Annotated in this window: 56 protein-coding genes and 1 pseudogene (2 of these 57 cut by a window edge); 22 read left to right on the top strand and 35 right to left on the bottom strand. The window is 65.1% G+C overall.

Annotation, left to right across the window (positions count from 1 at the left end):
• On the top strand, positions 1-421 hold the 3' end of the coding sequence (gene gltA, locus AC0SZ7_RS21655) for a citrate synthase (protein WP_416423270.1). Its footprint begins 869 nt before the window's first position; only the last 421 of its 1290 coding nucleotides appear in the window; its start codon lies beyond the left edge, outside the window; its stop codon occupies positions 419-421.
• Positions 422-911: 490 nt separating this feature from the next.
• On the opposite strand, the gene AC0SZ7_RS21660 is transcribed toward gltA, so the two are convergent.
• The 9 genes from AC0SZ7_RS21660 to AC0SZ7_RS21700 all read right to left on the bottom strand — a co-directional run bounded on the left by AC0SZ7_RS21660 (position 912) and on the right by AC0SZ7_RS21700 (position 8215).
• Positions 912-1517 carry an START domain-containing protein gene (locus AC0SZ7_RS21660; RefSeq protein WP_475506289.1) on the bottom strand — a complete coding sequence of 202 codons (606 nt, stop codon included), beginning with the start codon at positions 1515-1517 and terminating at the stop codon, positions 912-914.
• Between the two features lie 46 nt (positions 1518-1563).
• On the bottom strand, positions 1564-1821 hold the full coding sequence (locus AC0SZ7_RS21665) for a YkgJ family cysteine cluster protein (protein WP_475506290.1): 258 nt from the start codon (positions 1819-1821) through the stop codon (positions 1564-1566).
• A gap of 124 nt (positions 1822-1945) precedes the next feature.
• Positions 1946-2398: a translation initiation factor 2 gene (locus AC0SZ7_RS21670; RefSeq protein ID WP_475506291.1), complete on the bottom strand. Its 453-nt coding sequence runs from the start codon at positions 2396-2398 to the stop codon at positions 1946-1948.
• Positions 2399-2539: 141 nt separating this feature from the next.
• Positions 2540-3985 (bottom strand): aminotransferase-like domain-containing protein, encoded by a 1446-nt coding sequence (locus AC0SZ7_RS21675; RefSeq protein WP_475506292.1) that lies wholly within the window; start codon positions 3983-3985, stop codon positions 2540-2542.
• Positions 3986-4447: 462 nt separating this feature from the next.
• Positions 4448-5266 carry an OmpA family protein gene (locus AC0SZ7_RS21680; RefSeq protein WP_475506293.1) on the bottom strand — a complete coding sequence of 273 codons (819 nt, stop codon included), beginning with the start codon at positions 5264-5266 and terminating at the stop codon, positions 4448-4450.
• On the bottom strand, positions 5263-5616 hold the full coding sequence (locus AC0SZ7_RS21685) for a DUF4398 domain-containing protein (protein WP_475506294.1): 354 nt from the start codon (positions 5614-5616) through the stop codon (positions 5263-5265). The genes AC0SZ7_RS21680 and AC0SZ7_RS21685 overlap by 4 nt, the downstream gene beginning before the upstream one ends.
• A gap of 9 nt (positions 5617-5625) precedes the next feature.
• On the bottom strand, positions 5626-6459 hold the full coding sequence (locus tag AC0SZ7_RS21690; RefSeq protein ID WP_475506295.1) for a substrate-binding periplasmic protein: 834 nt from the start codon (positions 6457-6459) through the stop codon (positions 5626-5628).
• A 76-nt stretch (positions 6460-6535) separates the two neighbouring features.
• Entirely contained in the window at positions 6536-7465 is a 930-nt protein-coding gene (locus AC0SZ7_RS21695; protein WP_416423261.1) for an electron transfer flavoprotein subunit alpha/FixB family protein, read from the bottom strand.
• Positions 7466-8215: an electron transfer flavoprotein subunit beta/FixA family protein gene (locus AC0SZ7_RS21700; RefSeq protein ID WP_475506296.1), complete on the bottom strand. Its 750-nt coding sequence runs from the start codon at positions 8213-8215 to the stop codon at positions 7466-7468.
• Between AC0SZ7_RS21700 and AC0SZ7_RS21705 the strand changes: the two genes are divergently transcribed.
• The 3 genes from AC0SZ7_RS21705 (at position 8214) to AC0SZ7_RS21715 (ending at position 10792) form a co-directional block, all read left to right on the top strand.
• Entirely contained in the window at positions 8214-8345 is a 132-nt protein-coding gene (locus tag AC0SZ7_RS21705; protein WP_475506297.1) for a hypothetical protein, read from the top strand. The genes AC0SZ7_RS21700 and AC0SZ7_RS21705 overlap by 2 nt on opposite strands.
• A 396-nt stretch (positions 8346-8741) precedes the next feature.
• A complete protein-coding gene (locus AC0SZ7_RS21710) occupies positions 8742-10406 on the top strand; it encodes an electron transfer flavoprotein-ubiquinone oxidoreductase (RefSeq protein ID WP_475506298.1) in 1665 nt (554 codons plus the stop codon).
• A gap of 161 nt (positions 10407-10567) precedes the next feature.
• A complete protein-coding gene (locus AC0SZ7_RS21715; protein ID WP_416423258.1) occupies positions 10568-10792 on the top strand; it encodes a hypothetical protein in 225 nt (74 codons plus the stop codon).
• A 12-nt stretch (positions 10793-10804) separates the two neighbouring features.
• Here the strand turns inward: AC0SZ7_RS21715 and AC0SZ7_RS21720 are convergent, their stop codons facing one another.
• Positions 10805-11689, bottom strand: coding sequence for a LysR family transcriptional regulator (locus AC0SZ7_RS21720; RefSeq protein ID WP_475506299.1), 885 nt, complete (start codon positions 11687-11689; stop codon positions 10805-10807).
• Between the two features lie 108 nt (positions 11690-11797).
• Here AC0SZ7_RS21720 and argC point away from each other — a divergent pair, with 108 nt between their 5' ends.
• From argC to AC0SZ7_RS21745, 5 genes are all read left to right on the top strand, one after another.
• Positions 11798-12718: an N-acetyl-gamma-glutamyl-phosphate reductase gene (gene argC, locus AC0SZ7_RS21725; protein ID WP_475506300.1), complete on the top strand. Its 921-nt coding sequence runs from the start codon at positions 11798-11800 to the stop codon at positions 12716-12718.
• Between the two features lie 229 nt (positions 12719-12947).
• Complete coding sequence (locus tag AC0SZ7_RS21730) at positions 12948-14402, top strand: DUF3375 domain-containing protein (RefSeq protein ID WP_475506301.1); 1455 nt, start codon at positions 12948-12950, stop codon at positions 14400-14402.
• Positions 14399-15142 (top strand): DUF4194 domain-containing protein, encoded by a 744-nt coding sequence (locus AC0SZ7_RS21735; protein ID WP_475506302.1) that lies wholly within the window; start codon positions 14399-14401, stop codon positions 15140-15142. The genes AC0SZ7_RS21730 and AC0SZ7_RS21735 overlap by 4 nt, the downstream gene beginning before the upstream one ends.
• Positions 15135-18515: an ATP-binding protein gene (locus AC0SZ7_RS21740; RefSeq protein ID WP_475506303.1), complete on the top strand. Its 3381-nt coding sequence runs from the start codon at positions 15135-15137 to the stop codon at positions 18513-18515. The genes AC0SZ7_RS21735 and AC0SZ7_RS21740 overlap by 8 nt, the downstream gene beginning before the upstream one ends.
• Entirely contained in the window at positions 18512-19702 is a 1191-nt protein-coding gene (locus AC0SZ7_RS21745; RefSeq protein WP_475506304.1) for a Wadjet anti-phage system protein JetD domain-containing protein, read from the top strand. The genes AC0SZ7_RS21740 and AC0SZ7_RS21745 overlap by 4 nt, the downstream gene beginning before the upstream one ends.
• A 7-nt stretch (positions 19703-19709) precedes the next feature.
• Here AC0SZ7_RS21745 and AC0SZ7_RS21750 read toward each other — a convergent pair whose 3' ends face one another.
• Positions 19710-20600, bottom strand: coding sequence for a DMT family transporter (locus AC0SZ7_RS21750; RefSeq protein ID WP_475506305.1), 891 nt, complete (start codon positions 20598-20600; stop codon positions 19710-19712).
• A 132-nt stretch (positions 20601-20732) separates the two neighbouring features.
• Here AC0SZ7_RS21750 and AC0SZ7_RS21755 point away from each other — a divergent pair, with 132 nt between their 5' ends.
• The gene (locus AC0SZ7_RS21755) at positions 20733-21170 is read left to right on the top strand and encodes an Lrp/AsnC family transcriptional regulator (protein ID WP_416423250.1); all 438 of its coding nucleotides are present in this window, start codon (positions 20733-20735) and stop codon (positions 21168-21170) included.
• On the opposite strand, the gene AC0SZ7_RS21760 is transcribed toward AC0SZ7_RS21755, so the two are convergent.
• Both AC0SZ7_RS21760 and AC0SZ7_RS21765 read right to left on the bottom strand, forming a co-directional pair.
• On the bottom strand, positions 21127-21429 hold the full coding sequence (locus AC0SZ7_RS21760) for a type II toxin-antitoxin system HicB family antitoxin (RefSeq protein ID WP_475506306.1): 303 nt from the start codon (positions 21427-21429) through the stop codon (positions 21127-21129). The genes AC0SZ7_RS21755 and AC0SZ7_RS21760 overlap by 44 nt on opposite strands.
• A complete protein-coding gene (locus AC0SZ7_RS21765; protein WP_475506307.1) occupies positions 21426-21770 on the bottom strand; it encodes a DUF6124 family protein in 345 nt (114 codons plus the stop codon). Before AC0SZ7_RS21765 ends, AC0SZ7_RS21760 begins: the two co-directional genes overlap by 4 nt.
• Before the next feature lie 406 nt (positions 21771-22176).
• Between AC0SZ7_RS21765 and AC0SZ7_RS21770 the strand changes: the two genes are divergently transcribed.
• Complete coding sequence (locus AC0SZ7_RS21770; RefSeq protein ID WP_475506308.1) at positions 22177-22374, top strand: hypothetical protein; 198 nt, start codon at positions 22177-22179, stop codon at positions 22372-22374.
• A gap of 272 nt (positions 22375-22646) precedes the next feature.
• Here AC0SZ7_RS21770 and AC0SZ7_RS21775 read toward each other — a convergent pair whose 3' ends face one another.
• The 5 genes from AC0SZ7_RS21775 to AC0SZ7_RS21795 form a co-directional block, all read right to left on the bottom strand.
• Positions 22647-23447, bottom strand: coding sequence for an IclR family transcriptional regulator (locus tag AC0SZ7_RS21775; RefSeq protein WP_475506309.1), 801 nt, complete (start codon positions 23445-23447; stop codon positions 22647-22649).
• Between the two features lie 64 nt (positions 23448-23511).
• Complete coding sequence (locus AC0SZ7_RS21780) at positions 23512-24822, bottom strand: MFS transporter (RefSeq protein ID WP_475506310.1); 1311 nt, start codon at positions 24820-24822, stop codon at positions 23512-23514.
• A gap of 121 nt (positions 24823-24943) precedes the next feature.
• Complete coding sequence (gene dgoD, locus AC0SZ7_RS21785) at positions 24944-26092, bottom strand: galactonate dehydratase (RefSeq protein WP_475506311.1); 1149 nt, start codon at positions 26090-26092, stop codon at positions 24944-24946.
• A 38-nt stretch (positions 26093-26130) separates the two neighbouring features.
• A complete protein-coding gene (locus AC0SZ7_RS21790) occupies positions 26131-26751 on the bottom strand; it encodes a 2-dehydro-3-deoxy-6-phosphogalactonate aldolase (protein WP_475506312.1) in 621 nt (206 codons plus the stop codon).
• A 1-nt stretch (position 26752) separates the two neighbouring features.
• Positions 26753-27751 carry a 2-dehydro-3-deoxygalactonokinase gene (locus AC0SZ7_RS21795; RefSeq protein WP_475506313.1) on the bottom strand — a complete coding sequence of 333 codons (999 nt, stop codon included), beginning with the start codon at positions 27749-27751 and terminating at the stop codon, positions 26753-26755.
• A 189-nt stretch (positions 27752-27940) separates the two neighbouring features.
• Here AC0SZ7_RS21795 and AC0SZ7_RS21800 point away from each other — a divergent pair, with 189 nt between their 5' ends.
• Both AC0SZ7_RS21800 and AC0SZ7_RS21805 read left to right on the top strand, forming a co-directional pair.
• Positions 27941-28219 (top strand): type II toxin-antitoxin system RelE/ParE family toxin, encoded by a 279-nt coding sequence (locus AC0SZ7_RS21800; RefSeq protein ID WP_475506314.1) that lies wholly within the window; start codon positions 27941-27943, stop codon positions 28217-28219.
• 17 nt (positions 28220-28236) lie between these two features.
• Positions 28237-28521, top strand: coding sequence for a HigA family addiction module antitoxin (locus AC0SZ7_RS21805; RefSeq protein ID WP_475506315.1), 285 nt, complete (start codon positions 28237-28239; stop codon positions 28519-28521).
• A 15-nt stretch (positions 28522-28536) separates the two neighbouring features.
• Here the strand turns inward: AC0SZ7_RS21805 and AC0SZ7_RS21810 are convergent, their stop codons facing one another.
• Positions 28537-29847: an MFS transporter gene (locus tag AC0SZ7_RS21810; RefSeq protein WP_475506316.1), complete on the bottom strand. Its 1311-nt coding sequence runs from the start codon at positions 29845-29847 to the stop codon at positions 28537-28539.
• Between the two features lie 194 nt (positions 29848-30041).
• Here AC0SZ7_RS21810 and AC0SZ7_RS21815 point away from each other — a divergent pair.
• Positions 30042-30395, top strand: a pseudogene (locus tag AC0SZ7_RS21815) (PaaI family thioesterase); the annotation flags it as partial.
• On the opposite strand, the gene AC0SZ7_RS21820 reads toward AC0SZ7_RS21815, so the two are convergent.
• The 5 genes from AC0SZ7_RS21820 to AC0SZ7_RS21840 all read right to left on the bottom strand — a co-directional run bounded on the left by AC0SZ7_RS21820 (position 30392) and on the right by AC0SZ7_RS21840 (position 34195).
• Positions 30392-30871, bottom strand: coding sequence for an ANTAR domain-containing protein (locus tag AC0SZ7_RS21820; protein WP_475506317.1), 480 nt, complete (start codon positions 30869-30871; stop codon positions 30392-30394). The pseudogene AC0SZ7_RS21815 and the gene AC0SZ7_RS21820 overlap by 4 nt on opposite strands.
• A 170-nt stretch (positions 30872-31041) precedes the next feature.
• Entirely contained in the window at positions 31042-31521 is a 480-nt protein-coding gene (locus AC0SZ7_RS21825; protein WP_475506362.1) for a sigma-70 family RNA polymerase sigma factor, read from the bottom strand.
• A 94-nt stretch (positions 31522-31615) separates the two neighbouring features.
• Positions 31616-32146 (bottom strand): GNAT family N-acetyltransferase, encoded by a 531-nt coding sequence (locus AC0SZ7_RS21830; protein ID WP_475506318.1) that lies wholly within the window; start codon positions 32144-32146, stop codon positions 31616-31618.
• Positions 32147-32216: 70 nt separating this feature from the next.
• Positions 32217-33536 carry an ATP-binding protein gene (locus tag AC0SZ7_RS21835; RefSeq protein ID WP_475506319.1) on the bottom strand — a complete coding sequence of 440 codons (1320 nt, stop codon included), beginning with the start codon at positions 33534-33536 and terminating at the stop codon, positions 32217-32219.
• Positions 33533-34195, bottom strand: coding sequence for a response regulator (locus AC0SZ7_RS21840; RefSeq protein ID WP_475506320.1), 663 nt, complete (start codon positions 34193-34195; stop codon positions 33533-33535). The genes AC0SZ7_RS21835 and AC0SZ7_RS21840 overlap by 4 nt, the downstream gene beginning before the upstream one ends.
• Before the next feature lie 150 nt (positions 34196-34345).
• Between AC0SZ7_RS21840 and AC0SZ7_RS21845 the strand changes: the two genes are divergently transcribed.
• Positions 34346-35179 carry a prolipoprotein diacylglyceryl transferase family protein gene (locus tag AC0SZ7_RS21845; RefSeq protein WP_475506321.1) on the top strand — a complete coding sequence of 278 codons (834 nt, stop codon included), beginning with the start codon at positions 34346-34348 and terminating at the stop codon, positions 35177-35179.
• Positions 35180-35291: 112 nt separating this feature from the next.
• Positions 35292-35828 carry an RNA polymerase factor sigma-70 gene (locus AC0SZ7_RS21850; protein ID WP_475506322.1) on the top strand — a complete coding sequence of 179 codons (537 nt, stop codon included), beginning with the start codon at positions 35292-35294 and terminating at the stop codon, positions 35826-35828.
• 300 nt (positions 35829-36128) lie between these two features.
• Here AC0SZ7_RS21850 and AC0SZ7_RS21855 read toward each other — a convergent pair whose 3' ends face one another.
• From AC0SZ7_RS21855 to AC0SZ7_RS21865, 3 genes are all read right to left on the bottom strand, one after another.
• Positions 36129-37112 carry a GNAT family N-acetyltransferase gene (locus tag AC0SZ7_RS21855; protein WP_475506323.1) on the bottom strand — a complete coding sequence of 328 codons (984 nt, stop codon included), beginning with the start codon at positions 37110-37112 and terminating at the stop codon, positions 36129-36131.
• Positions 37113-37187: 75 nt separating this feature from the next.
• The gene (locus tag AC0SZ7_RS21860; protein WP_475506363.1) at positions 37188-37970 is read right to left on the bottom strand and encodes a substrate-binding periplasmic protein; all 783 of its coding nucleotides are present in this window, start codon (positions 37968-37970) and stop codon (positions 37188-37190) included.
• A 122-nt stretch (positions 37971-38092) separates the two neighbouring features.
• Entirely contained in the window at positions 38093-38716 is a 624-nt protein-coding gene (locus tag AC0SZ7_RS21865; protein WP_475506324.1) for a TetR/AcrR family transcriptional regulator, read from the bottom strand.
• Positions 38717-38852: 136 nt separating this feature from the next.
• Between AC0SZ7_RS21865 and AC0SZ7_RS21870 the strand changes: the two genes are divergently transcribed.
• Positions 38853-39395, top strand: coding sequence for a 3'-5' exonuclease (locus AC0SZ7_RS21870; protein ID WP_475506325.1), 543 nt, complete (start codon positions 38853-38855; stop codon positions 39393-39395).
• 78 nt (positions 39396-39473) lie between these two features.
• Entirely contained in the window at positions 39474-39755 is a 282-nt protein-coding gene (gene ppnP / locus AC0SZ7_RS21875; RefSeq protein WP_416423228.1) for a pyrimidine/purine nucleoside phosphorylase, read from the top strand.
• A 45-nt stretch (positions 39756-39800) separates the two neighbouring features.
• Here the strand turns inward: ppnP and AC0SZ7_RS21880 are convergent, their stop codons facing one another.
• The gene (locus AC0SZ7_RS21880) at positions 39801-41579 is read right to left on the bottom strand and encodes an ABC transporter transmembrane domain-containing protein (RefSeq protein ID WP_475506326.1); all 1779 of its coding nucleotides are present in this window, start codon (positions 41577-41579) and stop codon (positions 39801-39803) included.
• A gap of 258 nt (positions 41580-41837) precedes the next feature.
• On the opposite strand from AC0SZ7_RS21880, the gene AC0SZ7_RS21885 reads away from it, so the two are divergent.
• On the top strand, positions 41838-42023 hold the full coding sequence (locus tag AC0SZ7_RS21885) for a PA1571 family protein (protein WP_475506327.1): 186 nt from the start codon (positions 41838-41840) through the stop codon (positions 42021-42023).
• 78 nt (positions 42024-42101) lie between these two features.
• Here AC0SZ7_RS21885 and pdxB read toward each other — a convergent pair whose 3' ends face one another.
• Complete coding sequence (gene pdxB / locus AC0SZ7_RS21890; RefSeq protein WP_475506328.1) at positions 42102-43247, bottom strand: 4-phosphoerythronate dehydrogenase PdxB; 1146 nt, start codon at positions 43245-43247, stop codon at positions 42102-42104.
• A gap of 157 nt (positions 43248-43404) precedes the next feature.
• On the opposite strand from pdxB, the gene AC0SZ7_RS21895 reads away from it, so the two are divergent.
• Complete coding sequence (locus AC0SZ7_RS21895; RefSeq protein WP_475506364.1) at positions 43405-44778, top strand: MATE family efflux transporter; 1374 nt, start codon at positions 43405-43407, stop codon at positions 44776-44778.
• Between the two features lie 102 nt (positions 44779-44880).
• On the opposite strand, the gene AC0SZ7_RS21900 is transcribed toward AC0SZ7_RS21895, so the two are convergent.
• Genes AC0SZ7_RS21900 through kdpF form a run of 6 tightly spaced genes read right to left on the bottom strand, consistent with a single transcriptional unit; the run spans position 44881 to position 52724 of the window.
• Entirely contained in the window at positions 44881-45573 is a 693-nt protein-coding gene (locus tag AC0SZ7_RS21900; protein ID WP_475506329.1) for a response regulator, read from the bottom strand.
• Positions 45574-45575: 2 nt separating this feature from the next.
• Positions 45576-48227, bottom strand: coding sequence for a DUF4118 domain-containing protein (locus AC0SZ7_RS21905; protein WP_475506330.1), 2652 nt, complete (start codon positions 48225-48227; stop codon positions 45576-45578).
• 58 nt (positions 48228-48285) lie between these two features.
• Positions 48286-48843: a potassium-transporting ATPase subunit KdpC gene (kdpC, locus tag AC0SZ7_RS21910; RefSeq protein ID WP_475506331.1), complete on the bottom strand. Its 558-nt coding sequence runs from the start codon at positions 48841-48843 to the stop codon at positions 48286-48288.
• A gap of 10 nt (positions 48844-48853) precedes the next feature.
• Positions 48854-50914, bottom strand: a complete 2061-nt coding sequence (gene kdpB, locus AC0SZ7_RS21915; protein WP_475506365.1) for a potassium-transporting ATPase subunit KdpB — start codon at positions 50912-50914, stop codon at positions 48854-48856.
• A 17-nt stretch (positions 50915-50931) separates the two neighbouring features.
• Complete coding sequence (kdpA, locus tag AC0SZ7_RS21920) at positions 50932-52626, bottom strand: potassium-transporting ATPase subunit KdpA (protein ID WP_475506332.1); 1695 nt, start codon at positions 52624-52626, stop codon at positions 50932-50934.
• A gap of 8 nt (positions 52627-52634) precedes the next feature.
• Positions 52635-52724 (bottom strand): K(+)-transporting ATPase subunit F, encoded by a 90-nt coding sequence (kdpF, locus tag AC0SZ7_RS21925; RefSeq protein WP_416423220.1) that lies wholly within the window; start codon positions 52722-52724, stop codon positions 52635-52637.
• A gap of 345 nt (positions 52725-53069) precedes the next feature.
• Here kdpF and AC0SZ7_RS21930 point away from each other — a divergent pair, with 345 nt between their 5' ends.
• On the top strand, positions 53070-53834 hold the full coding sequence (locus tag AC0SZ7_RS21930; RefSeq protein ID WP_008371971.1) for a response regulator: 765 nt from the start codon (positions 53070-53072) through the stop codon (positions 53832-53834).
• On the top strand, positions 53834-54152 hold the 5' end (the start) of the coding sequence (locus tag AC0SZ7_RS21935) for a sensor histidine kinase (protein ID WP_475506333.1). Its footprint extends 761 nt past the window's final position; 319 of the gene's 1080 nt are visible here — the first part of the coding sequence; it begins with the start codon at positions 53834-53836; the stop codon falls past the right edge of the window. The genes AC0SZ7_RS21930 and AC0SZ7_RS21935 overlap by 1 nt, the downstream gene beginning before the upstream one ends.

Consider the following 54152-nt stretch of genomic DNA (forward strand, 5'->3'; position numbering starts at 1 on the left):
CAAGGCCAAGGACAAGAACGACCCGTTCAAGCTCATGGGCTTCGGTCACCGCGTCTACAAGAACCGCGACCCGCGCGCCACCGTGATGAAGCAGACCTGCGACGAAGTCTTGAAAGAGCTGGGCATCAAGAACGACCCGCAACTGGAACTGGCCATGCGCCTGGAAGAGATCGCGCTGACCGATCCGTACTTCATCGAGCGCTCGCTGTACCCGAACGTCGACTTCTACTCGGGGATCATCCTCAAGGCGATCGGCATTCCAACCAGCATGTTCACCGTGATCTTCGCCCTGGCACGTACCGTGGGCTGGATCTCGCACTGGAAGGAAATGCTTTCCAGCCCGTACAAGATCGGCCGCCCGCGCCAACTGTACACTGGCTACGATTCGCGCGACGTGAGCAAACTGGAAGACCGCAAGTAAGTTTTCCAGCTGCAAAAAAAAGGCTGCCCTCGGGCAGCCTTTTTTATTTCTATCCGCCGGCGACCCCGATCCACCTTGTGATCTGCTTGTGATCTGGCTTTTGATCTTGATTGTATGCCCCGTAAAGCGCCCGGGCCGACTGGAGGCGTCGATCAACGGGCTGCCCGAAGGGCCGAGGCCGCAGGCCGAAGAGACGGTAACCCGCAGGCTTCTATAGCGGGTGCCGTCTGCCCGTTGAGCGGCGCCGGAAGGAGGGGACCCGCAGCGCAGCGTAGGGTCCCCTCCCTCCGGCGTCGCCCAAGCGGCCGACGGCCCGGAGTAGAAGCGCCTCCGGCTCCGTCTTCCCCGGCTACGCCAGGGACCGCTCGGCCAACGCCTCCAGTCGGCCCTGGCGCTTTATGGGGCACACAATCAAGATCAAGGGCCGCACGGGATCAAGGTCAAGGGCGGTCAGCGGTGATGTCGATGCAGCTGCAGCGCAGCCGCAACCTTACTGCTCAGCCTTGGACCGCAGCTCTTTCAACGTATTGAACGGTGCCTCGACCACAAACTTGTTCGCCACAAACGACGGCACGCTACCACCCGGCTCGGTGTGCACCTGGTAAGTCACCTCAGTGCTGTCCGCACCCTTGGGCACCAGTTTCCAGAAGCCCTGCACCTGGGCCACGCGCACGAAGCCCTTCTCTGGCGGCAGGTAGGTGGGCACCTCCTCCAGGTTGCGGGTCAGACTGCCATCGGCGCCCTGCACGGTGGTAATTTCCAGCACCGAGTCACGCGGGGTCACCGGCCACGGGGTGTTGAACTGGGTGTAGGTCCAGGCCTTGTCGCCTTCGTGCTTGAGCAGCTTCTGCAACTTGCACTCGTGGGTCCAGGTGCACGCGCCAGCAACGTCTTCCTGCAAGGCGCGAATCTTGGCGATCGACGCCTTGATGGTGGTCACCCCACGGTAGGCCTTGTAATCGGAGCCCGGCACCACGGCCAGCGACACCTTGATACCGTCTTCGTCCTTGGCCGTCTGCCAATCCTCGGCATGCACCGCGGTGGCGACCAGCGCCGTCAAACCACATACAACAGCCAAACGATGCAGCGAACCCATAATTATTTTCCTTATAGTCCAGAAGGTACACCGAACTCACCGCCCGTCAGGCTACAGACGTCATTTGTTCCCACCAGCCCAGCAACTGTATCGCTTGCGCATTCGTCTCCCCGCACACTTCCGGGTCCGCCTGGAAACCGCCACATACCGCAGGGCGTTCCGGGCGGCCGAACAATTGGCACAGGTTGTCGGCATTCAACTGCACACAGCGCTCACCGGCCGGCTTGCCGTTGGGCATGCCAGGAATAGGGGAGGAAATGGAAGGGGCAATGCAGCAGGCGCCACAGCCTTCACGGCACTTCATGACGACACGCACCTCACGTCAGGCGATGAATTTGATGTAAGGGGGATAGTAACCGCTTAAACAGGCGTTTGAAATTGGCTTGAGCGGAAATTCGACAAGGCGATTCTGCCAACGGCCTGCCCGATTACTGCTTGAACTGGAAATCCAGGGCGGCGCCTTCCACTTCGCGGGTGTTGTCGTTGCGCCGCTGCAGTTGCAGTTCGTTGCTCAGCAGCCTGCCATTGAGCTGGAAGTCTTCGGTTTTCTTCTCGTCGAAATAGGATGGCAGCAGCGATTGGTCCCTGGCGGGGGCCTGCGCCTCGGTTTTTTTCGCAGGCTCCAGGGTATTGACCATGGCCTTGGGCAGGGTCAGGTCCAGCTTGGCGTTAGGCAGGTCGGCGGCCACGGCGTCGGTGTTCTTGCGCGCCTTGGTCTTGCTGGCCACGGGCTTTTTAGCCGGCTTGGGCTTCGCCGCCGGCTTCTTGACCGCTGGCGCAGCTTTCTTCACGGGCGCCTTTTTCACGGCCGCGTGCGCACCGTCCGCCTGGGCCAGCAGCGGGAAAGGTTCGGTAGAAGGCAACGATTGGGCACACGCCATGCCAGAACCCAGGCACAGCACAAGCAGTCCGATACAACGCAAGGCATTCATAGACACAGGCAGAAATGGCAGCACAAGGCTATATGCTCCCCGCTAGAGGGCTCGCTGGCAAGCCCCCAAGCGGTTACCGAAGGTAAATCCTTAGTAAAACTGGCCGCTCGCCACTTCCTGGCACAGTTGCCCAGCCAACATGCCCAGGGTCATTAGCGCCCGCTCCGCCTCCTTGTTCCACGGCATGCCGCAGTTCAGGCGAATACAGTGGTTGAATTGCTCGGTGTTACTGAAGATCAAGCCGGGGGCAATGCTGATGCCCTGCTCCAGGGCCCGCACATGCAATTCCTGGGTATTGACCCGCCCCGGCAGGCTCACCCACAGGATAAAACCACCCAGGGGGCGAGTGATTTGCGTGCCGTCGGGGAAATACTGCTGCACGGCCAGCTGGTAGGCGCTGAGGTTCTTGCGGTATTCGTGGCGAATGTAGCGCAGGTGACGGTCGTAGCCGCCGTTTTCCAGGTAGCTGGCAATGCCCATCTGCGTGACGCTGCACGCTGAATGGGTAGTGAACGTCTGCAAACGCTGGATTTCCGCCTGGTACTTGCCAGGGATCATCCAGCCAATGCGCACCCCTGGCGACAGGGTCTTGGAGAAGCTGGAGCAGTACACCACGTGACCCAGCCGGTCATAGGCCTTCAGCGCCTTGGTCTTGCCCTGCTCGAACATCAGTTCGCCATAGATATCGTCCTCGACAATCTGGATATCGAAATCCGATGCCAGGCGCAGCAGTTGCTTCATGCGCTCTTCGGGCATGGTGCCGCCCAGCGGGTTGCTCAGCCGCGGGGTCAGCACCAGCGCCTTGATCGACCACTGGTTGGCGGCCAGCTGCAAGGCTTCCAGGCTGATGCCGGTAGAGGGGTCGCTGGGAATCTCGATGACCTTCAGGCCCAACAGGTCGGCCAGCTGCAACAGCCCGTAATACGTCGGTGATTCGGCGGCTATCAGGTCACCCGGCCGGGTCAGTACGCGCAGGGACATCTGCAGCGCATCCACGCAGCCATGGGTAATTACCACCTCGGACGGGTCGACCACCACGCCGGCGTCGCGCATGCGTATCGCCACCTGGCGGCGCAACGGCTCGAAACCCGGGCTGAACATGTAGCTGAACGCCCGCGGGCTATGGAACCGCGTGACCTTGGCTATCTGCTGGTGCAGGGCGCGTACCGGCAGGTAATCCACATGAGGCACGGCGGCGCCCAGCGGAAACACCCCTTCGCGACGCGATTCCACCAGCACCTGCTGGATGATACTGGCGCGGGTCACCAGGCCGGGGCGCTCCACACGGGCGATATCCGGGGTCGGCGCGGTCAGCGCCGGGGTTTGGTGCACGTAGTAGCCCGACTGCGGCCGGGCGCGGATCAGGCCCTGGTCTTCGAGATTGGCGTAGGCCTGCAGCACCGTGGCATGGCTCACGTTGAGCTGCGAACTCATCTTGCGCACCGACGGCACCCGCTCCCCCGGCTGGTAGACGCCACGGCGAATATCCTCGGCCAGTTGCTGAGCGATGCGCTGGTAGAGCAGAAGGCTGGTCATGCGGGGCTTCTCGACTGAACAGGCGGTTTTTTGATTTTAGTACCGGAACAGTTGAAAAGTGTACGGGGACAGTTGCGCGAATGCGAGGGGATTGTACTGCACCCGTAGCAGCAACTGACTTGAAACGGCGTCGTCTGCAACGCGGCCAAGGCCGGCTGTTACGCCGTACGTGGTAGGAGCCGGCCTTGGCCGCGATGCAGGCGCCGCGATAGACGAGGTAAACGGGGCCCGTAGCAGCGGCCGTAGGCCGCGTCCGCAGCCGCCGCGCATTGGCGGGCATACCCCGCCGCAGCCGGACGCAGCCTGCGGCAGCTGCTACGCGGGTTCGGTGTAGCCGCTGCCGAATCCACGCTGAAAATCTTCGGTGCACGCCGGGGCCAGCGCAGCCTGGCGGCAGCGGCTACAGCAATTGCACACAACGCACACGTAACAGCGGCCGCCAGGCCGCTGTTACGGGCTGGTTCAGCGGGCGGCGCCGAGCACACCCTTCTCGTCGGAGAACACGATCTCGACACGGCGGTTCATCGCCCTGCCCCGCTCCGAAGCGTTGGCTTCCACCGGGTACTGGTCGCCGTAACCCTGCACCTGGACGCGCTTGTCGTCGATACCCAGGTCCACCAGGGTGTCGGCCACGGTCTGCGCGCGGTCCTTGGAGAGCTCCAGGTTGAAGTCGCTGTCGCCGGTGTTGTCGGTGTAACCCTCGATACGCACCACGCGCTTGGGGTTGAGCTGCAGGAACTGCACCAGCTTGAGGATCATGCGGTTGGCCGACGGCTTGAGGTCCGCCTCGCCGCTGTCGAACAGCACGTCGCCGAGGGTCAGCACCAGGCCGCGGTCGGTCTCGGTGGTGGCCATGCTGACGAACTGCTCTTCAAGCGCCTTGCCCTGCTGCTGCACGCTATTGAGCTTGGATTCGCGCAGGGCCAGCTGCAACCGTTGGCGCTCCAGGTCCTGCTTGGCGAGCTTTTCCTTGTTCAGCACCAGCTGGGTGTGCTCACGGGCGATTTCGCTGTAGCGCTGGCTCAGGTAGGCGTACTGGGCCACATCGTCACCGCTGCCCCAGTAGCTGGCCAGGCGCTCGGCCCGCGACAGCGATTCGCCGGCGCGAATCACGTCGCGTGGCGCACTGCGCAGCACATCGGCGTCGTCCTTGACCTTCTGGAAGCTGGCGGTGGCCTGCTGCAAGGTTACCGCCGGTGCGCCCGAATGGCTGGCACAGCCGAACAGCCCCAGGCAGCCCAGGGCAAGCAGGCCGCCGCCCACGCGTGTAGACAGGCTCATTGCACTTCCCCCAGTTGCTTGTGCAGGCGCACGATACGGGTGTTCACCTGGGTCAGCTGCTCCTGGCTCTTTTCGGTCAGCACACGGGCCTCGGCCAGGCGCGCGTCCAGCTCGGCCTGTTCGGCCAGCAGGCGGGCCTGGCGGTACGACTGGGCGCCATTGGCGGCCTGGGCACTGGCCAGTTTGTCGCTGGCCAGCTTCATTTCATCAACCTCGTCGGTGGCACCCACGGCACGCGCCTGGTCCACGGCCTGTTCGGTCAGGCGCAGTTGCTCGACGGGGGCCGGGTCGCTGGCACATCCGGCCAGGGCCAGCACCGCCGCAACGGCGGTCAAAGCTTGAATTCTCACACGGATTCCCTACTGGTTTGGGGCACTGACCGGTTGCAGCACACGCGGTTGCTGCAAGCTCGCCTTCCAACGTTCGACATTGCGTTGCAACACCGCCTCGGCTTGGCCGGACGCGGGCAATTCTGTCATCTTTTTCGCCAGCTGTCCGCGCAGCCACGGGTCATTGCAGGCCGAATTGTGCGACAGCGCCAGGTACAGGCCCGGGCGGTCCAGCGGTGTCTCGTGGGCCACCACGTCATTGCCCAGCCCCAGGGTCTGCGACACCGCCTGGCCGGCGTAGCGCCCTGCCACCACATACTCGACCTTGCCCAGCATCAGTTGCTGGAAGGCCACGGTCAGCGACTCGGCGGCAACGAGGCTCAGGTTCTCGTCGGCGAAGCGCTTGAACGAGGCGCCCAGCCGCGCCCGCGCCGACACCGCGCCGGCATGGCCGTGCAGGTCGCCCACGGTGTGATAGACCATGGGCGCGGCCTTGCGGGTCCACACCAGGTAGTCGTTGAGCGCCATGCGCGGGTGGATGTAGTCCAGGGTTTCCAGCTGGTCGAAGGCCATGGGCGCATCCACCAGCAGGTCCATGCGCCCGCTGCGCACCTCTTCCAGGGCCTGGGAGCGACGGCCGCTGTACAGCACGTCGATCTTGATGCCCAGCTCGTCGCCAATACGCTTGAGTTGATCGACGTTGGCGCCGATCAGGTGCGTGGGGTCGTCCGGGTCACGCCACGAGAAGGGCTGCGCGTCCGGGCTGCCGGTGGCGACCAGGCGCTCGCAGGTGCCAGCGGCGCTGGCCAGGGTGGGTAGCAATAACGTCAGTGCCCAGGCGCCCAACAGCAAGGGTCGCTTCATGTTTAATCCTTCAACGTCCACACATAAAAAAAGCCCGGTCACAGGACCGGGCTCTTTTATAAGTGAAGCCGCCGGATCAGACCAGCTTTTCCAACTCGGGTACCGCTTCGAACAGGTCAGCCACCAGGCCGTAGTCGGCGACCTGGAAGATCGGCGCCTCTTCGTCCTTGTTGATCGCAACGATCACCTTGGAGTCCTTCATGCCCGCCAGGTGCTGGATCGCGCCGGAGATACCGACGGCGATGTACAGCTGTGGCGCAACGATCTTGCCGGTCTGGCCGACCTGCATGTCGTTGGGCACGAAGCCTGCGTCCACTGCGGCGCGCGAGGCACCCACGGCGGCGCCCAGCTTGTCGGCCAGGGCGTACAGGTGCTTGAAGTTGTCGCCGTTCTGCATGCCGCGGCCGCCGGAAACGACGATCTTGGCAGCGGTCAGCTCAGGGCGGTCGGACTTGGCCAGCTCTTCGCCGACGAACGCCGACTTGCCAGCGTCATGGGCAGCGCCCACGGCTTCGATGGCAGCCGAACCACCTTCGGCGGCAACGGCGTCGAAGCCGGTGGCGCGTACGGTGATGACCTTGATGGCAGCGTTCGATTGCACGGTGGCAATGGCGTTGCCGGCGTAGATCGGACGCTTGAAGGTGTCAGCCGATTCCACCGAGATGATCTCGGAGATCTGGTCGACGTCCAGCTGGGCAGCAACGCGCGGCAGCACGTTCTTGCCGTTCGAGGTAGCCGGGGCCAGCACGTGGCTGTAGGCCTTGGCCAGCTCGACCACCAGCGGGGCAACGTTTTCCGGCAGGAAGTGCGCGTAGGCAGCGTTGTCGGCCACCAGCACTTTCGCCACGCCGGCAATCTTGGCGGCAGCTTCAGCCACGGCGCCAACGCCCTGGCCGGCAACCAGCACATGCACATCACCACCGATTTTCGCGGCAGCTGCGACGGTGTTCAGGGTAGCCGGGGCTACAGCACCATTCTCGTGTTCAGCGATAACCAGGATAGTCATTTAGATTACCTTCGCTTCGTTTTTCAGTTTCTCGACCAGTTCTGCAACCGACTTGACCTTGATGCCGGCGCTGCGGGCAGCTGGGGCTTCAACCTTGATGGTCTTGTTGGTGGAAGCCACGGAAACCCCCAGGGCGTCCGGGGTGACGGTTTCCAGCGGCTTCTTCTTGGCCTTCATGATGTTAGGCAGCGATGCATAACGAGGCTCGTTCAGACGCAGGTCGGTGGTGACGATGGCTGGCAGGTGCAGCGCAACGGTCTGCAGGCCGCCGTCGATTTCACGGGTGACATTGACCTTGTCGCCGGCCACTTCCACCTTGGAGGCGAAGGTGCCCTGGCCGAAGCCGGTCAGTGCCGCCAGCATCTGGCCGGTCTGGTTGTTGTCGCTGTCGATGGCCTGCTTGCCCAGGATCACCAGCTGAGGCTGTTCCTTGTCGACAACGGCCTTGAGCAGCTTGGCCACGGCCAGGGAGTTCAGTTCTTCGGCGGTTTCCACCAGGATGGCGCGGTCGGCGCCCAGGGCCAGGGCGGTACGCAGTTGTTCCTGCGCGGTGCTCGGCCCAATGGTGACGACGACGATTTCAGACGCAACGCCTTTTTCTTTCAGACGCACAGCCTCTTCCACGGCGATTTCGCAGAAGGGGTTCATGGACATCTTGACGTTGGCGAGATCAACGCCGGAGTTGTCCGCTTTGACACGGACCTTGACGTTGTAGTCGACCACTCGTTTGACAGCTACAAGAACCTTCATGGATTCCTCGTTACTCTCCGGTGAAAAGAATGTCGCCCGGGCAGGCCAGGCGATGCTCAGTGGGCACAAGGGCACCTTTAAAAACGACGGCGAGCTCGCACAATTTACCTTTACCCCCTTGTTTCAATGACTTACCGGCAAAACCGGGGCAGTCACGGGCGGTGGCGACGTGTAAACTCCACACCCAGGGGCAAGGCATGCCTGCGCGGCTCTGGCCTGGCTTTTAGAGATGCTCTTGCAGCCTCAGGACAACCTGCGGCAAATGCAAAACCGCCCGTATCTTGACCGCTACGCCCGGACCGGTCAACAACCGGAACCCGCCAGTCATGCCGCTTCCCCCCACGAATTTACTGGCCTGGGGCAAATTCAAACAAACGTTTGTATTGGACCCTGCCAGTGGTGTAGATATAATGCGCGGCCAAAGAGATTGCCTGGAGTGCGTCCACGGGAGCGCTTCATCGCCCCCGACGCCGGATAAGCGCAACGCCATTAGAAAAAACTGTGAGCCTTGAGTAGGAGAGAACCTGTGGAACGCGAATACATGGAATTCGACGTGGTCATCGTCGGGGCCGGCCCCGCTGGCCTGTCCGCCGCCTGCCGCCTGAAGCAGAAAGCTGCTGAAGCCGGCCAGGAAATCAGCGTCTGCGTGGTGGAAAAAGGCTCCGAAGTGGGCGCCCACATTCTCTCCGGCGCAGTGTTCGAACCCCGCGCGCTGAACGAGCTGTTCCCGGACTGGAAAGAGCTTGGCGCGCCGCTGAACACCCCGGTCAAGCGCGATGACATCTACGTGCTGAAAAACGCCGAGAGCGCCAGCAAGGTGCCCGGCGCGTTCGTGCCCAAGACCATGCACAACGAAGGCAACTACATCATATCCCTGGGCAACCTGTGCCGCTGGCTGGCCCAGCAGGCCGAGAACCTGGGCGTGGAAGTGTACCCAGGCTTCGCCGCCCAGGAAGCGCTGATCGACGAAAACGGCGCCGTGCGCGGCATTCTTACCGGCGACATGGGCGTGGACCGCGAAGGCCAGCCGAAAGACGGCATGTACACCCCCGGCATGGAACTGCGTGGCAAGTACACGCTGTTCGCCGAAGGCTGCCGCGGCCACATCGGCAAGCAACTGATCAAGCGCTTCAACCTGGACAGCGACGCCGACGCCCAGCACTACGGCATCGGTCTGAAGGAAATCTGGGAAGTCGACCCGGCCAAGCACGAGCAGGGCCTGGTGGTGCACACCGCCGGCTGGCCGATGGACATCATGGGCACCGAGAACACCGGTGGCTCGTTCCTCTACCACCTGGAAAACAACCAGGTCGTGGTCGGCCTGATCGTCGACCTGTCCTACGGCAACCCGTACCTGTCGCCGTTCGACGAGTTCCAGCGCCTCAAGCACCACCCGGTCATCAGCCAGTACCTGGAAGGCGGCAAGCGCATCAGCTACGGCGCCCGCGCCATCTGCAAGGGCGGCCTGAACTCGCTGCCGAAAATGGTCTTCAACGGCGGCGCACTGATCGGCTGCGACCTGGGCACCCTGAACTTCGCCAAGATCAAGGGCAGCCACACCGCCATGAAGTCCGGCATGCTGGCCGCCGACGCGGTGGCCGAGAAACTGCTGGCCGGTGCCGAGGGCGGCGACCTGCTGACCGGTTATGTCGACGGTTTCAAGGCCAGCTGGCTGTATGAAGAACTGTTCGCCAGCCGCAACTTCGGCCCGGCCATCCACAAGTGGGGCGCGGTGCTGGGCGGCGCCTTCAACTACATCGACCAGAACATCTTCGGCGGCAAGATCCCCTTCACCCTGCACGACACCAAGCCGGACTACGCGTGCATGAAGCTGGCGAAGGACTCGAAGAAAATCGACTATCCGAAACCCGACGGCAAGCTGAGCTTCGACAAGCTGAGCTCGGTATTCCTCTCCAGCACCAACCATGAAGAGGAACAACCCTGCCACCTGAAGCTGAAAGACCCGAGCATCCCGATCAGCACCAACCTGCCGCTCTACGATGAACCGGCGCAGCGCTACTGCCCGGCCGGCGTGTATGAGGTGATCACCAAGGAAGACGGCGAGAAGCGCTTCCAGATCAACGCCCAGAACTGCGTGCACTGCAAGACCTGCGACATCAAGGACCCTTCGCAGAACATCACCTGGGTAACCCCGGAAGGCGGCGGCGGCCCGACTTACCCGAACATGTAACCCTGCCAGGATATGGCGCCATGACATCATTCGTGTCAGGCGCCATACACCGCCGAAATGCTTCCGATACCCGAATTTACTGGAGTTCGCCCCGCCCCTGCCGATAGAAAAGGCATCAGGGCAGTGAGTGAATCACGGCCTTCAGTATCGGAGTCATTACCATGCACATCGAACGCCTGGGCACCATCCAGGACGACCTGGAACACACCGCCGCCCACCTGGAAGCGCTGTCGCGCATGCTGCAGGGCCACGCGCTGTTCCTGCGCCACTCCACCTACGCCGACAACTCCGCCGACATCGACTACATCGAACGCCACCTCAGCGGCCTGGCAGCTTCGGTAACCGACCTGCGCGGCGTGGCCCGCAACATCGCCAAGGTCGCCTGACCCGCCACACCGCTACTCCACCTGCAACGCCCACAACACTTCCAGCACATGCCGGGTCGGCTTTTCGACTTCACCGGCACGATGAACGATGCCCAGCTGGCGGGACAATTCGGGCTGCAGCGGCCGCATCAGCATGCGCGCGTCCGGCAGCGACGTGGACGCCTCGTGGGGCAGCAACGTGGCGCCGTAGCCAGCGGCCACGAGGCTCTTGATGGCATCGTTGTAGTTGAGCTGGATACGCGGCGCGGGCTGCTGGCCGTCGCTGGCGAACCATTCGGCGGTGAGGCGCGACAACCGCGTGGTGCTGTCGTTGAGAATCAGCGGCTGCGCGGCCAGCCACGCTGGCGTGACCACTGCAGGCACTTCCCACGCCGCTGGCAGGAATGCCATCACCGGGTCGCGGCGCCAGGGCTGTATCTGCACGCCCTTCACCGGCAACTGTGGCAAGGCAATCAAGCCGATATCCAGGGTGCCGGCGGTCAGTTGGCGCAGGGTTTCCTGGGACGTCAGCACCGCCACCTGCACATCGATGCCAGGGTGGCGCTGGCCCAGGGTTTCCAGGGCCTGGGGCAACAACTGCGCAATCGCCCCGGTAGACGCCCCCAGCCGTACCCGGCCCGCCAGCCCCTGCACCTGGCGCTGCACGTCTTCCAGCGCCTGCTGCGCATCCAGCAACAGCCGCCGCGCACGCTCCACCAGGGTCTCGCCGATGGCGGTGGGCAGCACCCGCCCCCGCGCCCGCGACAACAACGCCCCGCCCACGCGCGCCTCCAGGTCGGCGATGTGCAGGCTGACCGTGGGCGGCGCCAGGTTCAGCGCTCGTGCCGCTTCCGCGAACGAGCCAAGGTCGGCGATCACCACCAGGGTACGCAGGCGGTCCAGACTGATTTCACGCATGGCTTGCAACCTTCAGAAAAACTGAACATGGCCGTTGCCAAATTCAACTTTCCCTATGCTACGCCGGGATTGAAGATAGGGGCAGTCACTTCTTGCGAGCAGCGAAACATGAGCACCCCACTGATTTTCATCGACGGCGACCAGGGCACCACCGGCCTGCAGATCCACCAACGGCTACGGCACCGCACCGACCTGCAACTGCTGCGCCTGGATCCGTGTTTTCGCAAGGACCCGCAACACCGCGCCGAAGCAATCAACGCCTGCGACCTGGCCATTTTGTGCCTGCCGGACGACGCCGCCCGCGAGGCCGTCGCCAGCATCCACAACCCGTCGGTGCGGGTAATCGACGCCAGCTCCGCCCACCGCACCCAGACCGGCTGGACCTACGGCTTCGCCGAAATGGGCAGCGCCCAGGCCCAGACCATCCGCGCCGCCAAGCGCGTCAGCAACCCGGGTTGCTACCCCACCGGCGCCATCGGGCTGCTGCGCCCGCTGCTGCAGGCCGGGCTGCTGCCGGCGGACTACCCAATCAGCATCAACGCGGTGTCGGGCTATTCGGGCAAGGGCCGCGCCGGGGTGGACGAATACGAAGGCGAGAACGCCACCCAGGCGCCGCCGTTCCAGGTCTACGGTCTGGGCCTGAGCCACAAGCACGTGCCGGAAATCGCCCAGCACAGCGGCCTGCTGCACCGCCCAGTGTTCGTGCCGGCATACGGCGCGTTTCGCCAGGGCATCGTGCTGACCATCCCGCTGCAACTGCACCTGCTCAAGGCTACTGCGCAACAGCTGCACCAGTGCCTGGCCGACCACTACGCAGGCCAACGCCACGTCAGCGTCATGCCGCTGGCCGACAGCAAGGCCCTCAGCCTGCTGGACCCGCAGGTGCTGAACGGCACCGACGACCTGCGCCTGATGGTCTTCGAACACGGCCAGCAAGTGCTGCTGGCGGCCGTCTTCGACAACCTCGGCAAAGGCGCCGCAGGTGCGGCCGTGCAAAACCTCAACCTGATGATCAACCAAATCCCGTAGCAGCTGCCGCAGGCGGCGTCTTGCACCCGGTGTAGCACCAGGCACACCACGGCGTGCAAGACGCGGCCTTGCGGCCGCTGCTACAGGGGCGCACGCTTGGGTTTCGTAACACCTCTCGGAAATTTCTCCGTACCACTTAATCGTTCTCCTACATCGTCACCCCAAAGGCTGGTCCATAGTTGCGGTTGCAGCGCACTTTTTGCCTTGGCAATCACGATAGGGAACGACCATGTCCGTGCATGAGCAGCAAGCCCGGTATCGAAGACTGTTTTCCGAACACGCCGCCTGGCGATTGCTGCACGCGGATAATGCCCCCATCATCCTGGCGTTCATCAATGACCTGTTCCACGAAGACCGCGAAGTGCCTTTCGGCAAGGCGCGGGTGGCGCTGGAAACAGAGCTGCCCCTGTGGCAGGAGCTGTATGGCCTGCAGGACAATGCCGGTATCCACCTGCGCAACTGGATTCACGCCGGCTGGCTGCGTGAACACGATGACCGGCTAACCCGCACCGACGCCTTCGAACTGGCCATGCGCTTCGCGCAAAGCCTCGAACACCGCGACAGCAGCGCCACCGCCTCGCACCTGCGCATCGTGCAGGACGCCGTGCGCGACCTGGCCACCGCGCTGAGCCCGGACCCCAAGGAGCGCATTACCCTGCTGGAGGCTCGCCGCCACGAGCTGGACCTGCAAATAGAGCAGCTGCGGCGGGGCGAACTGACCCAACTCAACGACGCCGAACAACGCGAACGCATCCGTGGCCTGTACCACCTGGCCGCCGTGCTGACCGGTGATTTCCGCCGCCTCGAAGACGAGATCCGCCAACTCGACCAGACCCTGCGCGTGCGCATGATCGAATCCGAGTCGGGCCGCGGCGAGGTGGTGGACGCCTTGCTCAAGCACGAAGATCAACTGCTGCAAACTGATGCTGGCCGGGCCTTCGATGGCTTCTATCGGCTGTTGTGCGACCAGAACCGCATCGTCGAATTCCGCGAGCAGATCCGCTCGATTCTGGCGCGGCCCGCCGCGCACCACCTGGAACGCGACGAACTCCGCTACCTCGGCCATCTGGTACGGGAGCTGAGCAAGGAAAGCGAGCGAATATTCCTGGTACGGCGCCGTACCGAGGAAAGCCTGCGGGCCTTCGTCGAAAGTGGCGCACAGCAGGAACGCCGCGCGGTGGAACGCACCTTGCGTCAGCTCGAACGGCTGGCGGTGGGGTTCAAGGAACTGGACATCAACTTCCGCCAGCCCATCGCCCTTCACATTCCCACCGGTGGTTTCAAGGTGCGCTCGCCTTCCAGCCTGCACCTGCGCTTGCCGGAAGAGCGCGTGGACACCAGCGGTGTGGCCGCCACCCGCAACGCCACCGCAGCAAGCCAGGGCATGCTTGCCCACCTCGACAGCGTCAAAGTGCTGGAACTGGCAGAAGCGCTAAGGGCCCTGCTCGCCCGCCACGGCCCCTTGTCGGTTGCCCAGGTGGCCGCGCACCGCCCGCTCACCAGCGGCCTGGAAGAACTGGTGGCCTACGTGCGAATCGCCAAGGCCACCAAGGCCGTGGAGCTGGATGCCTGCGAAAGCGTGGGCGTCACCGATCGGACAGGCCACCGCATCAACGTACGGGTGCCTTACTTATTGATGGCCGCCGACAACTTTCCCGACAAGCCGGAGGACCTGGGTTTATGAGCCAGGAAGAAAAAAACCTGCAGGGCTCGTCGCTGTTCGACCGCTTTCGACCCGCCGAAGCGGAAGATGAATCGCCCCTTGACGCCGCGGATGAGCCCGCTGCAACGCAGCAGGCGCAGGGCCAGGCCGATAGCGAGATGCCAGTGGAAGCCCGCCGGGCAATGGTCCTGCTGTTGCGCCAGGGCGTGGTCATGGCCAGCCAGAAGCGCCTGGCCTATGAAGCACTGTGCCTGCATGAACCTGCCATTACCCAGCACCTGGCGCGGATGTTCCTGCACCTGATCCTCGACCGCCGCGCGGGCATCGCCATCCTCCTGCAGCAGGACGACGACATCGACGACACCGACAGCGACGAGCAGTACTCGATGGTCAACAAGCGCACCCTGACCCTGTACGACACCTTGCTGCTGCTGGTGCTGCGCAAGTACTACCAGGAGCGTGAAACCGCCGGCGAACAGCGCATCATCATCGCCACCGAGCAGATCGAAGCCTTGATGACGCCGTTCCTGCCGTTGACCCAAAGCACCCGCGGCGAGCGCCGCACATTGAGTGGCGCGACCAAATTCCTGCTCGACAAGCGCCTGATCAGCAACGTGCGCGGTGACAACGACCGTTTCGAAGTGACCCCGGTTATTCGCTACGTGGTGAATGCCGACTTCCTGGACCGCCTGCTGGCCGAATACCAGCGCCTGACGGGCCCCGATGCCGCAGCACCTGCCGAGGAAAATAACGATGAATGAGCATGATGCCGTGCAGCCCGGTGATTTGTTCGGCACCGGGCAGATCCGCCTGGCCGAGCTTTCGGTCTATAACTGGGGCTCGTTCCATGGCCTGCACACCGCGCTGATCAACCCTGAAGGCACCCTGATCACCGGCGACAACGGCGCCGGGAAATCGACCCTGATCGACGGCCTGATGGCATTGCTGCTGCCGCCCAGCAAAGCCTCGTTCAACATCGCCGCGGCCCAGGGCGACCGCACCGACCGCACGCTGATGTCGTACATCCGCGGCAACTACGGCAAGGTGCATGACGGCAACGAAACCGCCTCGCTGCTCAAGCGCCCTGGCGCCACCGCCAGCGCACTGCGGGCCTGCTACAAGGGCGACGACGGCTCCGAGATAGTGCTGGCCACGCTGTTCTGGACCACCCAGGCAACCAATGCGGCAGACAGCCTGAAACGCCTGTTCATCATCGGCAAGCGCCCTGTCACCCTGGAAGAAATACTGCATCAATTTGGCGAGGGCGATGTTCGGGCACTCAAGCAACACCTTGGCGAGGTACCAGGGCTTGAGTGGTTTGCCACGTTTACCGAATACCAGGAAGCCTTCACACGGCTGCTGCGCATGGAAAACCGCAACGCCCCCGCCCTGCTGTCGCGGGCATTGGGGCTGAAGAAAATCGACGACCTGACCGGGCTGATACGCGATCTGGTGCTGGAGCCCAGCAGCGTCAAGGAGCATGCCGGGCTGGCGGTGCGCGAGTTTGACGACCTGGTAAGCATCCACCGTGAATTGACTGAAGCCCGCAGGCAGCGCGATGCCCTGGCGCGCCTGCCGCAGGTCAGCAATGACCTTGCCGAGGCGAGGCTGCAACTGGTCGCCCTGACCAGAGAAGCGGTGGCGCTGCCCATCTATTTTGCAGAGCAATGCCACCGTTTGTGGAGCATTCGGCTTGCTGACCTGGAGGCACAACTGGCCCGGTTGGTGGCGCAGCAACACCAATTGGACAACCAATTGGTGGACGCCGACGAGCGCGTGCAGATGCTTTATCACGCCTACCAGTCCCAGGGCGGCGAGCGGCTGGAGGGGCTCAAGCGCGACGTGCAGCAAGCCCGCCAGCGCTTCGGCGACACCCAGCGCAACGCCGTGCACTACCAGGAAACCTTGCGCGCGCTGGGCCAGGCCGACGCCTTGGGCGCGGACAGTTTCCAACAGCATCAGGCCAGGGCACAGGCTTTCGTCAGCGACTATCCGGCCCAGCGCGAAGCCAGCCAGGACGGTTTCGCCGACGCGGCCAGCCAAATGGCCACCGCGCGCGAACAGGCGAAGTCGCTGGCCACACACATCGTCGAGCTCAAGGCACGGCCCAACTCCAACATGGACCCTGCGTACCAGCGGCTTCGCGACGAACTGGCGGGCAGCCTGCAGCTGGAGGCCAGCCGCCTGCCCTTCGTCGGCGAGTTGCTGGACGTGCGTGAAGAACATGCGCCCTGGCGCGGCGCCATCGAGCGGGCGCTGGGCGGCCTGCGCACCACCCTGCTGGTGGACGGCGAGCACTTTCGCCTGGTAACCCGTTGGCTCAACAGCCGGCACACCGGCCTGCATGTCCGCGTTCAGGTAGTGGGCCAAGCCGGGGCCGCCGCGCAGTTCAAGCCCGACGGCTATCTGCGCAAGCTGGAATGGAGCGCCCACGCCTACCGGGACTGGCTGAAACACCACCTGGCACGTTTCGACCTGCACTGCGTGGACAGCACGGAACAGCTGGATGAAACCCCCTTCTCCATGACCATCAAGGGCCTGGTGCACCTGGACAAGGGCAGGTTCGAGAAGAAAGACCAGCAGGCCATCGACAACCCCCGGAACTGGTGCCTGGGCTTCAACAACCACGCGCGGCTGCAGGCGCTGGAAGCCGATGAAGCAGCCCTGCAGGCGCAGCTGCAAGCGTTGAACCAACGGGTGGCCGGCGCGCGTGCTGCCATGGATGCATTGGCTGAAACCAACGCCTGCTGGGAAACCATTGCCGCCACCACCTGGGCGTCCGTGGACGTGCTGTCCAGCCAGCAGCGCATGGAAACGCTGGCCGCCGACCTGCTGGCCCTGGAAGACCCACGCAGCGAGCTGGGGTTGGCCAAGGCGCAGTGGCAGAAGTCCCTTGACGCGCGCGACGCCCTTCGCGCCGAGAAAGCGTCTACCGGCACGAGCATCGGCAGCGCCACCACACAACGCGACGAGGCCAGGCGCCAGCTTGTGAACCTGTCAGGCATTGTCCAGGCAGGCATCACCGATGATGTCCGCGACATCCTCACGCAACGCATCGGCTCGTTGCCGATGGCTTCACTGGACGATGCCACCCGCCTTGAACGAGAGCAGCGTGCAGCCCTCGACAAGGCCAGGGAAAAGACCGCCGCCTGCGAACTGACCGCGTCGAATGAAGCCAGCAGCATCGTCGCCACGTTCAAGAGCCAATGGCCGCTCATCGCCAACGACTGGGTAAGCGGCACCGAGGGCCTGGGCGAGTACCTGGACTACCTCGGCCACCTGGAAAACGAAGGCTTGCCCGAACTGGTGGAGCGCTTCCGCGAACGCCTCAACCGCAACGCCACGCAGTCGCTGGCGCAGATACGCCAAGCCATCGACGCTGAACGCGAGGACATTCGCGACCGCATCGACACGATCAACAACGTGCTCCAACGTACCGAGTTCAGGCAGGGCAGCCACCTGCGCCTGGGCAGCAGAAGCGAGCTTTTCGACCATGTGAAGGCGTTCAACCAGCAACTCACCAGCGTGCTGGCACGCGCCGGCAGTGATGACCACGACGCCCGCTTCCAGCAACTGCAAGAGCTGATCACCACGTTGCAGAAAGCCACCCAACCCGCCACGTCGGGCACCATGGAGAGCCTGCGCCTGCTCGACTCGCGCTACCAGCTGTCGTTCTTTGCCGAAGAGATCGACAAGGCCGATGGGTCGATTCGCGATGTATTGGATTCGTCCAGCGGCAAGTCCGGGGGCGAGAAGGAATCGTTCGCCGGCACCATCGTGGCGGCCAGCCTGGCGTACGTCCTGACCCCGGACGGCTGCCACCAGCCCATCTATTGCACTGTGTTCCTCGACGAGGCCTTTTCCAATACGGCCGAGGCCGTGAGCCGCAGGGTGTTGAAGGTATTCAAGGAGCTGCGCATCCACGTCAACCTCATTACGCCCTATAAAAACCTCAACCTTGCGCGTGAGTCGGCGCGTTCGCTGCTGATTGCAGAGCGCGACCCGCTCAGCCATGAAAGCCGGCTGTGCGAGATGACCTGGGAGGAAATCGACCAGCAACAGGCGCAGCACCGTGCGGCAAAGGCAGAAGCCGACGCCGCGGCGCTGGGCATCGAGCCGGAGTTGACTGAATGACTACGTGGGGAAAGATGCCCGAGCAGGTCATCGAACATTTAGCCCGGGTGGAGTGGCAGCATCCCACCAGGCTGCGCGAGCGCCTGGAAGGCAAGCGCAAGTTTCCGATCGTGTGCAAGCTCAACCCACCGTCCGGCTCCCTCGCCCTGGCCGACATCAGGCAGTTTCATGCCTACATCAACGCCTGGCGCAGTTGGCCCTGGCCAGACCTTGTCACCTGGGCGAACCGCAGCTTCCGCCAGTTGGGCGAATGTGAAGTCCCCGTGGTGGTGCGCATCGGCTCGGTACAACAACTGATCACGGTGCTGGGCGATGACGCCATCGCCCGCAGCAAGGCGTGGGAGGTGCGCCTTGAACCACTGCTGGCGCTGGATGAAAACCTTTATCCTGCGCTGATCAGGCAACTGGTTGCACTGGAACGGCTGACGGTCGAAGACGTGCGGTTGCTGGCAGCGGTCATTCCCCAGCTGCAGCGCGGGCTTGGCCACGGGCGTTACCTGCGCGCCATCCCCCTGGTGGGCGTCGACACCAAGTTCGTGGAGCTCAACCAGGCGCTGATCGTTGCCTTGCTGGACCAACGCCACGGGCAGCAGGTGTCTGCACAGGGCGGCCTGGAAGCATGGCTGGGGTGCCGGCCCACCCCCTCGAACTGGCTCACGGTAAAACCCTTGTGCGCAACGGCCAGGGTCAGGCTGGCGGGGCTCGGCCTGTTGAAATTGCCATTGGAGCAGTTGCTTGAATACCCGCTGCCTGCCAGCAACATCCTCGTCGTGGAAAACCTGCAGGCAGGGTACGAACTGCCCGAGCTGCCAGACACCATTGCGGTCTGTGGCGGCGGCGCCAATACCGCATGGCTGCGGGCGCCCTGGCTTGAGGGCAAACGCATCGGCTACTGGGGCGACCTGGACACCTGGGGCTTCAAGCTGCTGGCCGATGCCCGGCGCCATCAGCCTCACGTCCAGGCGCTGTTGATGGACAGCGAAACGCTTGCGCGCCATCGCCAGCGCGGCTGCGCCGAACCCGCCCCGGCACAGATGCCCACTACGGGCCTGTGCGCCGCCGAGCGTGCAACGTTCGACTGCCTGCGCAACGGCCAACTGGGCATTGGCAGGCTGGAGCAGGAGCGCCTGTCACAGGACTGGGTACACCGCGCCCTCAGGCAGTGGGCAGCATCGGCTGGAGACTGATGTGCACTCAGTGCGCATTGGCCCGCCGGGCAAGGCGTATGCCCCAGCCCTGCTGCATCCCCGCGGCGGCCAGCAGAATGGCCGCCACACCCACCCATTGCAGGGCATCCAGGCGATGCCCGAACGCAAACCAATCGACGAAAATGGCCACGATCGGGTAGATGAAACTCAAGGCCCCGGTCAACGCCGTCGGCAGTTTCTGGATAGCGCCATACAGCAACACATACATCAGGCCGGTGTGCACCATGCCCAGCGTCAGCAGGGCGCCCCAACCGTGCAGTTCATGGGGAAACGCCGACAGATCCGCCAGCGGCGCCAGCAGCAACGCGCCGGTGCTGACCTGCACCAGTGCGATCAAATGCGGCGGCACGCCCTTCAGGCGCTTGATGATCAGCGCGGCGATGGCATACAGCGCCGCCGCCCCCAGTGCCATGACAATGCCCATCAGGTAATCGCCACCGCCCTGCCCGCCATGGGCGCTGACGATGGCCAGCATGCCGGCGAAGGAAACCGCCAGCCAGAACAGTTTCTGCGCGGTGATTTTCTCGCCCAGGAACAGCGCTCCCAACCCGACCAGCATGAACGGCTGCACGTTGTACACCGCCGTGCCAATGGCGATCGACGCCCGCGAGTACGAACCGAACAACAGCAGCCAGTTGCCGACAATGGCCACGCCGCTGAGCACCGCCAGCAGCAAGGTCGTGCGGGTCAGCAAACCAGGCCGCAAAAAGCCCATGGCCGCGCACACCACCAACAGCGTCAGCGCGCCGAACACGCAGCGCCAGAACACCACGTCCAGCACCGGCTGCCCCGAAAGCATCACCAGCCAGCCGATGGTGCCGGAAATCAACATGGCCGCGACCATTTCCAGGGTGCCGCGCCGCAGTGAATTGTCCATCTACATTCTCCTTTGCAATGGGCAATATTATGCTCGGCGCCCGCGCGCGGATTCCATGAAAAAAGCAAGGTGAAGTGGCCACTCAGGCTTTACTATCAAGGCATTCGGCAGCTTTTGCCTAAGGAGCGAAACATGACTGATGACATCGACCAGCGCCTTATCGCCGCCCTGATGGAAGACTCGCGCCGCTCGCTCAAGGCCCTGGCGCAACTAACCGGCCTGTCCGCCCCCAGCGTTGCCGAGCGCCTGCGCAAACTGGAAGAACGCGGCGTGCTCAAGGGCTACACCGTCGAAGTCGACCCCAAGGCCTTCGGCTACCAGCTGCAAGCCATCGTCCGCATCCGCCCGCTGCCGGGGCAACTGCAGGTGGTGGAACGGCAGATCCAGCAGATCGCGCAGTTCACCGAATGCGACAAGGTCACCGGCGACGACTGCTTCATCGCCCGGTTGCATGTACGCAGCATCGAGGAGCTGGACACGGTATTGGATGGCCTGAACGCCTATGCGGAAACCAATACCGCGATCATCAAGAAGAGCCCGGTGAAGCGGCGGTTGCCGCCGATGGGGTAAGGCAGGCGTCGACCTCGACCCAGGCCCATAACCCACCATAGAAATCCGGATTGGCAAGGTGTTCACTCAGGCATCGGGGTATGGGGATCGGCTCCCCTTCGAGCACCAGACCTTCAAAATGAAACACAAGTGACTGCCTGGTACTTTCCAAGGCCAAAGCAACAGTGGACCCGGCTGAAAAACAGCCGGGCACATCAGGCACCGTGACCCCATACCCGGAACTTTGATCGTCCCGGTGCAAGACCACGGCAAATTTCACTGCGGCAAGGAGCGAGACGCTCCTCTCAGCAAAGCGTCGATCAGCCCCTTGGCACCCTCGATAGAGTGCAACGTCGCCCAAAGCAACCCCCGCTGCGAAAGATCAGGACCATCACACATCTCATAGGCCGTCGCTTCAGCGCATTGCAGCAGCAACGACACCTGCGCCAGCACATCTTCAGACGACAACCCTGCTTGAACGGCAAAAAACGGCGTGTCATCAGCACCGCGAGCGCCGAAGGGAAACACAGCTGTGCAAACCTCGTCGCTCTCTGATGCCAAGGCCGTCCTGGTTGATTCCGCGGGATTGTTTACCGGTAAATCGAATGATTCCGTGCTCATGAAAACGTCCGTCTTGATTGGTTTTTCCACCACCCCGCCCTTCGAAAAGCATGGGTGGCGGACCGCACGGTGTTCGAAGTCGGACCCTTCAGTCAAAACGGAAGCCAATGGGCCCGCACCGTACAGCCCGCCATTAAGCGCAACCGATGCGAGGTTAGCATCGACTGTACCCAGATGGATGTACTTGCGTCGTTTTGATGAAGCTCCGGCTTCGACACCGGGCACTGAATGACAGTGCGGAAGGGAGGCTAGCGATTGCAACGTGAGTTGTATGTAGGATTTTTCGCCAGTTAAGCGTCGAAATAGCGCCAAACTCCACCGAAACAAATAGACACCATGCAAAGGCACAAACGCTTCGCCAAGCAGAACCCAGGATGGGAAACTCCATGTCCAGGAGGGACTACCAATGCCGATAACAACGCTACTGAAATTTTTCGGAATACTCGATGAGAAAGACGCCTACATGAGAGCAAAAGGCGGTTCCCATAGCTTACGCCTGGTAGGTCGCAGCATGCTCAAGGTCAATGTGGAGGAAATTTACGCGTCGGCAAGCTATCAGCAAGCCCAGGCAATGGCCGACCGAATTATCAAGAACCGCAACTGAAATGGGATTGCTATTGATACTGCCGATCCTGGTCAGCGGGTATCTGGTATCACCGGGATAAAGACGCTCTGCACGTGACGCTTTCAACCGCCTATCCCGCTCAAGATGGAATCAGAGTCATCTTGAGGGAAGAGAACATAGCAACGGCGAGCCGATGGAGCGCTGTTCACTGGGAAAGCGGCTCGAAACGCAGTAGGCGTCACACCGAAAACGCAAATCGCAGAAGCGTGAGACGAAAGCAGCAAGCCTGACGCTGTCCTGTCTCCAACGACTTAACCGCCCCCCACCTCAGCCGATATCCCCGCCGCCGCCTTCTGCACCACCGCCACCAACCCTTCCATCTTCTCCAGCGACATGTACGGCACCGTGCTGGCCACGCTGATCGCTGCCACGATGCGTTTGCTGGCATCGCGAATGGGCGCTGCCACGCAGCGGATGGAGGGCTCGTTGTCTTCCAGGTCGAAGGCGTAGCCGCCCTTGGCGTAGGCCTGCATGCGCGCGTGCACCTGCTCCCAGGTCTGCTCGGGGTGGTTGGGCCACAACGCGTTGTGGCCGGCAGCGGGCAGGCTGATTTCGTACAGGTGGTGCCACTCGGCGGGCGAGGCGTCCAGCAGCAGCGCCTTGCCGATGCCGGTGCGCGCCAGCGGCATGCGGTGGCCGACCCGCGAGCGCATTTCCGGGCCGTTGCGGCCGGGGGTCTTGTGCAGGTACAGCACGTCGTCGCCGTCGCGCACCGCCAGGTGGATGGTATCGCCGGTCAGGCGCGACAGCTCGTCCAGGTACGGCGCGGCAAGCATCACCAGCGGCACTTCCTCGCGGGCCTGGAAACCCAGTTCGATCAGCTTGGGGCCCAGCAGGTAACCCACCTGGGGCAGCACGCGCAGGTAGCGTTCGTCCACCAGGGCGCTGGCCAGGCGGTGGGTGGTGCTGCGGGTGGTGCCGACGTGCCGGGCTATTTCCTTGAGGTCGCGGGCGCCATCGGCCACTGCCTGAATCACGGCCAGGCCGCGCATCAGGGTTTGCGTGCCGGCGGGGGCGGCCTCCTTGGCCTGCGGGGTGACGTCGTCCTGCATGGGCAAATCCTGTAATGAGTACGTGAGCAGGCGCATTATGTGCGCCCGCTCCCGCCTGTGCCAGTCACAGCTGGATGCGTTCGACCTTGCCGACCAGCACGATGTACGACAGCGCGCCCAGCAACGCCATCACCGCGATGTAGGTGATGGCCGGCGCGAACGAATCGCCGCTGGCCAGGAAGCCGATGGCGATGGGCGTGGTGATCGCCGACAGATTGCCGATGAAGTTGAACACCCCGCCGGTCAGCCCCAGCAGGCGCGCCGGGGCCAGGGTGGAAACCAGCGACCAGGTGATCGACGCCAAACCATTGCCGAAGAACGCCACTGCCAGGCAGGCGATCACCACCGCCGTCGACTCGGCGTAGTTGGCGCCGATGATGCAGGTGCTGATCAGCAGGCCGCCAATGATCGGCAGCTTGCGCGCCAGGCCGATGCTGGCGCCACGGCGAATCAGCCAGTCGGAGAAGAACCCCGAGCACAGCACGCCGACGAACGCCGCCAGAAACGGCAGCGAAGCGAGCATGCCGGACTTGATGAAGTCCATGCCGCGGTATTTCACCAGGTAGGTGGGGAACCAGGTCAGGAAGAACCACAGCGTCGAGTTGAGGCAGTACTGGCCCAGGTAGATGCCCCACAGTTTGCGTTTGCTGAGCACGATGCCCAGGTCAGCCCTGCTGAAACCGGGCTTGGCCGCGCGCGCCGAGGACTGCATGTCCACCAGGCCGCCACCTTCGCTGATCAACTCGATTTCAGCGCCGTTGGCGCCCTTGAAGTCACGCGGCTCGCGATACACCGCGTACCACACCACGGCCCAGGCAATGCCCAGCACGCCGGTGGCGACGAACACCATGTGCCAGCCGAAAGCATGCTGCAGCCAGGCCAGCACCGGCGTCAGGAACGCCAGGCCAACGAACTGCCCCGAGGTGTAGAAACCGATGGCGGTGGCGCGCTCGCGCTCCGGGAACCAGGTGGTGACCACGCGGCTGTTGATAGGGTACGCCGGAGCTTCCAGCGCGCCCACGGCCATGCGCAGCACGAACAGGGCGATGAAGCTGCCGGCGAAACCGAGCATGACCGTGGCCACCGACCACAGCGCCAGGGCAACGCTGTAGAGAATGCGCGGCGGCACCCGGTCCACCAGCCAGCCGCCGGGGATCTGCATGGCCGCGTAGGTCCAGCCGAAGGCAGAGAACACCAGGCCCACGTGCACCGGGTCGATGCCAAGGTCGCTGGTCAGCGCCGGGGCGGCGATGGACAGGTTGCTGCGGTCCAGGTAGTTGATGACCACCGTGATGAACAGCAGCACCATGATGAAGAAGCGCTTGCGGCTGGGCGTGGCCAGGGCCGCCTGCGCAGGGAGAGTCTGGGTGTGCATGGGATACATGCCTCGTTCTTATTGTTTGGCCTGTGGGAGCTGGCTTGCCAGCGAGCTGTTGAGGCCCAAAAACTCGCTGGCAAGCCAGCTCCCACCGTAAATCGCAGCTACAGGTGGCGGGTTACCATTCGGCGAAGCTGCCGTCGGCGTGGCGCCAGATCGGGTTGCGCCAGCGGTGGCCCACGGCGGCGCGCTCCTTGACGTACTCTTCGTTGATCTCGATGCCCAGGCCCGGGCCGTTGGGGATCTTCACGAAGCCGTTGTCGTAGTCGAACACCTCGGGGCGCTTGACGTAGTCGAGCAGGTCGTTGCTTTCGTTGTAGTGAATGCCCAGGCTCTGCTCCTGGATGAACGCGTTGTAGCAGGCGGCGTCCAGCTGCAGGCACGCCGCCAGGGCGATCGGGCCCAGCGGGCAGTGCAGCGCCAGCGCCACGTCATAGGCCTCGGCCATGTTGGCGATCTTGCGCGTCTCGGTGATACCGCCAGCGTGGGAGGCATCCGGCTGAATGATGTCGACGTAGCCTTCGCTGAGCACGCGCTTGAAGTCCCAACGCGAGAACAGCCGCTCGCCCAGGGCGATGGGCGTGCTGGTCAGCGGCGCCAGTTCCTTGAGTGCCTCGTAGTTTTCGCTGAGCACCGGCTCCTCGATGAACATCAGCTTGTACGGGTCCAGCTCTTTCATCAGCACCTTGGCCATGGGCTTGTGCACGCGGCCATGGAAGTCGACGCCGATGCCGACGTTGGGCCCCACTGCGTCACGCACGGCGGCGACGTTGGCCAGGCACAGGTCGACCTTGTCGAAGGTGTCGATGAACTGCAGCTCTTCGGTGCCGTTCATTTTCACCGCGGTGAAGCCACGGTCCACCGCGTCGCGGGCGGCCTTGGCGGTGTCGGCCGGGCGGTCGCCGCCGATCCACGAATACACGCGAATGCGGTCACGCACCTGGCCACCCAGCAGGTCGCTCACCGACACGCCCAGGGCCTTGCCCTTGATGTCCCACAGCGCCTGGTCGATACCGGCCAGGGCGCTCATGTGGATGGCGCCGCCGCGGTAGAAGCCGCCGCGGTACAGCACGGTCCAGATGTCCTCGATGTTGCGTGGGTCCTTGCCGATCAGGTAGTCGGACAACTCCTCGACGGCGGCCGCCACCGTGTGCGCGCGGCCTTCCACCACGGGCTCGCCCCAGCCGGTCACGCCCTCGTCGGTCTCGACTTTCAGGAAGCACCAGCGCGGCGGCACGATAAAGGTGGTCAATTTGGTGATTTTCATCGCTTGTCTCTCTTGTCGATGTTTTTAGTCGCAACGAATCAGTGCAGGCGTTTCCAGGCGGCCACGTAGGCCTTGGCCCGGGCGCCGACGTCGGCGGCGCTCATGCCCGGCTTGAACAGCCCCGAACCCAGGCCAAAACCCTGGACCCCGGCCTCGACGAACGGCGCCATGTTGTCCGGGCTGATGCCACCCACCGGAATCAGCGCGGTACCCTTGGGCAGCACCGCCAGCAGCGCCTTCACCACGCCAGGGTTGAGCATCTCGGCGGGGAACAGTTTCAAGGCGTCCGCGCCCTCCTCCAGTGCCGCGAAGGCCTCGGTGGGCGTGACCACGCCGGGCGACAGGTACAGGCCGGCGGCCTTGGCTGCGCGCAACACCTTGGCGTCGCTGTGGGGCATGACGATCAACTGGCCACCGGCGGCCTTGACCTGCTGCACCTGCTCGGCGGTGAGCACCGTGCCGGCGCCAATCACGCAATCGGCCGGCAGGCTGTCACGCAGAATGCGAATGCTGTCGTAGGGGCTGGGGGAATTGAGCGGCACCTCGATGACGCGAAAACCTTCGGCATACAGCACCTGGCCAATGGCCTGGGCTTCATCGGGGCGAAGGCCGCGCAGGATGGCGATCAGGCCGTTGGCGGCGAGCGCTTGCTTGAGCATGTCAAACCTCTTCTGGCTGTGGGGCGAGCAGCCCGGCCGCCACGGCCAGGCTCCATAATCCGCGTTCGGTGGCCTGCTCGGCCAGGCTGGCCTGGGCAAAGCCGCACAGGTTCAGGGCAATGCGATAGCGCTGGCACAGCGGCGCGCTGCCGATCAGCATCACCTCGGGCAATGCGGCGCCGGCATGGCGCGCACGCGACACCTCGGCCAGGGCGCGCAGTTCGTGGCCAATCATCAGGCCGGACAGGTAATCGGGTTGCTGGGCGCCGCTGAGCTGCCCCGTGAGGCCCAGGGTGCGGGCACTGAACAGCGTCGACAGCAGGCCGATGTCGGCGTCGGCCGACAGCGCCACCTGCACGCCCCGTACGAACGCGGCTTCATCGAACTGGCCGGTGGGCTGCTGGGTGCGGCCAAGAATGGTGTGGGCGCAGACTGCGGCGTACAGCTCGCCGGTCATGAAAGTGTCGAACTGCTGGATGCAGCCATCCACCACGCTCACCCACTTGCTGTGGCTGCCGGGCAGGCCGATCAGCAAGGCTTCCTGGCGGGCGTGGCTGGGCAGGTCCTGCAACAGACCCAGCACCTGGGTCTCCTCGCCGCGCATCACATTGGGCAGCCGCGAATGCTGGATAACCCCCGGCACGATATGCAACCGGGTGCCGCGCAGGGTTTGCACCGTCTGCAGGCTGGCGCCCAGGTCGGCGACCCGCGCAGGCGTCGGGCAATAGGCAGCCTCGCGCCAGCCCTGGGCGCTGCCGACCATGCCGCAGGCAATCACCGGCAGCTGCGGTTGCGCCTGCAGCCAGTCACCGCAGGCGTCATCGAAGGCCAATTCAAAACCGTTGTCGCAGCGTTGCCCGGCGATGGCCCGGGGGGTGGTAGGCAATTGCATGATGCCCGAGGCCAGCGCGCGCTGCTCCAGCACCTGGCCGTGACGGCCGAGTTTATAAGCCCGAAGGGAAGTAGTCCCCCAATCGAGCGCGATCAAATGCGCCTGCATCGCTTCACCTGAGTTGTTTTTTGACAGTGAGGGCGTAGAGCTGATGGAAAGGACTATAGATGGTTTTGGCGGCAAATCTCAATATATAATTTGTTGTCCCATATTTAGGGATTTATTGATTTGCATACTGTAATGTCTTGCCTTACACTTTGGCTTGAACCGCTGTAAGCCGAAGCCTTACAGTTATTCATGATCAAGAGCATTCGACACAAAGGCTTGAAGGCCTTGTACCTGACAGGAACGACCAAAGGCGTCAGGCCTGACCACGTCGCACGACTTCGTCGGCTGCTGTCGGCGATGGACAGAGCCGCGGCCCCCGAGGACATGAACCGCCCTGGCAACCGACTGCATGCCTTGAAGGGCGACCGCCTGGGTTTCTGGGCCGTAACGGTATCGGGGAACTGGCGAGTGATCTACCGCTTCGACGGCACTGACATCGAACTGGTCGACTACCTCGACTACCACTGACAGGAGGGAATCCACAAATGGCCATGTTCAATCCACCCCACCCCGGGGAAGCGCTTCGCGAGGACGTGTTACCAGCCCTGGGCATGACTGTAACCGCGCTGGCGCAACACCTGGGGTATTCACGCGGGCAGCTATCAACGGTACTGAATGGCCGCGCAGCGCTTTCGGCAGACCTGGCCTTGCGGCTGGAGATGGCCGGCCTGGGCAGCGCGCGCATGTACCTGGCCGAACAGGCCGCCTACGACCTGTGGCAAGCCCAGCGTAAAACACTGCCCGCCATTACCCGGCTGGCAGTCGCTTGACGCTAGCAAGGCGCATCAACCACAGGCGCTCGCGCCCTCGCCTTGCAGCACCCCACGCCCGGCGTACACCAGCGCGGTCAGCAGCCCGACCATGCCCATCACCGCGCTGAAACCCACGCACACCCATGGGCTCCAGGGCATGGCGGCGATCAGCGCCAGTGGCGTGACGCTGGCCCACAGGGCGTAGGCGATGTTGTAGGTAAAGGAGATACCCGACACGCGAATGTTCGCCGGGAACAGCCCCACCATCACCGACGGCACCACGCCCACCACGCCACAGGCCAGCCCGGCCAGGGCATAGCCCAACCCCGGCAGGCCCCAGCCGCCAATCAGGTTGGCGTACAGCGCAGTGATGCCCAGGGGCATCAGCAGGCTGTAGACCAGCAGCGCCCGCCAGGCGCCGATGCGGTCCACCAGCAGGCCGGCCAGCACGCAGCCGATGTTGAGGAAAACGATGCCCAGGCTGCTGAGCGCGAAGGTGTGCCCCGCCGTCATGCCGAAGCGCTGCTGCATGACCGTGGGGGTGATGACCACCAGCACCACCACCGCCGAGGTCAGCACGCACGTCAGGATCACTGCTGGCAGCAGCGCCTGCCGATAGTCGCGCAGCACGGCCTTGAGCGGCAGCTCCACCAGGCCTTCGCGGCGCTCGCGCAATGCCAGAAACACGGGTGTTTCGCTCAGCCAACGGCGCAGCCACACACCGATGATGCCGAACACACCGCCCAGCAGGAACGGCAGGCGCCAGGCGTAATCGAGAATCTCTTGCGGGGTGAACAGCTGCGCCAGCGCCGTGGCGGTCAGTGCGCCGATCAGGTAGCCGAAGGTCAGGCCGGCCTGCAGGAAACCCAGGGCATAGCCGCGACGGTGCGCCGGGGCATGCTCGGCGACAAACACCCAGGCGCTGGGCACCTCGCCGCCCACGGCCGCGCCCTGCAGAATGCGCAAGGCCAGCAGGATCAGCGGCGCGGCGTAGCCGATGTGCGCGTAGGTGGGCATCACCCCGATCAACAGGCATGGCAGCGCCATCATCAGGATGCTCAGGCTGAAGACCTTCTTGCGCCCCAGGTGATCGGCGAAATGCGCCATGAGAATGCCGCCCAGCGGCCGGGCCAGGTAGCCGGTGACGAAAATGCCGAAACTTTGCAGCAGGCGCAGCCACTCGGGCATCTGCGGCGGGAAGAACAACTGGCTGAGGGTGAGCGCGAAGAACACGAAAATAATGAAATCGTAGATTTCCAGGGCGCCTCCCAAGGCCGCCAGGCCCAGGGTCTTGTGGTCGGCGCGCGACAGCAGCAGCGGGCCGGGTGTGGGGTTGGCAGTCATGTGGTATCCACGTATTGGGGACGGCGACGCCTATGCTGGCGCCTGCCAAAGGCGCAGAGGATAGCAAACTGAGCCGGCCAGGCCACTACCGTGGCGGTGGCCGCGATTTGCCTGGTATGCCCCGGTGGCAGGGACGCAGCCTTCGGCAGCTGCTACGCGAATCTGTAGCAGCGGCCCGAGGCCGCGTCCTGGAGCCGATTGAATGGGGCCCAGGCCTGTTTATCTTCCAGGGCACACCGGATGAGCGTCACTACAACCCACTGGGCAGCGTGCATGGCGGCTATGCCGCCACCTTGCTGGACTCGTGCATGGGGTGCGCCATTCACACGCGGCTACAACAGGGCCAGGGCTATACCACCCTGGACCTGCGCATCAGCTATGTTCGGGCATTGAGCGCCAGCACCGGGCCGGTGCGGGCAGAAGGCAAGGCTATTCACGTGGGGCGTTCCACGGCGCTGGCCGAGGGGCGCATCTACGATGCCGAGGGCCGGCTTTACGCCACCGCCAGCACTACGTGCATGATTCTCGGCAGCCCAGCCAACCGCTAGGAATGCCGCAACAGCGCCGGTTCCTTCTGGGCCAGGCGCTTGCGGCCCTGACCGCGCTGGCTGACAACCGCAACGGGTTGCTCGATCAGGTCGACGCCAATGTCGACGATGTCCATCAGCGTCTTCAGCGCATCGCTGTCGGGCAGGCGTGACAGGCACACATTCACCGAGTCGCGCTGCTGGCTGGCGATGGTGGGCACCGGCACGCTTTCGCTTTCATACAGCAAGGCGTGGTGTACCTGCTTGCTGCCCTTGCACAAGCGCGGCAGGTCGACGCCGGCACGTTGGGCCATTTCGGTGTTGGCAATCAGCAGGTCGAACGGCTCTACGGCGCTTTGTACCAGCGCCAGCAAGGCCTCGAAGGAACGCACCGGAGCGATACGGTAATAGCCCATGGTGTTGAGCATGCGCTCGACGTGCATCAATTGGCTGGGATGCTCGTCGGCAATCAGAATTCTTAACGCTTTGTTGATCATGGTCGGTGACCTGCGCCGCAGCGCCAAGGGCATCCCTGACCCGTGAGCCGCCACACATCAAGCGGCATCCCTCGGAAGTCACGGTCGATATTCTTCCCGATGGGCGGCGAAATCAAGCACAGCGCAGCAAATTCGGGGCCAAACCGATGATCGGCGAAATGCTGAGGTGGCTATTGGTTTTCCCACTCGCGCATGCGTACCCGGCAGTGTTTCATGGCGTTGACGATGTGCTTCTCCACCAGCGCGCGAGACAGGTTCAAGCGCGTGGCGATCTCGGGGTGCGACAGGCCTTCAAGCTTGCGCAGCAGGAAACTGTCGCGGCACGCTGGTGGCAGTTCATCCAGCGCCCGGCGCATCAACTCCAGGCGCTGGCCCTGGTCCATCACTTGCTGCAGCGCCGGGTCGAGGTAACGTTCGTCGGTGTCCAGCACTTCCAGGGGCTCCACCTGGCGCAGCACGCTGCGCCGGTGGCCGTCGATCACCAGGTTCAGCGCCGTGCGGTACAGGAATGCGCGCGGGTGGGCGATTTCGGTATCGCCGCTACGCTCCAGCACGCGCACGTAGGCGTCGTGGGCCACGTCCTCGGCGACCTGGTGGTTGCCCAGCCGCGCGCTGAGGAAGCCGACCAGCTCCCGGTAATAAGTTTCCAGTACAGCACCGGGCCGCGTCATCAGCACTGACTTCCCTGGTTACGGTGGAGATTCGAATAGTGGCACATTGCGATGTCGCAAATTATAATAATTCTCAGCCACGTTTTACCAGCCCATTACCGCTGGCTTCGTCGAAATCGTTCAGCACCTTGTCCATGGGCACCAGCGCCAGGCCGCTGAAATGCAAGGGCTGGCCCGTTTGCCGGTAGCCCAGGCGTCGATGAAAGCCGCTGGCGGTACAGGTGCTGTACAGCATGGCGCGCCGGTGGCCCTGGCGGCGCAGGAATGCTTCCATGGCCACCATCAAAGCCCGCCCCAGGCCCTGGCGGAAACATTCGGGCTGCACGTAGCACAGGCAGATCTCGCCGCTGGTGAGGGCCAGCGCCACCCCTGCCGGCTTGCCCTGCAGCCAGCCGAGGCGCAGGTACAGGGCGTCGTCGACCAGCCAGCGGTCGACGTCCTCGCAGCCCTTGTGGCGCAGCCAGGCTTCCACCAGGCAAGGGTTGTTGCGGTGGTCCAGGGCGCCGCCCGTACGGATCGAGCGCTCCAGGATGCGGCTGATGATGCCGGCGTCGCCGGGCGCTGGCGGCTTGATGACAATGGGCGTTTCCATGAGCGGGTCCATGCTCGGTCTCCTCTCCTGAGGCAAGCCGCTACCCTACCCGCGCTGCCCACCCCTGGCGACCCCGGCTGCGTTACAGCGCGTGTAGCGGCACCGCCAGCCGCACCCGCAGGCCGTCGTCGCGGCTGTCGAAGGCCAGCCCGCCGCCACAGCGCTGGACGATGGCGTGGACAATCGCCAGGCCCAGGCCGCAGCCGACGCTGTGGGTGCTGCGCCAGAAACGCTGGGTAAGGTTGGGCAGGTCGGCGGCGGCGATGCCCGGGCCGTGGTCACGCACCAGGAAACAGGCCTGGCCATCGGCGATGCTGACACTCAGCTCCACCTGGGCGCCCACCGGGCTGTGACGCAGGGCGTTGTCCAGCAGGTTGCGCACCGCCGCCACCGCCAGCGCCGAGGGCATCTGCAGGCGCGCTTCGGCCACGCCCGCCGGCATCTCCAGAACAATACGGTGACGGTCGGCGGCGCTGGCATCCTGCACCGCCGTATGCGCTGCCTGGCCGGCGGTGCAGGCACAGCCGTCGTCGAACGACAGGCTGCCTTCCACCCGCGCCAGCAGCAACAACTGCTCCAGCGTGCGATGCAAGCGGTCGGCACCGGCTTCGGCATGGCCCAGCGCAGTTTCACGCGCGCCACCGTCGGTCATGCGCGCCACTTGCAGGTGGGTCTTGATGGCCGTCAGCGGGCTGCGCAGCTCGTGGGCGGCGTCACCGGTCAGCCGCCGCTCGCGCTCCAGGGTCTGGCCGATGCGCTGGAACAGCTGGTTCTGGCTTTCCAGCAGCGGCTGCAACTCGCGCGGCAAGGCCTGCACCTGCAGCGGCTCGACCGAGTCGGCGCTGCGCCGCGCCAGGGCATCGCGGATGCGGTTGAGCGGCGCCAGGCCCACGCCCACGCACAGCCACAACACCGCCAGGCTGCCCAACAGCGCCACCAGCACCGGCACCGACGCCGCCAGCAGAATCGAGTAATTGAGCGATTCGCGCTCTTCATGACGGTCAGCCGTGGTGATGCGCACGCCGTCGTGCATCAGGGTGAAACTGCGCCAGCGGCCGCCGTCGATCAACTGGTCGTGGAAGCCGCTGCTCTGGTCGTCCAGCTGGTCGTTGGCGCCATGGCTACGCGCCAGGATTTCCCCGCGCAGCGAGCTGACCTGGCAGGCCATGCCGTCGGGAATGCTCAACTGGTCGGCGCTGAAACGCCGCGCCTCGCCCTGGCTGGCCAGCGGCGGCAGTTGGTCCACCAGGCCTGCGACCATGCGCGCCGAGGCCACCAGGCGCTGGTCCAGGGAAAACATCATCTGGTGGCGCAGGTCGCGGAACATCCAGGCCGCCGCCAGCGACCAGATCAGCAGGAAGGCCAGCCCCAATATAAGGCTAAGGCGCAGGCGCAGGCTCATGCCGGCTGCCCCAGGCGGTAACCCAGGCCGCGCACGGTCTGCACGATGTCGTTGCCCAGTTTGCGCCGCAGGTGGTGAATGTGCACGTTGAGGGCGTTGCTCTCCACCTCGTCGCCGAAGCCGTAGACACTGTCTTTCAACTGTTCACTGGACAGCACCCGCCCACGGCTGTGCAACAGCGCCTGCAGCAGCGCCTGCTCGCGCCGCGACAGGTCCACCGGCTGGCCGGCCAGCCAGGCCTGGCGGCTGCTGGGGTCGTAGCGCAACGGGCCATGTTCGATGGTGTTCACCGCCCGCCCCGCCACGCGGCGCGTCAGCGTATGCAGGCGCGCGCACAGCTCGCGCAGGTCGAAAGGCTTGAGCAGGTAGTCGTCGGCGCCCGCTTCCAGGCCCGCCACACGGTCGGTGACGGTGTCGCGCGCGGTCAGTACCAGCACCGGCAGCAACTCGCCCTGTTGGCGCAAGGCGGCCAGCATGGCCAGGCCGTCCTCGTCGGGCAGGCCCAGGTCCAGCACCATCACGTCGAAATGCGCCGCCTGCAACAGCGCACGCGCGGCGCTGGCGGTGCCTACCCGGTCCACGGTCAGGCCCTGGGCCTGCAGGCCGGCGACGATGCCACAGGCAATCAGCTCATCGTCTTCGCAAAGCAGAACGTGCATAACAGTACCCGTGTGCAAAACCGGCAGTATCGCCGATGATCATTAACCGGCGATTATGCCGGGTTCCCCAGGCCGCGGCGCGCCGTTAATCGCCGCTTAACGGCCAGCCGCCAGACTGGCGCCACTGCCCACCCCACACAGGAAGTCCCCATGTTGAGTCTTGGCGTCGGCCCCTTTGCCCTGGCCGTCAACCACTTGCTGCTGCTGGCCGCCCTGGCGGTGGCCCTGCTGACCGGCTGGTGGGTGGCCCGCAGCCGCGGCACGCGCAACCCGGAGGCGAGCATATTCGGCCTGTTCATGCTGGCATTGCTGGTGGCGCGCCTGGCCTTCGTCGGCGTGTACGCCGGGCAATACCGCGCCCAGCCCTGGCAGGTCATCGACCTGCGCGACGGTGGCTTCGTGTGGTGGGCAGGCCTGCTGGCCCTGGGCGTTGGCGCCGCGTGGCAAGGCTGGCGCCAAGCTGCGGTGCGCGTGCCGCTGGCCGCCGCCCTGGCGGTGGGGGTGTTGTCCTGGGCCGGCGCCGACTTGCTGCTGCGCCAGCACCAGCAGGGGGTGGGCATGCCCACCGCCACCCTGCATGACAGCCTGGGCCGGCCGGCCACATTGCCAGGCGCCGACCCACGGCCGCTGGTGGTCAACCTGTGGGCCAGCTGGTGCCCGCCCTGCCGCCGCGAGGTGCCAGTGCTGCTGCAGGCCCAGGCGCAGCGCGGCGACCTGCGCTTCGTGTTCATCAACCAGGGCGAAGCACCGGGCGCGGTCAGCAACTTCATTGCCGCCGCCGGCTTCGACAGCCAGCACATTCTCTACGACCCCGGCAGCCAGTGGGGCCGCCAGCTGGGCTCGGCGGCGCTGCCCACCACGCTGTTCTACAGCGCCCAGGGCCAACTGCTGGGCAGCCACCTGGGCGAGCTGTCGGCGGCCAGCCTGGCCGACGCCCTGAAAGTGTTCGGCCCTGCGACTTATGCCTCGAAACAGGGCATTTAGACTTTATTCTCATTTGACAACGATTATCATTACAACTAACTTGGTGCCCGTCCCGCAGCCGCCGCATGCTCGGCGAACCCTGTGATAACCCACTGGCCACCAGGTGACTTCCATGATGGAACAACAGCCCACAAGCACGTGTGACACACCCCTGCTGCAAGCCTTCGTCGACAATCGCACCTTGCTGGTGAAGATCGCCGCACGCATTACCGGGTGTCGTTCACGGGCCGAGGACGTGGTGCAGGACGCCTTCTTCCGCCTGCAGTCGGCACCTTCCATCACCTCGTCGTTCAAGGCGCAGTTGAGCTACCTGTTCCAGATAGTGCGCAACCTGGCCATCGACCACTACCGCAAGCAGGCGCTGGAACAACGCTACTGCACCCACGAGGACGAGGGCCTGAATGTGGTGGTGGCCGGTGCCACGCCAGAAGCTACGCACCAGCACCAGGCCACCCTGGAAGTGGTGGACCGCGCCCTGGGCCAACTGCCCCAGCGCACCCGCTACGCGTTCGAGGCCTACCGCCTCAATGGCGTCCCGCAGAAAGACATCGCCCGCGAATTGGGGGTGTCGCCAACCCTGGTGAACTTCATGATCCGCGACGCGCTGGTGCATTGCCGCAAGGCCTCGGGCGAGCGCGAGGCGGCCTGAACCAGCCCCGGGGCGAATGGGACGCCGCCGGACGCAGCCTTCGGCAGCTGCTACATCCTGTGGGAGCTGGCGTGCCCGCGAGCTGTTGGGGCCAGAAAAGCTCGCTGGCCAGCCCCCGCCCCCACCACCGGTGCGGCGACGCGAATGCGGATACCCCATACACCGCGCCGCCTGCATCGCGGCCAAGGCCGGCTCCTACCACGTACGGCGTAGGAGCCGACTTTAGTCGCGATGCAGACGACGCCATTTCAAGACAGTTGCTGCTACGTCGGTCTCTGTAGCCGCCGCAGGCCGCGTCCTCTAGAGGGTCAGGTCATTGCGGGCGAAGAAGCCTTCACGGGTGGTGACCATCAGCGCCGCGCGCTTGTGCGGGAAATCGAACTCCTTTTCGCGGTAAAAGCCCTGCCCCTGCATGTAGCCGATCATCTTGCCGTTGTCGGCGCGCGGCTCGGCCACCACGCGTTGGGTGCGGGGGTCGTCCAGGAACAGGTAATGGGTCAGCGCCGACAGCCAGCTGGCCACCTTGTGCGGCCCGCGATGGTTTTCCTCGCCTACCAGCATGTGGACGCCACGGTCGTGATTGTCGGCATCGAGGAACGGCGCGATGCGATCCTCACGCGCCCAATACGCCTCGAAATAAGCGAACGGCTGGTCATCGAAACAACCGACCAGAGTGACGGTGTGCGGGTCAGCCGCCAGCTTTTCCAGGTAGGCGCGGTGCTGCGCCAGGTCGCCCTGCTCTTGCCAGAAATTCGCCACCCGCGGGTTGTTCTGCCAGCGGTTGAAGCGGGCCAGGTCCTGCTCCACGTCCAGCGTGCGCAACGATACCCAGGCTTGGATACGCGGGTCGAAACGCCGGTAAACCTCGCCCACAGGCTTGGGCGCGCGGCGCGGATGGCGCTTGCCGTCGGTCATCTGCAACTGTTGCGGGAAGGCCGCGCTGGGCTGTGCCAGCCACGGTTGCGGCAGCTGCCAGAACAGCTCCCGCTCACACACATACTCGCCCGCAGCGGGCACCAGTAAACCGCTTGCCAGCGCTTGTTCCGGCGCGTCCGCCAGCTGCCAGTGCAGGCGCCGCGCCTGTGGATTGGCGCTCAGCAGCCAATAGCTTGCAGCCCACAGCGCACGGAAATCGGCAGCGCCCACGGGCGTGACGGTCAATTGCGGCGTGCGTTGCACCTGCAGTTCGATCAGCCGTTCACCTGCCAGGCTCAACACCAGGCGTTGATCAGTTTCGTCGGCGACCAGGTCGCACCAATGGGGCAAGGGCGGGAATTGGGACATGCGGGCAGCTCACGAAAGGACGGAAGATCCCTGAATGACGTGAGCGCCACGGCAAAATTTACCCCAGGCCGCCGGTCATGGCACCGCGTGGGCCACCACCGGCTGCTCCGGCAACGGCCGCACGGCAATCCGGTAGGGGTCGAACACCTTGAACATTTCGCCGTTGTTGCGCAGCCCCTGCAACAACTGGTGGAACTGCTGGCCGGTGATGGGCGCCTGCGGCCGCAGCAGCGCGTAGTGATGGTACAGCTGGTCGATGCGGTCGGAGATCAGGAAATCCTTGGCCACCCCGGGGTTGCGCGTCAGGTAGTCGTAGAGATAGGAGCGTGTGACCAGGGCGATGTCCGCGCGGTCACGCAAAATCATCATCAGGTTGCTGTCGTGGGAGTAGGTGAGCGTGGCGTTGTAGGTCTTGGCCAGGAACGCGGGGTCGGCGTTGAAGTCGGCGAACGCGTAGTGGTAGCCGCTGAACAGTGCCAGGCGCTTGCCCGACAGGTCGGCGAAGTAGGTCTGGTCACGGTGGTCACCGCGCTTGGCGACGAAGATCTCGGCATCCTCAAGGCCCATGTCGACGCTGGTGTGCTCGATCTTTTCCCAGCCCCACTCGGGGTTTTCGAAGATCGCCATGTCGATGCGCCCATCCTGGAAGTCACGGTAGCGACGCGGAATCGAGGTGGGCACCAACACGAAGTGGAACTGGCCCTGGGAGGCGTTGAGGTCATCCACCAATTGCGGCAGCAGGCCGGTGTCGGCGCCGGTTTCGGGGCGTACCGTGTAAGGCGGGAAATGCGCCGCGCCCACTCGTACTTCCTGCGCCGCCACGCTCGACAGCGCTACCAGGCCCAGGCCCGCCCCCATGAGTAACCGCGCGATGCTGCGCCGGCGAATCCCAGTCAACGTGTTGTACCTCAGGGCAAAAGGGCATTTGGATCCGCATAAATTAGGCGTTTGCGGGCCGTTCCACAACTGCAAACATAGGCTCAGGGGCCTTTGAGCACCAGCTGCAACGCCTGGTCGGCCAACTGTTCCAGGCTCAGGCTGCCCTGGGGCTTGAACCAGGTGCTGGTCCACGACAAAGCACCGGTCAGCAGGCGCCGGGTAATGGCCACATCGCCGCCCAGCAGCCCGGCCTCCCGCGCCTCGGCCAGCACCTGCAGCCACAGCTGTTCGTAGCGGTCGCGCACGGCCAGCACCTGGGCCTGGCTTTGGGCCGAAAGCGCGCGCCATTCATACACCGCCACCGCCATGGCCTCGCCCGTGCCGCCCATGATCGACTGCAGTTCGCAGCGGATCAGCGCCAGCACCCGCTCGCGCACGCCCGTCACGTCGGCAAGCTCGGCCTGCATCAGCGCGGTGTTATAGAGGATGGTCTGTTCCATCACCGCGCGCAGTATCTCGTCCTTGCTCTTGAAGTGATGGAAGATGCTGCCCGACTGGATGCCCACGGCGCTGGCCAGGTCGCGCACCGTGGTGCGGTCGAAGCCCTTGCTGCGGAACAGGTGGGCGGCCGTCTGCAACAGCACGCCGCGGGGGCTGTCGGGGTCGGTCAATTGACCGCTGGCCACCAACCGCTGCATCACTTCACGGGCCTTCAAGTCGTCCACACGCCCTGCCTCCACTACCGTCCGTCGAGCAATGTATGCCGTGGCCAGGCCCCTAGCAAGCGCTTGGGGGGATATCGGAACTCTTTGTACTTGGCTACGCTCTAGCCAGAATGAGCACAGCGCATTGGAGCCTGGTATGCCGCATTGGCTGGTGATCGACCTGGAAGCTACCACGGATGAGGGTGGCTGGCCGGTCGCGGAAATGGAAATCATCGAGATCGGTGCCAGCCTGGTGACCCGCGACGGCCGCGAGGTGGACCACTTCCAGCGCTTCGTGCGCCCGCAGCGGCGGCCGTGCCTCACGCCTTTCTGCCGCGAACTGACGCGCATCACCCAGGCCAACATCGACGCCGCCGCGCCGCTGACCGAGGTGTGGCCGCAGTTCGAGCGCTGGCTGGGCCACCACCAGGCCAACCTGCAGGGCTGGGTGAGTTGGGGCGACTACGACCGCCAGCAGTTGCTGCTCAGTTGGCAACAGCACCAGTTGCGCAGCCTGCTGGCGGACGTGCCGCACACCAACCTCAAGCAGCGCTTTGCCAAGGCGCGCAAACTGCAGCGGCCGCTGGGCCTCAATGGCGCCCTGCAACTGGCGGGCTTGAGCTTCAACGGCCAGCAGCACCGGGCCCTGGAAGATGCGCGCAACACCGCGCGGCTGCTGCCCCTGTCACTGCCTAACTAGACGGTTAAAAGCGCGTGCACCGCTTCACGGCGTTGGGCATACTGGCGGCCCTTTTGACCCTATCCTGAGGATTCGCCCATGTTTAAAGTCAACGAATACTTCGACGGCACCGTGAAGTCGATTGCTTTCGAAATGAAGGAAGGCCCTGCCACCATCGGCGTCATGGCCCCGGGCGAATACGAATTCGGCACCGCACAGAAAGAAATCATGCACGTGGTTACCGGCAAGCTGATCGTCAAGCTGCCTGACAGCCTGGAGTGGGAAACCTTCGAAGGCGGCAGCCGCTTCAACGTGCCGGCCAACAGCAAGTTCCAGCTGAAAGTGGAAGTGGAAACCGCCTACCTCTGCGAATACCGCTAAGCCCCACAACCCCGTGGCCGCTACCGCCAGGCAGCGGCTACTGGGTCATGTAGGCGCCGCGTCGGCGGTATTGAACTGCAACGCCGCCAGCCGCGCGTACAGCGCATTGCCGGCAATCAACTGCCGGTGCGTGCCCACAGCCACCACCCTGCCCTGTTCGATCACCGCGATGCGGTCGGCGTTCTGCACCGTCGCCAGCCGGTGGGCGATAACCAGCGTGGTACGGCCCTGCATCAGGGTCGGCAAGGCCTCCTGAATCAAATGTTCACTCTGCGCGTCCAGGGCACTGGTGGCTTCGTCCAGCAGCAGGATCGGCGCGTCCACCAGCAGCGCGCGGGCAATGGCCAGGCGCTGGCGCTGGCCGCCCGACAGGCCCAGCCCGGCCTCGCCCAGGTGGGTCTGGTAGCCCTGCGGCAAGGCCTCGATGAAGTCATGCGCATGGGCGATGCGCGCGGCCTGCTGCACCTGTTCGAAAGGCGCGTCGGCCTGGCCGTAACGCAGGTTGTCTTCCACGGTGCCGAAAAACAGCGCCGGGGTTTGCGACACCAGGGCGAAATGCCGGCGCAGGTCCTGGGGGTCGAGCTGGCGCAGGTCCACACCGTCGATCAGGATACGCCCCTGCTGCGGGTCGTAGAAACGCAGCAGCAGGTCGAACAACGTGGATTTGCCGGCGCCGGACGGGCCTACCAGGGCCAGGGTCTCACCGGCGCGAATCTCCAGGTCCAGGCCATTGATGGCGGGCTGCGATGGGCGCGACGGGTAGGCGAACAGCACCTGCACAAGGTCCAGGCGGCCGCTCACCCGCGCGGGCAGGCGCTGCAGGCCACTGGCCGGCGGGCGAATTTCGCTGCTGGCCTGCAGCAGTTCGCCAATACGCTCGGCAGCGCCGGCCGCCCGTTGCAGTTCGCCCATCACCTCGCTCAACGTACCAAAGGCACTGCCGACGATCAGGCTGTAGAACACGAACGCTGCCAGTTCACCGCCCGAAATGCGCCCGGCGATCACGTCCATGCCGCCCACCCACAGCATTACCCCTACCGCGCCCAGCACCAGCATGATCACCAGGGTAATCAGCCAGGCGCGCTGCACGATGCGCTGGCGCGCGGTCTCGAACGCCTGCTCTACCGTGACGCCAAAACGCCGCTGGTCCTCGGCCTGGTGGTTGTAGGCCTGCACGGTCTTGATCTGATTGAGGGTTTCGGCGACGTAACTGCCCACGTCGGCAATGCGGTCCTGGCTCTGGCGCGACAGGCCGCGCACGCGCCGGCCGAACACCAGAATCGGCGCCAGCACCAGCGGCAGTGCAATCACCACGATACTGGTGAGCTTGGGGTTGGTGATGAACAACAGCACGATGCCGCCAATCACCATCAGCGCATTGCGCAGGAACAGCGACAGCGACGAGCCGATCACCGATTGCAGCAAGGTGGTGTCGGCGGTCAGCCGCGACTGGATCTCGGAACTGCGGTTGTTTTCATAGAAGCCGGGGTGCAGGTACACCAGGTGGTCGAACACCTGCTGGCGGATGTCAGCCACGCAGCGCTCGCCAATCCACGACACCAGGTAGAACCGCACGAAGGTGCCCACCGCCAGGGCCACCACCAGCAGCATGAACACCGCGATGGAGCGGTTGAGCAGCACCGGCGATTGGGTCAGGAAGCCCTGGTCCACCAGCAGCCGAATGCCCTGGCCCATGGACAAGGTAATGCCGGCGGTGACCACCAGGGCTACCAGGGCAGCCAGCGCGCGCCAGCGGTAAGGGTAGAGAAAATGCAGGGCCAGGCGCAGGGCGCGACGCTGGCGGGCGGAAAGCAGCGAGATCATGGGCAGGCCTGGCAAGGAAGGTTCGCCAAGCCTACACCCTGGCGGCTGGTTTGCGCCCGGGGGAACTCCCGATGCCAGGGCCGGTCACCTTAACAGGACCTGCCAGACCTTGGCCTAGATGCTTTTGGTCTAAGCACGGGCTGGCGGTTTCCAGCGCTTTCTGGTGGACTGAAAGCGTCGCCAGGCTGCACAGGGATGTCACGAGGCAGTCATCTGGCGACCCTACTCTGAGCACTAAACCTGATGAGGAGACGGGCCATGGGCTTGCACAGCAGCAGTAACCAAACCGTGGAAGTACGCCGCATCCAGCCGCACCAGGCGGCCGGCGGCTCCATTATCGATGCCAAGGGACAAGAGATCCCTATCACCGAAGACATGATCCAGGATGCCTGCCAGGAACTGGAAAAACGTCTGGTCAAACCTGCCCCTGCCAAACAAGACTGACGACCCGCGCCACCCCGTGAACCCGGCCATGCGCCGGGTTTTCTTTTTTGCGCCTGTGACGCGGCCTCGCGACCGCTGCTACACCAGCTCGCAACCCAGCGCCGTGGCCAGCTTGCGCAGGTCCGGCGAATAGCCGTCCAGGCGCACCCGCAGCCCTTCGATTTCGCGACGCGAGGTGGGGTAATTCTTGCGCAGCCCGTCGAACGCCAGCCGCTGCTGGGCATCGTTATCGGTCAGGCTGCGACGGAAATCGGCGTCATCACGGCGCGGGTCATACACTGCGCGGCACAGCATGGCCAGCGCCTGCACAGGGTCGGCAAGGCCGTTCAACGCCACTTCCGACAGCCACGGCGGCGGCAGCAGGTCGGCCAGTTGCACGCTGGCCGGCTCGCCGCGGAACGCACAGTAGGCCTGGTAGATCTGCGCGGTACCGCGCTGCTTGCCGTCCAGGCTGTAGCCGGCGATGTGCGGGGTGGCCAGCACGCAAAGGTCGGCCAGTTCACCGTCGACGCCAGGCTCGTGCTCCCATACATCCAGCACCGCCTGCAGGTCGTCGCGCTCGATCAGCACGTCCTTCAGCGCCTGGTTGTCGACAATCGGGCCACGGGCGGCGTTGATCAGCCAGGTGCCCTGTTTCAACCGCGCCAGGCGCTCGGCGCCCAGCAAGTGCCAGGTGGGGTGGCTGCCGCTCTTGCTCAGCGGGGTGTGCAGGCTGATCACATCGCACTGGGCGATGATTTCGTCCAGGCTGACGTAATCGCCGCCCTCGGCCGCTTGGCGCACCGGGTCGCAGACCTTCACGTCCCAGCCCAGCCCGCGCAGCACGCGAATCAACCGCGAGCCCACCTGGCCGGCGCCGACCACGCCATAAGTGCGGCCGGCAAGGGCTGCGCCTTCCAGCTCGGCCAGGGTCACCAGCGCGCCCAGCACGTAGTCCACCACGCCGCGGGCGTTGCAACCCGGGGCGCTGGACCAGCGAATGCCGGCCTCGGCGAAGTAGTCCAGGTCCAGGTGGTCGGTGCCGATGGTGCAGGTGCCGACGAAGCGCACATTGCTGCCTTCCAGCAAGGCGCGGTTGACCTTGGTGATGGAGCGCACCAGCAGCACGTCGGCATCGCGCACCGCGTCGGCATCGACACTGCGCCCGTGTACCCGGCGAATTTCGCCGAAACCTGCAAAGAATTCTTCAAGCAGTGGAATGTTTTCGTCAGCAACAATCAGCATGGCAAGCTCCCCAGTATGGGCGGCAGTTTAGGCGCAGCCGGGCGCGCCGTCACGAAGCGCGTGGCAAGTGTTTCCTGACCACGGCGTCAAGGCGTAGAATGGGCGGTTTTCCGCGCCCATCAGTGGACTACGCCCCGTGACCGCAGCTGCAACCGACATGACCACCCCCCTTACCCGCCCTGCCCGGGTGCGCCTGGAATTGCGCACGCTGCTGGCCCTGGCCGGCCCGATCATGATCGCGCAGTTGGCGCACACCGCCATGGGCTTTGTCGATGCCGTGATGGCCGGCCGCGTCGGCCCCCGTGACCTGGCCGCCGTGGCGCTGGGCAACTCGATCTGGGTGCCGGTGTTCCTGCTGATGACCGGCATTCTGCTGGCCACCACGCCCAAGGTCGCCCAGCGCCATGGCGCCGGCACCCCGGCCGAGATCGGCCCGCTGGTACGCCAGGCGCTGTGGCTGGCGCTGGCCGCCGGGCTGGGCGCCAGCCTGCTGCTGTTCAACGCCGAGCCGGTGCTGCACCTGATGAAAGTGGACCCGGAGCTGATAGCACCCTGCATGGGCTATTTGCGCGGCATCGGCACCGGCCTGCCGTCGGTGGCGCTGTACCACGTGCTGCGCTGCTGCAGCGACGGCATGGGCCGCACCCGGCCGAGCATGGTGCTGGGGCTGTGCGGGCTGGCGCTGAACATCCCGCTGAACTACGTATTCATCTACGGCCATCTGGGCGTGCCCGCCATGGGCGGCGTGGGCTGTGGCTGGGCCACCGCCAGCGTGATGTGGATGATGCTGCTGGGCATGGCCGCCTGGGTGCGTTGGGCGCCTGCCTACCGCGCGGCCAACGTCTTCGGCCAGTTCCAGTGGCCGCAATGGCCGGTCATCCAGCGCCTGCTGGGCATCGGCCTGCCGATCGGCATCGCGGTATTCGCCGAGTCGAGCATCTTCGCCGTCATCGCCCTGCTGATCGGCAGCCTGGGCTCCACCGTGGTCGCCGGCCACCAGATCGCCCTGAGCATCAGCTCCATGGTGTTCATGATTCCGTTCTCGCTGGGCATGGCCGTGACCATCCGCGTCGGCCAGGCCCTGGGCCGCGGCCTGCCGCGCGAGGCACGCTTCGCCGCCGGCATCGGCATGGCCTCGGCGCTGGCCTACGCGTGTTTCTCGGCGACGTTGATGTACCTGGGCCGCGAGCACATCGCGCGCATCTACACCGCCGACCCGGCGGTGCTGCACATTGCCGCCATGCTGATTGTGTATGCGGCGCTGTTCCAGTTCTCGGACGCCATCCAGGTCACGGCCGCTGGCGCCTTGCGCGGTTACCAGGACACGCGGGTGACCATGCTGCTGACGCTGTTTGCCTACTGGGGCATTGGCCTGCCGGTGGGTTACCTGTTGGGCCTCACTGACTGGCTGGGCGCGCCGGCCGGGCCGAGCGGGTTGTGGCAGGGGCTGATCGTGGGCCTCACCTGTGCGGCGGCGATGCTGCTGGTGCGCCTGATGCGCAGCGCGCGCAAGCGTATTCGCAGCGCCTGAACCATGGACGCGGCCTGCGGCCGCTGCTACGGGAATCGATGACGCGCCGGCGTTCGATGAATAACACGACGAAAATCCGCGTAGCAGCGGCCGCAGGCCGCGTCAGGGATTGGCCAGAAGACGATACCCCACCCCCGGCTCAGTGATGATGTAGCGCGGCGCCGTCGGGTCATCATCGAGCTTCTGCCGAATATGCCCCACCACGATGCGCAGGTAGTGGCTGTCCTCGGCATGTGTCGGCCCCCAGATGTCCTTCAGCAGCTGCTGCTGGGTAATCACCCGCCCGGGGAAACGCGCCAGCTGCGCCACCACCGCATATTCCTTGCGGGTCAGCGCCACCTCGGCGCCATCCAGCGTCACCCGGCGCAGCCCCAGGTCAATCAGCAAGCCGCCAATGCTCACCGGCGCCAGCGGCGCATCGCCGCTGGGCACCTGGCGCAACAGGGCACGGATGCGCGCCAGGAACTCCTGAATGCCGAACGGCTTGGTGACGTAGTCATTGGCGCCGTTGTCCAGGGCTTCCACCTTCTGGGTCTCGCTGGCGCGCACCGACAGCACCAGCACCGGCACCTGGCTCCATTCACGCAGCTCGCGCAGCACCTGCTGGCCGTCCATGTCCGGCAGGCCCAGGTCCAGCACCACCAGGTCCGGGCCGCCCAGCGCGGCCTGGCTCAGGCCTTCGGCGCCGGTGCCGGCTTCCAGCACCTTGTAGCCCTGGGAAGCCAGGCTGATGCGCAGGAACTTGCGGATCTGCGGTTCATCGTCGATCACCAGCAGGGTCGCGGTTTGACTCATGTTCAGGCTTCACTTTCCAGGCCGGGTTGCGGTTGCACCGGCAAGCATAGAGTGATGCAGGTGCCGTGGCCATCCAGGCCGTCGCTCACCAGGATGCGCCCGCCGTGGGCGCCGATCATGCCCTGGCAGATCGCCAGGCCCAGGCCGGTGCCCTGGCCACCGCGGTCGCCACGGGCGGCGGTGTAGAACATGTCGAAGATTTTTGCCCGCTCCTCCTCGGGAATACCCGGGCCCTGGTCGCTGACGGCGAAACTCAGCTCCTCGCCGCTGGCGGCAGCGCGTATCAGCAGGCGGCCGTGGGGTGGCGAAAAACGCGCGGCGTTTTCCAGCACGTTGATCAGCGCCTGCTCGATCAGCGCGGCATGCACGTACAGCAGCGGCAGCTGCCCCGGCACCTCCACCGCCACGTCCAGCGGCGCCAGCACCGCGCGCAGGCGGTTGAGGGCGCTGCCGACAATGTCGGCCGGCGCCACCCAGTCGCGCGCAAGCTTCAGGGCGCCGTGGCCCAGGCGGGTCATGTCGAGCAGGTTCTGGATGTAGCGGTCCAGCCGCTCGGCTTCATCGCGGGTGCCTTCCAGCAGCTCCTGGCGGTCGGCACGCGGGATGGCCTCGCCCAGCGCCAGCAGGCTGTCGATGCTGCCGCGCATGGCCGTCAGCGGTGTGCGCAGGTCGTGGGACACCGAGGCCAGCAGCGCGCTGCGCAGCTGCTCGGTTTCACCGTGCAGGCGTGCCGCCTCCAGGTCCTGGGCCAGCTGCGCCCGGGCCAGGCCCTGGGCCAGCGGCTGGCTGAGGGCACCGAGCAGCCGCCGGCGCTGGGCGCTCAAGGCGCGGCCGTCGCGGTCGCGCACGCCCAGCAGCACCAATGGGCCGTCCTGCAGTGACACAGGCGTCCACCACCAGCGCCCCGAGGGCAAGGTGCCGGTGCCCATGCCGGCCGGTTGGTCATGCTGCCAGGCCCAGTCGGCGGCAGCACGTTCGGTGTCACTGAGGGGAATGGGGTGGCCGCCAGGGTCTTTCCAGCCCTGATGGCCGTCGCGCTCGGCCACCCACACCTGCAACTCGCGCCAGCCCTGCAGGTGCTGGGCGGCGGCGCTGAGCACGGCCTGGCGGTCGGTGGCGGCGGTGAGCTTGCGTGACAGGTCGAGCAGTTCGCTGGTCTCTTCCTGGGTGTCGCGCAGCGCCTGCAACTGCCGGCGCTGGCGCGCGGCGAGGTTGCCGGTGAGCGCCGCCATCAGCAGGAAAAACAGCAGGGTCAGCACGTCCTCTTCGCGGTAGATGGTGAGCGAGAAGGTCGGCGGAATGAACAGAAAGTCATACGCCAGGAACGACAGCGCCGCGCACACCAGCGCCGGCCCCAGGCTGCTGCGCACCGCCACCAGCAGCACCGCCGCCAGGAACACCAGCGAGATGTTCGGCAGCGCCAGCACGCTGGCCACCGCCGAGGCCAGGCCGCTGGCGGCAAGGGTGGCGAACAGCGCCAACAGGTAGTCGAACCACACCCACTCGCCTGCCCCATGGGCACGGGGCAGCGGCCGCGCTTCATCGCGGTCGAGCACGTTGATTTCCAGCCCATGGGTGTCGCGCAGCAGCCGCGGGCCCAGGCCGCCGCCCAGCCAGCGGCGGTACCACAACGGCCGCGACTGGCCCACCAGCACCAGGCTGGCGCGGCGTTCGGCGGCATGCTGGATCAAGGTTCTGGCCACTTCGCCGGCGCGCAGCACCACCACTTCACCGCCCAGGCGCTCGGCCAGTTGCTGGGCGTTCTGCAAATGCTGGCGGCTGAGTTCGTCGCGGGCCGTGGCGGTGTCCACGTGCACCACGCTCCAGGGCAGGTGCCGGCGCTGCGCCACCCGGCTGGCGTGGCGCACCAGGCGCTCGGCCTGGGCATCGCCGTCAATGCCCACCAGCAACCGCCCGCGCAACGCCGGGGCGGCCTGGCCCATGCGCCGGTAACCTTGCGCCAGGTCGGCGTCGACCTGGGCGGCGGCGGTCTGCATGGCCAGCTCGCGCAGGGCGGTGAGGTTGGTCTGGGTAAAGAAGGCGTCGATGGCCGCTCGCGCCTGTTCGGGCACGTACACCTTGCCGTCGCGCAGGCGCTCCAGCAGTTCGCGCGGCGGCAGGTCGATCAGCACCAGCTCGTCCGCCTCCTGCAGCACCCAGTCGGGCAGGGTTTCACGCACCTGCACGCCGGTGATGTCCAGCACCTGGTCGTTGAGGCTTTCCAGGTGCTGGACATTGACCGTGGTGTAGACGTGGATGCCAGCGGCCAGCAGTTCCTGAATGTCCTGCCAGCGCTTGGCGTGGCGGCCACCGGGGGCGTTGCTGTGCGCCAGTTCGTCCACCAGCACCAGCTGTGGCGCGGCCTGCAGCAGGCCGTCGAGGTCCATCTCCTCCAGGGTCACGCCGCGGTACTGGGAACGCACCAGCGGCTGCTGGGCCAGGCCGCCGAGCAGCGCCTCGGTCTCGGCGCGGCCATGGGTTTCCACCACCCCCGCCAACACGCCAACACCTTGGCGCAACTGGCCGTGGGCGGCCTGCAGCATGGCGTAGGTCTTGCCCACGCCGGGGGCCGCGCCGAGGAACACCTTGAGGCGGCCGCGGCCATCGCGGGGCAGTTGGGCCAGCAGCGCGTCGGCGCGCAGGGCATCACTCATGAAAATCACTCAACGCCAGGAATGGAAGACCCGTAGCCGCAGCCGCCAGGCTACGGGGTTAGTGGGCTGAAGGTAGCCGATCCAGCGCCATGTTCAAAGCCAGCACATTCACCACCGGCGGGCCGAACAACGAGCGCTCGGTGTGCTCGGCTACCAGTTGCTGCACCGTGGCAGTGGGCAGCTGCCGCGCCTGGGCCACGCGCGCCACCTGGTAATCGGCCGCGGCCGGCGGCAGGTGCGGGTCCAGGCCGCTGCCCGAGGTGGTCAACAGGGCCAGCGGCACCGCACCCTGCCCCTCCACATACAGCTTGGCGGCATCGTCCTTGATGCGGCTGGCCAGTGCCGGGTTGCTGGGTGCCAGGTTGCTGGCGCTGCTGGACACGGTGGCGAAATCCCCGGCCGACGGCCGTGGGTGGAACCAGGCGTCGCCCGTGAAGGCCTGGGCGATCAGGCTGGAGCCGCGCAGCTTGCCGCCCTCATCGTGCACCAGGCTGCCATTGGCCTGTTCAGGGAAGGCCACCTGGGCCACCGCCGTCACGGCCAGCGGGTAGGCCACGCCGGTGATCAGGGTCATCAATACCATCAGGCTCAGGGCCGGACGCAGATAAGTCGACATCATCAATTCCTCATACCAGGTGAACGGCGGTCAGCAGCAGGTCGATCAGCTTGATGCCCACGAACGGCACCACGATTCCGCCCAACCCATAGATCAACAGGTTGCGCCGCAGCAGGTGCGCAGCACTCGCCGCTTGCACCCGCACGCCGCGCAGAGCGAGCGGGATGAGTACGACGATGATCAGCGCGTTGAACACAATCGCCGATAGAATCGCGCTCTGCGGGCTGGCCAGGTGCATCACGTTCAACACCCCCAACTGCGGGTAGATGGCGGCGAACAGCGCCGGCAGGATGGCGAAGTACTTGGCCACGTCGTTGGCGATGGAGAACGTGGTCAGGGCGCCACGGGTCACCAGCAGTTCCTTGCCGATCTGCACCACGTCCAGCAGTTTGGTGGGGTCGCTGTCGAGGTCGACCATGTTGGCCGCCTCGCGCGCCGCCTGGGTGCCGTCGTTCATGGCCATGCCCACGTCTGCCTGGGCCAGGGCCGGGGCGTCGTTGGCGCCGTCGCCACACATGGCCACCAGGCGGCCGTCGTCCTGTTCCTGGCGAATGCGCGCCAGTTTTTTCTCCGGCGTGGCCTCGGCCAGCACGTCGTCGACACCTGCCTCGGCGGCAATGGCGGCAGCAGTCAGCGGGTTGTCGCCGGTGACCATCACGGTGCGGATGCCCAGCTTGCGCAGCTCGTCGAAGCGCTCGCGAATGCCGGGCTTGACCACGTCCTTGAGGTGAATGGCGCCCAGCAGGCGTTTGTCGCGGCACACCAGTAGCGGCGTGCCACCGCTCTGGGCGATCTTGTCCACTTCACGGGCCAGGGCGGCGGGCATTTCCAGGCGCGCCATGCCCACGAAGGCCAGCAACGAGTCCACCGCGCCCTTGCGGTAAATGCGCCCGGCATGGTCGACGCCGCTCAGGCGCGTTTCGGCGCTGAAGGGCACCGCCACCAATTCCGTGGCGGCCGGTTCCGGCAGGCTGTGCAGCTGGCGCAGGAAGTCGACGATGGACTTGCCCTCGGCGGTGTCATCGGCCAGCGACGCTAGCAGCGCACCTTCGGCCAGCTCCTTGGCGGTCACGCCGGGGGCGGCGTACAGCGCGGTGCAACGGCGGTTGCCGAAGGTGATGGTGCCGGTCTTGTCCAGCAGCAACACGTGCACATCCCCCGCCGCTTCCACCGCGCGGCCGGACTTGGCGATGACGTTCAGGCGCACCAGGCGGTCCATGCCGGCAATGCCGATGGCCGACAGCAGGCCACCGATGGTGGTGGGAATCAGCGTCACCAGCAGCGCCACCAGGAACACCAGCGGCAGGCTGCCGTTGGCGAAGTGGGCGAACGGCTGCAGGGTCACCACCACCAGCAGGAAGATCAGCGTCAGGCCAATCAACAGAATGTCGAGGGCGATCTCGTTGGGGGTTTTCTGGCGTTTGGCGCCTTCCACCAAGGCGATCATGCGGTCCAGGGTCGATTCGCCCGGGTTGGCGGTGATTTTCACCAGCAGCCAGTCCGACACCAGGCGGGTGTTGCCTGTGACCGCCGAACGGTCGCCACCCGACTCGCGGATCACCGGCGCCGACTCGCCGGTAATGGCCGCCTCGTTGACCGCGGCGATACCTTCGATGACCTCGCCGTCGCCGGGGATCATCTCCCCGGCCTCGACGCGTACCACGTCGCCCTTGCGCAGGCTGGCGGCGGCGACGTTCTGGAACTGCCCGGCGCTGTCGCGGCGGCGCGCAGCCAGGCCCTGGCTACCAGCCTTGAGGCTGTCGGCGCGGGCTTTGCCGCGGCCCTCGGCGAGGGCCTCGGCAAAGTTGGCGAACAGCACGGTGAACCACAACCACAGGGCAATCTGCACCGCCACCCCGGTACTCACACCCGCTTCGGGCAACACGCACAGCACCGTGGTGAGAATGGCAGTGAGTTCCACCACCAGCATCACCGGCGCGCGCTGCAGTTGGCGCGGGTCAAGCTTGACGAATGCCTGCACCAGCGCCGGGCGCCACAGGGCGGCGAACGCGGTTTTCTGGGCAGTGCCGGCGGCTTCGGACGCGGCCGGCTTGGCAACACGGATCGGCATATTCATGGTCATGTTCCTTAGAAGCCCAGGCTCAGTTGTTCAGCGATCGGCCCCAGTGCCAGGGTGGGCAGGAAGGTCAGGCCGCCCACCAGCAGGATGGTCACCGTCAGCAGGGTGACGAACAGCGGGCCGTGGGTGGGGAAGCTGTTGTTGCCCAGCGGCGCGGTCTTTTTCAGCGCCAGGCTGCCGGCCAGGGCCATGATCGGCAGGATGTAGCCGAAGCGGCCGATCAGCATGCCCAGGCCCAGCATCAGGTTGTGAAACACGGTGTTGGCGCTGAAGCCGCCGAACGCCGAGCCGTTGTTGGCGCTGGCCGAGGTGTAGGCGTAAAGCAACTGGCTGAAACCGTGCGGGCCGGGGTTGCTGACCGCCGACGCCGGGCCCGCCAGGCTGGCAGCGATGGCACCCAGCACCAGCACGCCGATTGGCATTACCAGCAGCGTCACCACCAGCAGCTTGACTTCCGTGGCCTGGATTTTCTTGCCCAGGTATTCCGGCGTGCGGCCAATCATCAGGCCCGCCAGGAACACTGCCGTCAGCACGTTCAGCAGCATGCCGTAGAGGCCGGCACCGACGCCGCCGAAGATCACCTCGCCGACCATCATGTTCACCAGCGCCACCATGCCGGTGAGCGGGTTGAGGCTGTCATGCATGGCGTTGACCGAACCATTGGACGCCGCCGTGGTGGTCACCGCCCACAGCGCCGTGGCCGTGGTGCCAAAGCGCGCCTCCTTGCCTTCCAGCGGCGGCGCCTGTTCCACCTGGGCGCTTTGCAGCGTCGGGTTGGGCTGGTACTCGCCATACAGCGCCACGCCGCCACCAATCAGGAACAGCGCAAACATGCAGGCGATGATCGCCCGGCTCTGGCGCATGTCTTTCACGTAGTGGCCGAAGGTGAACACCAGCGCCACCGGTATCAGGATGATCGACACCACTTCCAGCAGGTTGCTCAGCGCCGTGGGGTTCTCGAACGGGTGGGCCGAGTTGACGCCGAAGAAACCGCCGCCGTTGGTGCCCAACTGCTTGATGGCTATCTGGCTGGCCGCCGGGCCCAGTGGGATGACCTGGTCTGCGCCCTGCACCGTCACCGAGTTGACGTAATGCATGAAGGTCTGCGGCACGCCCTGCCACACCAGCACCAACGCCAGCACCAGGCACAGCGGCAACAGGCCATAAAGGGTGGCACGGGTCAGGTCGGCCCAGAAGTTACCCAGGGTTTTCGCCGAGCGCCGGCCAATGCCGCGGCACAGCGCCACCAGCACGGCCAGGCCGGTGGCGGCGCTGACGAAATTCTGCACGGTAAGGCCGACCATCTGGCTAAAGTAGCTCAGCGACGCCTCGCCACTGTAGGATTGCCAGTTGGTGTTAGTGACGAAACTGACCGCGGTGTTGAAGGCCAGCGACCATTCCATGCCAGGCAGGTGTTGCGGGTTGGCGGGCAGGTACTGCTGGAACAGCAGCACACCCATCAACAGCACGAAGCCGGCCAGGTTGAAGGCCAGCAGGGCCAGGGTGTAGCGCTGCCAGCTTTGCTCCTGCGCAGGGTCCACCCCGGCAAGGCGATAGCAGCCGCGCTCCACCGGGCCCAGAACAGGCGTGAGCCAGGTCCGTCGGCCTTCCATGACGTTGTAGTAGAAGCGGCCCAGGAAGGGCGCCGGAACCAGCACCAGGGCCAGGAAGGCCACGAGCAGCGCGTAATCATAGCTGTGCATGGCCGCTCCTAGTGCCGGTCGGCGCGCAGCAGCGCCACCGTCAGATACACAAACAGCCCTGCTGCCAGCAGCAGTGCCACCCCATCCAGCACGTTCATGGCCTTTCTCCTCGTTGGAATAGCCAGCCCTGCTTAGGGCCGTTGGTCGGTATTGTCGGAAACAAGGCCGTAAAGGAACGAGACTGAAAGGCGAAGACAGGCATAAAGTTTTCGTAAAGAATGCCGATGTAGAGCCATTGCCAGAACGAAACGGGAAAAATGTAGCCAAATGTATCGAGCTTGATACATACCGGACATTCCAGCGACACGCCTGCGAGTGACCCTCGCTGGCCGCTCCCAATCCGAACATGACTACCAGCCCGCCGGGCGAACGCTTACCCCATGGGTAACTGACGCGGCCCCGTCGCCGCGGCTGGCAGCAATACCAGGCAGATGAACGCAAGCATGCAGAACACCCCGCTCCCCCTCAGCGATGCCAGCAAGAACCTCGTCGGCGACGATGACAAACGCTGGAACACCCGTGCCCTGATCGTGGATGACGACGTGCCGATTCGCGAACTGCTGATCGACTACCTGGCCCGCTTCGGCATCCTGGCCCTGGGCGTCAGCGACGGGGAAGGCATGCGCCAGGCGCTGCTGGAAGAAAATTTCGACGTGGTAGTGCTGGACCTGATGCTGCCCGGCGAAGACGGCCTGTCGCTGTGCCGCTGGCTGCGCGCCGAATCCGACATCCCGATCCTGATGCTGACCGCCCGCTGCGAGCCGACCGACCGCATCATCGGCCTGGAACTGGGCGCCGACGACTACATGGCCAAGCCGTTCGAACCGCGTGAGCTGGTTGCGCGCATCCAGACCATCCTGCGCCGCGTGCGTGACGACCGCACCGAACAGCGTGCCAACGTGCGCTTCGACAACTGGCGCCTGAACAGCGTGCTGCGCCAGCTGATCTCCTCCGATGGCCTGGTGGTGCCGCTGTCCAACGCCGAATTCCGCCTGCTGTGGGTATTCCTGGAACGCCCGCGCCGCGTGCTCAGCCGCGAACAACTGCTGGACGCCGCCCGCGGCCGCTCCATCGAAGCGTTCGACCGCAGCATCGACCTGCTGGTATCGCGCCTGCGCCAGAAGCTGGGCGACGATCCCAAGGCACCGCAGCTGATCAAGACCGTGCGCGGTGAAGGCTACCTCTTCGATGCGAGAGACATTGGTTGATGCGCAGCCCTGATACGCTGTTCGCCCGCCTGTTCGGCGTGTCACTGATTGCCATCATCTTCGCCCACCTGCTGGCCTTCCTCTGGTTCCAGCAGTACGGCTTCCCGCCCCCGCCGCACCGTGAACACCTGCGCGAGTTGCGCGCGGAACTGGGCCCCGACCCTTCACCCGAAGCCCTGGCCGATTTCGGCGCCAGGCAACTGCGTGAAGAGGAACACCGGCCACCGCCGCCGATGTTCGGCGGGCCCATCGTGCCGCTGCTGTTCCAGCTGATCACCCTGGTGGTGGCCGCCTGGTTTGGCGCCAAGGCGCTGTCGC

It is taken from the genome of Pseudomonas sp. JC1203 (assembly GCF_056175065.1).

Coding starts and splice junctions, on each gene's coding strand:
- AC0SZ7_RS21885 (WP_475506327.1), top strand. CDS start 41,838: ATGGGCTTGCACAGCAGCAGTAACCAAACCGTGGAAGTACGCCGCATC.
- AC0SZ7_RS21770 (WP_475506308.1), top strand. CDS start 22,177: ATGCCGATAACAACGCTACTGAAATTTTTCGGAATACTCGATGAGAAA.
- argC (WP_475506300.1), top strand. CDS start 11,798: ATGAGCACCCCACTGATTTTCATCGACGGCGACCAGGGCACCACCGGC.
- AC0SZ7_RS21720 (WP_475506299.1), bottom strand. CDS start 11,689: ATGCGTGAAATCAGTCTGGACCGCCTGCGTACCCTGGTGGTGATCGCC.
- AC0SZ7_RS21895 (WP_475506364.1), top strand. CDS start 43,405: ATGACCACCCCCCTTACCCGCCCTGCCCGGGTGCGCCTGGAATTGCGC.
- AC0SZ7_RS21845 (WP_475506321.1), top strand. CDS start 34,346: ATGTTGAGTCTTGGCGTCGGCCCCTTTGCCCTGGCCGTCAACCACTTG.
- AC0SZ7_RS21795 (WP_475506313.1), bottom strand. CDS start 27,751: ATGCAGGCGCATTTGATCGCGCTCGATTGGGGGACTACTTCCCTTCGG.
- AC0SZ7_RS21665 (WP_475506290.1), bottom strand. CDS start 1,821: ATGAAGTGCCGTGAAGGCTGTGGCGCCTGCTGCATTGCCCCTTCCATT.
- AC0SZ7_RS21840 (WP_475506320.1), bottom strand. CDS start 34,195: ATGCACGTTCTGCTTTGCGAAGACGATGAGCTGATTGCCTGTGGCATC.
- ppnP (WP_416423228.1), top strand. CDS start 39,474: ATGTTTAAAGTCAACGAATACTTCGACGGCACCGTGAAGTCGATTGCT.
- AC0SZ7_RS21800 (WP_475506314.1), top strand. CDS start 27,941: ATGATCAAGAGCATTCGACACAAAGGCTTGAAGGCCTTGTACCTGACA.
- AC0SZ7_RS21680 (WP_475506293.1), bottom strand. CDS start 5,266: ATGAGCCTGTCTACACGCGTGGGCGGCGGCCTGCTTGCCCTGGGCTGC.
- AC0SZ7_RS21755 (WP_416423250.1), top strand. CDS start 20,733: ATGACTGATGACATCGACCAGCGCCTTATCGCCGCCCTGATGGAAGAC.
- AC0SZ7_RS21735 (WP_475506302.1), top strand. CDS start 14,399: ATGAGCCAGGAAGAAAAAAACCTGCAGGGCTCGTCGCTGTTCGACCGC.
- AC0SZ7_RS21850 (WP_475506322.1), top strand. CDS start 35,292: ATGATGGAACAACAGCCCACAAGCACGTGTGACACACCCCTGCTGCAA.
- AC0SZ7_RS21715 (WP_416423258.1), top strand. CDS start 10,568: ATGCACATCGAACGCCTGGGCACCATCCAGGACGACCTGGAACACACC.
- AC0SZ7_RS21775 (WP_475506309.1), bottom strand. CDS start 23,447: ATGCAGGACGACGTCACCCCGCAGGCCAAGGAGGCCGCCCCCGCCGGC.
- AC0SZ7_RS21670 (WP_475506291.1), bottom strand. CDS start 2,398: ATGGCGTGTGCCCAATCGTTGCCTTCTACCGAACCTTTCCCGCTGCTG.
- kdpB (WP_475506365.1), bottom strand. CDS start 50,914: ATGCCGATCCGTGTTGCCAAGCCGGCCGCGTCCGAAGCCGCCGGCACT.
- AC0SZ7_RS21700 (WP_475506296.1), bottom strand. CDS start 8,215: ATGAAGGTTCTTGTAGCTGTCAAACGAGTGGTCGACTACAACGTCAAG.
- AC0SZ7_RS21900 (WP_475506329.1), bottom strand. CDS start 45,573: ATGAGTCAAACCGCGACCCTGCTGGTGATCGACGATGAACCGCAGATC.
- AC0SZ7_RS21750 (WP_475506305.1), bottom strand. CDS start 20,600: ATGGACAATTCACTGCGGCGCGGCACCCTGGAAATGGTCGCGGCCATG.
- AC0SZ7_RS21880 (WP_475506326.1), bottom strand. CDS start 41,579: ATGATCTCGCTGCTTTCCGCCCGCCAGCGTCGCGCCCTGCGCCTGGCC.
- kdpA (WP_475506332.1), bottom strand. CDS start 52,626: ATGCACAGCTATGATTACGCGCTGCTCGTGGCCTTCCTGGCCCTGGTG.
- AC0SZ7_RS21765 (WP_475506307.1), bottom strand. CDS start 21,770: ATGAGCACGGAATCATTCGATTTACCGGTAAACAATCCCGCGGAATCA.
- kdpF (WP_416423220.1), bottom strand. CDS start 52,724: ATGAACGTGCTGGATGGGGTGGCACTGCTGCTGGCAGCAGGGCTGTTT.
- AC0SZ7_RS21805 (WP_475506315.1), top strand. CDS start 28,237: ATGGCCATGTTCAATCCACCCCACCCCGGGGAAGCGCTTCGCGAGGAC.
- AC0SZ7_RS21790 (WP_475506312.1), bottom strand. CDS start 26,751: ATGCTCAAGCAAGCGCTCGCCGCCAACGGCCTGATCGCCATCCTGCGC.
- AC0SZ7_RS21860 (WP_475506363.1), bottom strand. CDS start 37,970: ATGGGGGCGGGCCTGGGCCTGGTAGCGCTGTCGAGCGTGGCGGCGCAG.
- AC0SZ7_RS21855 (WP_475506323.1), bottom strand. CDS start 37,112: ATGTCCCAATTCCCGCCCTTGCCCCATTGGTGCGACCTGGTCGCCGAC.
- AC0SZ7_RS21870 (WP_475506325.1), top strand. CDS start 38,853: ATGCCGCATTGGCTGGTGATCGACCTGGAAGCTACCACGGATGAGGGT.
- AC0SZ7_RS21905 (WP_475506330.1), bottom strand. CDS start 48,227: ATGAGTGATGCCCTGCGCGCCGACGCGCTGCTGGCCCAACTGCCCCGC.
- AC0SZ7_RS21695 (WP_416423261.1), bottom strand. CDS start 7,465: ATGACTATCCTGGTTATCGCTGAACACGAGAATGGTGCTGTAGCCCCG.
- AC0SZ7_RS21930 (WP_008371971.1), top strand. CDS start 53,070: ATGCAGAACACCCCGCTCCCCCTCAGCGATGCCAGCAAGAACCTCGTC.
- AC0SZ7_RS21690 (WP_475506295.1), bottom strand. CDS start 6,459: ATGAAGCGACCCTTGCTGTTGGGCGCCTGGGCACTGACGTTATTGCTA.
- AC0SZ7_RS21780 (WP_475506310.1), bottom strand. CDS start 24,822: ATGCACACCCAGACTCTCCCTGCGCAGGCGGCCCTGGCCACGCCCAGC.
- AC0SZ7_RS21675 (WP_475506292.1), bottom strand. CDS start 3,985: ATGACCAGCCTTCTGCTCTACCAGCGCATCGCTCAGCAACTGGCCGAG.
- AC0SZ7_RS21820 (WP_475506317.1), bottom strand. CDS start 30,871: ATGATCAACAAAGCGTTAAGAATTCTGATTGCCGACGAGCATCCCAGC.
- dgoD (WP_475506311.1), bottom strand. CDS start 26,092: ATGAAAATCACCAAATTGACCACCTTTATCGTGCCGCCGCGCTGGTGC.
- AC0SZ7_RS21705 (WP_475506297.1), top strand. CDS start 8,214: ATGGATTCCTCGTTACTCTCCGGTGAAAAGAATGTCGCCCGGGCAGGC.
- pdxB (WP_475506328.1), bottom strand. CDS start 43,247: ATGCTGATTGTTGCTGACGAAAACATTCCACTGCTTGAAGAATTCTTT.
- AC0SZ7_RS21810 (WP_475506316.1), bottom strand. CDS start 29,847: ATGACTGCCAACCCCACACCCGGCCCGCTGCTGCTGTCGCGCGCCGAC.
- AC0SZ7_RS21740 (WP_475506303.1), top strand. CDS start 15,135: ATGAATGAGCATGATGCCGTGCAGCCCGGTGATTTGTTCGGCACCGGG.
- AC0SZ7_RS21745 (WP_475506304.1), top strand. CDS start 18,512: ATGACTACGTGGGGAAAGATGCCCGAGCAGGTCATCGAACATTTAGCC.
- kdpC (WP_475506331.1), bottom strand. CDS start 48,843: ATGTCGACTTATCTGCGTCCGGCCCTGAGCCTGATGGTATTGATGACC.
- AC0SZ7_RS21835 (WP_475506319.1), bottom strand. CDS start 33,536: ATGAGCCTGCGCCTGCGCCTTAGCCTTATATTGGGGCTGGCCTTCCTG.
- AC0SZ7_RS21830 (WP_475506318.1), bottom strand. CDS start 32,146: ATGGACCCGCTCATGGAAACGCCCATTGTCATCAAGCCGCCAGCGCCC.
- AC0SZ7_RS21660 (WP_475506289.1), bottom strand. CDS start 1,517: ATGGGTTCGCTGCATCGTTTGGCTGTTGTATGTGGTTTGACGGCGCTG.
- AC0SZ7_RS21730 (WP_475506301.1), top strand. CDS start 12,948: ATGTCCGTGCATGAGCAGCAAGCCCGGTATCGAAGACTGTTTTCCGAA.